46 protein-coding genes are annotated in these 45,857 nt (G+C 73.2%); 21 read left to right on the top strand and 25 right to left on the bottom strand.

Annotated features, from left to right (window positions below; genetic code table 11):
- Both PV721_RS10440 and PV721_RS10435 read right to left on the bottom strand, forming a co-directional pair.
- Positions 1 to 1,286 (bottom strand): MFS transporter (locus PV721_RS10440; protein WP_319722611.1); only part of this gene is annotated, 1,286 nt, incomplete at its 3' end.
- Positions 1,287 to 1,355: 69 nt separating this feature from the next.
- Positions 1,356 to 2,360, bottom strand: a complete 1,005-nt coding sequence (locus tag PV721_RS10435) for a hypothetical protein (protein WP_319722610.1) — start codon at positions 2,358 to 2,360, stop codon at positions 1,356 to 1,358.
- 96 nt (positions 2,361 to 2,456) lie between these two features.
- On the opposite strand from PV721_RS10435, the gene PV721_RS10430 reads away from it, so the two are divergent.
- The 5 genes from PV721_RS10430 (at position 2,457) to PV721_RS10410 (ending at position 7,391) form a co-directional block, all read left to right on the top strand.
- Complete coding sequence (locus PV721_RS10430; protein WP_189973593.1) at positions 2,457 to 2,909, top strand: DUF4442 domain-containing protein; 453 nt, start codon at positions 2,457 to 2,459, stop codon at positions 2,907 to 2,909.
- A gap of 215 nt (positions 2,910 to 3,124) precedes the next feature.
- Positions 3,125 to 3,325 carry a type II toxin-antitoxin system VapB family antitoxin gene (locus tag PV721_RS10425; RefSeq protein WP_319722615.1) on the top strand — a complete coding sequence of 67 codons (201 nt, stop codon included), beginning with the start codon at positions 3,125 to 3,127 and terminating at the stop codon, positions 3,323 to 3,325.
- A 115-nt stretch (positions 3,326 to 3,440) separates the two neighbouring features.
- A complete protein-coding gene (locus PV721_RS10420) occupies positions 3,441 to 5,969 on the top strand; it encodes a beta-glucosidase family protein (protein WP_319722609.1) in 2,529 nt (842 codons plus the stop codon).
- 58 nt (positions 5,970 to 6,027) lie between these two features.
- Complete coding sequence (locus PV721_RS10415; RefSeq protein WP_319722608.1) at positions 6,028 to 6,699, top strand: DedA family protein; 672 nt, start codon at positions 6,028 to 6,030, stop codon at positions 6,697 to 6,699.
- Positions 6,696 to 7,391, top strand: a complete 696-nt coding sequence (locus tag PV721_RS10410) for an ankyrin repeat domain-containing protein (RefSeq protein ID WP_319722607.1) — start codon at positions 6,696 to 6,698, stop codon at positions 7,389 to 7,391. The genes PV721_RS10415 and PV721_RS10410 overlap by 4 nt, the downstream gene beginning before the upstream one ends.
- Here PV721_RS10410 and PV721_RS10405 read toward each other — a convergent pair.
- Positions 7,388 to 7,933, bottom strand: coding sequence for a gamma carbonic anhydrase family protein (locus PV721_RS10405; RefSeq protein WP_319722606.1), 546 nt, complete (start codon positions 7,931 to 7,933; stop codon positions 7,388 to 7,390). The two genes, PV721_RS10410 and PV721_RS10405, sit on opposite strands and share 4 nt — an antisense overlap.
- 143 nt (positions 7,934 to 8,076) lie before the next feature.
- Between PV721_RS10405 and PV721_RS10400 the strand changes: the two genes are divergently transcribed.
- The gene (locus tag PV721_RS10400) at positions 8,077 to 8,838 is read left to right on the top strand and encodes an acyltransferase (protein WP_319722605.1); all 762 of its coding nucleotides are present in this window, start codon (positions 8,077 to 8,079) and stop codon (positions 8,836 to 8,838) included.
- Positions 8,839 to 8,911: 73 nt separating this feature from the next.
- Here PV721_RS10400 and PV721_RS10395 read toward each other — a convergent pair whose 3' ends face one another.
- Positions 8,912 to 9,778, bottom strand: a complete 867-nt coding sequence (locus PV721_RS10395) for a DMT family transporter (RefSeq protein ID WP_319722604.1) — start codon at positions 9,776 to 9,778, stop codon at positions 8,912 to 8,914.
- A gap of 120 nt (positions 9,779 to 9,898) precedes the next feature.
- Here PV721_RS10395 and PV721_RS10390 point away from each other — a divergent pair, with 120 nt between their 5' ends.
- Positions 9,899 to 10,483 carry an XRE family transcriptional regulator gene (locus tag PV721_RS10390; RefSeq protein WP_319722603.1) on the top strand — a complete coding sequence of 195 codons (585 nt, stop codon included), beginning with the start codon at positions 9,899 to 9,901 and terminating at the stop codon, positions 10,481 to 10,483.
- On the opposite strand, the gene PV721_RS10385 is transcribed toward PV721_RS10390, so the two are convergent.
- A complete protein-coding gene (locus tag PV721_RS10385) occupies positions 10,480 to 10,884 on the bottom strand; it encodes a CoA-binding protein (RefSeq protein WP_319722602.1) in 405 nt (134 codons plus the stop codon). The two genes, PV721_RS10390 and PV721_RS10385, sit on opposite strands and share 4 nt — an antisense overlap.
- Before the next feature lie 106 nt (positions 10,885 to 10,990).
- Between PV721_RS10385 and PV721_RS10380 the strand changes: the two genes are divergently transcribed.
- From PV721_RS10380 to PV721_RS10370, 3 genes are all read left to right on the top strand, one after another.
- Complete coding sequence (locus tag PV721_RS10380) at positions 10,991 to 11,617, top strand: YigZ family protein (protein ID WP_319722601.1); 627 nt, start codon at positions 10,991 to 10,993, stop codon at positions 11,615 to 11,617.
- Positions 11,618 to 11,702: 85 nt separating this feature from the next.
- Positions 11,703 to 12,872 (top strand): exonuclease SbcCD subunit D, encoded by a 1,170-nt coding sequence (locus PV721_RS10375; protein ID WP_319722600.1) that lies wholly within the window; start codon positions 11,703 to 11,705, stop codon positions 12,870 to 12,872.
- Positions 12,869 to 15,880: an SMC family ATPase gene (locus PV721_RS10370; RefSeq protein ID WP_319722599.1), complete on the top strand. Its 3,012-nt coding sequence runs from the start codon at positions 12,869 to 12,871 to the stop codon at positions 15,878 to 15,880. Before PV721_RS10375 ends, PV721_RS10370 begins: the two co-directional genes overlap by 4 nt.
- Here the strand turns inward: PV721_RS10370 and PV721_RS10365 are convergent.
- Entirely contained in the window at positions 15,870 to 16,316 is a 447-nt protein-coding gene (locus tag PV721_RS10365; RefSeq protein ID WP_319722598.1) for an Lrp/AsnC family transcriptional regulator, read from the bottom strand. The genes PV721_RS10370 and PV721_RS10365 overlap by 11 nt on opposite strands.
- Positions 16,317 to 16,410: 94 nt before the next feature.
- Here PV721_RS10365 and PV721_RS10360 point away from each other — a divergent pair, with 94 nt between their 5' ends.
- Positions 16,411 to 16,926, top strand: a complete 516-nt coding sequence (locus PV721_RS10360; protein ID WP_319722596.1) for a rhodanese-like domain-containing protein — start codon at positions 16,411 to 16,413, stop codon at positions 16,924 to 16,926.
- A gap of 149 nt (positions 16,927 to 17,075) precedes the next feature.
- On the opposite strand, the gene PV721_RS10355 is transcribed toward PV721_RS10360, so the two are convergent.
- The 4 genes from PV721_RS10355 to PV721_RS10340 all read right to left on the bottom strand — a co-directional run bounded on the left by PV721_RS10355 (position 17,076) and on the right by PV721_RS10340 (position 23,357).
- The gene (locus PV721_RS10355) at positions 17,076 to 18,779 is read right to left on the bottom strand and encodes a DUF885 domain-containing protein (protein WP_319722595.1); all 1,704 of its coding nucleotides are present in this window, start codon (positions 18,777 to 18,779) and stop codon (positions 17,076 to 17,078) included.
- Between the two features lie 307 nt (positions 18,780 to 19,086).
- Positions 19,087 to 20,565: a GNAT family N-acetyltransferase gene (locus PV721_RS10350; RefSeq protein WP_319722593.1), complete on the bottom strand. Its 1,479-nt coding sequence runs from the start codon at positions 20,563 to 20,565 to the stop codon at positions 19,087 to 19,089.
- 217 nt (positions 20,566 to 20,782) lie between these two features.
- Positions 20,783 to 22,342 carry an alkaline phosphatase D family protein gene (locus PV721_RS10345; protein WP_319722614.1) on the bottom strand — a complete coding sequence of 520 codons (1,560 nt, stop codon included), beginning with the start codon at positions 22,340 to 22,342 and terminating at the stop codon, positions 20,783 to 20,785.
- 163 nt (positions 22,343 to 22,505) lie between these two features.
- Entirely contained in the window at positions 22,506 to 23,357 is an 852-nt protein-coding gene (locus tag PV721_RS10340) for an alpha/beta fold hydrolase (protein WP_319722591.1), read from the bottom strand.
- Between the two features lie 288 nt (positions 23,358 to 23,645).
- Between PV721_RS10340 and PV721_RS10335 the strand changes: the two genes are divergently transcribed.
- Entirely contained in the window at positions 23,646 to 24,416 is a 771-nt protein-coding gene (locus PV721_RS10335; RefSeq protein WP_319722589.1) for a GntR family transcriptional regulator, read from the top strand.
- Positions 24,417 to 24,479: 63 nt separating this feature from the next.
- Here PV721_RS10335 and PV721_RS10330 read toward each other — a convergent pair whose 3' ends face one another.
- The 3 genes from PV721_RS10330 to PV721_RS10320 form a co-directional block, all read right to left on the bottom strand.
- Entirely contained in the window at positions 24,480 to 25,634 is a 1,155-nt protein-coding gene (locus PV721_RS10330; protein ID WP_319722587.1) for an ROK family transcriptional regulator, read from the bottom strand.
- Between the two features lie 99 nt (positions 25,635 to 25,733).
- Positions 25,734 to 26,384, bottom strand: coding sequence for a response regulator transcription factor (locus PV721_RS10325; RefSeq protein WP_319722585.1), 651 nt, complete (start codon positions 26,382 to 26,384; stop codon positions 25,734 to 25,736).
- A 4-nt stretch (positions 26,385 to 26,388) separates the two neighbouring features.
- Positions 26,389 to 27,564 (bottom strand): sensor histidine kinase, encoded by a 1,176-nt coding sequence (locus PV721_RS10320; RefSeq protein WP_319722583.1) that lies wholly within the window; start codon positions 27,562 to 27,564, stop codon positions 26,389 to 26,391.
- 108 nt (positions 27,565 to 27,672) lie between these two features.
- Here PV721_RS10320 and PV721_RS10315 point away from each other — a divergent pair, with 108 nt between their 5' ends.
- Genes PV721_RS10315 through PV721_RS10305 form a run of 3 tightly spaced genes read left to right on the top strand, consistent with a single transcriptional unit; the run spans position 27,673 to position 29,854 of the window.
- A complete protein-coding gene (locus tag PV721_RS10315) occupies positions 27,673 to 28,584 on the top strand; it encodes an ABC transporter ATP-binding protein (protein WP_319722581.1) in 912 nt (303 codons plus the stop codon).
- Positions 28,585 to 28,626: 42 nt separating this feature from the next.
- Entirely contained in the window at positions 28,627 to 29,376 is a 750-nt protein-coding gene (locus PV721_RS10310; RefSeq protein WP_319722579.1) for an ABC transporter permease subunit, read from the top strand.
- A gap of 40 nt (positions 29,377 to 29,416) precedes the next feature.
- Positions 29,417 to 29,854: a hypothetical protein gene (locus PV721_RS10305; RefSeq protein WP_319722578.1), complete on the top strand. Its 438-nt coding sequence runs from the start codon at positions 29,417 to 29,419 to the stop codon at positions 29,852 to 29,854.
- On the opposite strand, the gene mug is transcribed toward PV721_RS10305, so the two are convergent.
- The 5 genes from mug to PV721_RS10280 all read right to left on the bottom strand — a co-directional run bounded on the left by mug (position 29,851) and on the right by PV721_RS10280 (position 35,109).
- A complete protein-coding gene (gene mug / locus PV721_RS10300; protein WP_319722613.1) occupies positions 29,851 to 30,402 on the bottom strand; it encodes a G/U mismatch-specific DNA glycosylase in 552 nt (183 codons plus the stop codon). The two genes, PV721_RS10305 and mug, sit on opposite strands and share 4 nt — an antisense overlap.
- Entirely contained in the window at positions 30,399 to 31,832 is a 1,434-nt protein-coding gene (gene purB, locus PV721_RS10295; protein WP_319722576.1) for an adenylosuccinate lyase, read from the bottom strand. The genes mug and purB overlap by 4 nt, the downstream gene beginning before the upstream one ends.
- Before the next feature lie 71 nt (positions 31,833 to 31,903).
- Positions 31,904 to 32,686 (bottom strand): SGNH/GDSL hydrolase family protein, encoded by a 783-nt coding sequence (locus tag PV721_RS10290; protein WP_319722573.1) that lies wholly within the window; start codon positions 32,684 to 32,686, stop codon positions 31,904 to 31,906.
- A 66-nt stretch (positions 32,687 to 32,752) separates the two neighbouring features.
- On the bottom strand, positions 32,753 to 33,778 hold the full coding sequence (locus tag PV721_RS10285) for a hemolysin family protein (protein ID WP_319722571.1): 1,026 nt from the start codon (positions 33,776 to 33,778) through the stop codon (positions 32,753 to 32,755).
- Positions 33,775 to 35,109 (bottom strand): hemolysin family protein, encoded by a 1,335-nt coding sequence (locus tag PV721_RS10280; RefSeq protein WP_319722570.1) that lies wholly within the window; start codon positions 35,107 to 35,109, stop codon positions 33,775 to 33,777. The genes PV721_RS10285 and PV721_RS10280 overlap by 4 nt, the downstream gene beginning before the upstream one ends.
- A gap of 205 nt (positions 35,110 to 35,314) precedes the next feature.
- Between PV721_RS10280 and PV721_RS10275 the strand changes: the two genes are divergently transcribed.
- Positions 35,315 to 35,749, top strand: a complete 435-nt coding sequence (locus PV721_RS10275; protein ID WP_319722569.1) for a GNAT family N-acetyltransferase — start codon at positions 35,315 to 35,317, stop codon at positions 35,747 to 35,749.
- On the opposite strand, the gene PV721_RS10270 is transcribed toward PV721_RS10275, so the two are convergent.
- The 4 genes from PV721_RS10270 to bioB all read right to left on the bottom strand — a co-directional run bounded on the left by PV721_RS10270 (position 35,721) and on the right by bioB (position 39,973).
- Positions 35,721 to 36,398 (bottom strand): class I SAM-dependent methyltransferase, encoded by a 678-nt coding sequence (locus PV721_RS10270; RefSeq protein ID WP_319722567.1) that lies wholly within the window; start codon positions 36,396 to 36,398, stop codon positions 35,721 to 35,723. The genes PV721_RS10275 and PV721_RS10270 overlap by 29 nt on opposite strands.
- A gap of 198 nt (positions 36,399 to 36,596) precedes the next feature.
- A complete protein-coding gene (gene bioD / locus PV721_RS10265) occupies positions 36,597 to 37,328 on the bottom strand; it encodes a dethiobiotin synthase (RefSeq protein WP_319722565.1) in 732 nt (243 codons plus the stop codon).
- 1 nt (position 37,329) lies between these two features.
- Entirely contained in the window at positions 37,330 to 38,568 is a 1,239-nt protein-coding gene (locus PV721_RS10260; RefSeq protein WP_319722612.1) for an adenosylmethionine--8-amino-7-oxononanoate transaminase, read from the bottom strand.
- A gap of 151 nt (positions 38,569 to 38,719) precedes the next feature.
- Entirely contained in the window at positions 38,720 to 39,973 is a 1,254-nt protein-coding gene (gene bioB, locus PV721_RS10255; RefSeq protein WP_319722564.1) for a biotin synthase BioB, read from the bottom strand.
- 156 nt (positions 39,974 to 40,129) lie between these two features.
- Here bioB and PV721_RS10250 point away from each other — a divergent pair, with 156 nt between their 5' ends.
- Complete coding sequence (locus PV721_RS10250; RefSeq protein ID WP_319722563.1) at positions 40,130 to 41,302, top strand: 8-amino-7-oxononanoate synthase; 1,173 nt, start codon at positions 40,130 to 40,132, stop codon at positions 41,300 to 41,302.
- 6 nt (positions 41,303 to 41,308) lie between these two features.
- On the opposite strand, the gene PV721_RS10245 is transcribed toward PV721_RS10250, so the two are convergent.
- A complete protein-coding gene (locus tag PV721_RS10245) occupies positions 41,309 to 41,530 on the bottom strand; it encodes a DUF397 domain-containing protein (RefSeq protein ID WP_319722562.1) in 222 nt (73 codons plus the stop codon).
- Between the two features lie 12 nt (positions 41,531 to 41,542).
- A complete protein-coding gene (locus tag PV721_RS10240) occupies positions 41,543 to 42,427 on the bottom strand; it encodes a helix-turn-helix domain-containing protein (protein WP_319722561.1) in 885 nt (294 codons plus the stop codon).
- Positions 42,428 to 42,625: 198 nt separating this feature from the next.
- Between PV721_RS10240 and PV721_RS10235 the strand changes: the two genes are divergently transcribed.
- Positions 42,626 to 43,081: an ATP-binding protein gene (locus PV721_RS10235; protein ID WP_319722560.1), complete on the top strand. Its 456-nt coding sequence runs from the start codon at positions 42,626 to 42,628 to the stop codon at positions 43,079 to 43,081.
- Positions 43,082 to 43,086: 5 nt separating this feature from the next.
- Here PV721_RS10235 and PV721_RS10230 read toward each other — a convergent pair whose 3' ends face one another.
- Positions 43,087 to 43,479 (bottom strand): VOC family protein, encoded by a 393-nt coding sequence (locus tag PV721_RS10230; RefSeq protein WP_319722559.1) that lies wholly within the window; start codon positions 43,477 to 43,479, stop codon positions 43,087 to 43,089.
- Between the two features lie 327 nt (positions 43,480 to 43,806).
- Between PV721_RS10230 and PV721_RS10225 the strand changes: the two genes are divergently transcribed.
- The 3 genes from PV721_RS10225 to PV721_RS10215 form a co-directional block, all read left to right on the top strand.
- Positions 43,807 to 44,109, top strand: coding sequence for an urease subunit gamma (locus PV721_RS10225; protein ID WP_319722558.1), 303 nt, complete (start codon positions 43,807 to 43,809; stop codon positions 44,107 to 44,109).
- Positions 44,110 to 44,123: 14 nt separating this feature from the next.
- Positions 44,124 to 44,435, top strand: coding sequence for an urease subunit beta (locus tag PV721_RS10220; protein WP_319722557.1), 312 nt, complete (start codon positions 44,124 to 44,126; stop codon positions 44,433 to 44,435).
- Positions 44,428 to 45,857: urease subunit alpha (locus PV721_RS10215; RefSeq protein WP_319722556.1), on the top strand; the 1,430-nt coding region annotated here is incomplete at its 3' end. The genes PV721_RS10220 and PV721_RS10215, both read left to right, overlap by 8 nt.

Here is a 45,857-nt window from a genome sequence, read left to right as displayed (position 1 = left end):
GGGCCGGAGTGCGGGACGGGGGGCTTGGGGAGGGGGGTCGGTTTGGACGTGCGGGTCATGTGGCGGACGTCCGGGATCAGGAGGACCAGGGCCGTGGCCAGGACGACCAGGGCCGCGCAGCCCCACAGGGCCTGGGTGCGGCCGAAGGCCGATTCGGCCGGGCCGGCCAGGGCGGTGGCCAGCGGGAGCATCGACACGGAGCCGAACCAGTCGTAGGCGGAGACCCGGGAGAACTTCTCCTCCGGGATCTCCTGGTGCATCGTGGTCATCCAGCTCACGCCGAAGACTTCGATCGAGGCTCCACTGACGAACATCACCGCGCACAGCCCCCACACCGGCAGCGGCACGGCAAGGCCCGCCGACGGCAGCGCCAGCGGGAACACGCACAGCGTGCCGATCAGCAGCAGCCGGCGCGGCTTCCACATCATCATCAGGACGGCCCCGGCTATGGTGCCGACCCCGAAGAAGGCGAGGGCCACGCCCCAGGGGGCCGCCCCGCCCAGCTGGTCCCGGGCGACCAGCGGACCGTAGACGGCTTCCGCGGCGCCCACGACGGCGACGACGACGGAGAACTGGAGCACGATGCTCCACAGCCACGGGCGGGTCCGGACCTCCGTCCAGCCCTCGCGCAGGTCGGCCAGCAAGCCGCCACCGGGGGCCCGGCCGGGGACGTGGCTCACGTCGAGGAACGCGCGCAGCAGGCCCGCGACGGCGAAGGCGGCCGCGTCCACGGCCAGGACCCAGCCCGGGCCCATCGCGGCGATCATCGCCCCGCCGAGGGCGGCGCCGCCGATGCCCGCGCCGTTCATCGCCATGCGGAACAGCGCGAAGGCCCGGTTGGAGTTCTCCCCGGAGACCGTGGACAGCAGCATGCCCTCGGCCGCGGGATTGAAGAAGGCGGTGCCGGTGCCGCACAGGGCGGTCAGCAGCATCATCTGCCACAGCTGGGGGTCGCCGGTGAGGACGAGCAGCGCGAAGGCGGCCTGCGAGAGGCAGTTCAGGGCGTTGGCCGCGACCATCACGCGGTGGCGGGGCAGCCGGTCGGCGACGGCGCCGCCGACGAGCAGGAAGAGGACGAGCGGCAGCGTACGGGCGGCCGCGACCAGGCCGATGTCACCACTGGATCCGCCGGCCTCCATCACCGCGAAGGTGGCCGCGATGAGCGCTCCGTGGCTGCCGAGGTTGGTGACGACCGCCGCACCCGTCAGCAGGGAGTAGTTGCGGCCCGCCCAGTCCGGGCGACGGCGTGCGGGCGTGCGGGGCGCTGCGGCGGGGGGAGAACTCACCCCCGGACTATCCCCGCCCCGGGCCGAGAATCCAAACGGATTCCCGGACCGGGGCGGCGGAGGCGGAGATCAGCCGGTGGCGAGCCGGATGGAGCTGAGCATCTTGTCGGAGACGTCGGTCGGAACCTCGTCCTTCACGCCCGCCGCGCCGTAGACCACGAAGCTGGCGAAGTCACCGACGGCGTTCTTGAAGCCGAAGCCGATCCCCTTGCCGTCCGAGGAGCACTTGTTCTCCTTCTTCACGCCCGGGGCGGTCACGACCACCGTGTGGCCCTTGAGGCCGGAGGCGGTCGTGTACTCCTTGGCCTCGCCGATCTTCACCGTGCCCTTGGGCTCCTTCTGGGCGTAGCCCGCCCAGACCCAGGTGGCGGTGTTGTCGGTCGCCACCTGAGCGGTGTCCTTGGCGCCCTGGGCACCCTTGACGCCGCTGTCCGCGAGCGAGTACTTCTCCATGGTCCCGTCCGCGTTCTTGTCGACCGTGCACCACTCGTTCTTGAGGGTGGCGGTCCCGGACATCGTGACGACCGGCTTGCCGTCGGTCTCGTCGTGGATGGAGAGGGACACCCCGGAGTCGTTGACGTTCCACTCGGGGGGCACGTCGTAGGCGACGTTGTACTTGGTGTTGACGACGACCTTCCAGCCCGGGATGACGGGCTGCATGCCGCCGCCGGCCCGCGGGTTGGGGCTGCTGCCGGCCGGGGCGGGTGCCTCGGCGGGAGGGGAGCTGGCCGCCGGCGGCTTGTCGTTGGCCTCGGTCTTCTTGTCGTCCCGGGTGAACACGTACGCGCCGGTCCCGGCGGCCGCCACGATGACGGCCGCCGCCGCCACGATGGCCACGGTCTTGGTCGAGTACGGGCTCCCGCCGCCGCCCTGGGGCTGCTGGGGCTGCTGGGGCGGGCCCCACTGCTGGCCGGGAACGCCTGCCGGCGGCTGGTACCCCGGCTGCTGCGGGTATCCGTAACCGGGCTGCTGCTGGTACGGGTTCGGCTGCCCCGGCTGCTGCTGGTACGGGTTCTGGTGCGCGTCCTGAGGGTTCTGTTCGCCCCCGGGGGGCTGCTGCTGTCCTGGCCACATGGCCGGTAACGATAGTGGGAGCGGCCCCCGGGAGCCACGGCCGCCCCCTTGAGAGCTCTGGCCAAGGACGTCTACTCGCGGGTAACATCGCCGTCCATGAGCGCAGATCAGATGAACGTGGGCGAACTGCTCGCCGCGACGGTGCCGATGGCCCGGACCCTGAACCTCCAGTTCCTGGAGACCACCCCCGAGCGCGCGGTCGTCAGGCTCCCGGACCAGCCCGACTACCACAACCACGTCGGCGGGCCGCACGCCGGCGCCATGTTCACCCTGGCCGAGTCCGCGAGCGGCGCGATCGTCCTGGCCGCCTTCGGCGACCAGCTCTCGCGCGCCGTGCCCCTCGCCGTGAAGGCCGAGATCGGCTACAAGAAGCTCGCCAAGGGCGTCGTCACCGCCACCGCCACCCTCGGCCGCCCGGCCGCGGAGGTCGTCGCCGAACTCGACGCGGGCGGCCGCCCGGAGTTCCCGGTCACCATCGCCATCCAGCGCGAGGACGAGGCCGTGACCGGCGAAATGACCGTCGTCTGGACCCTGCGCCCCAACGCATAGGCCCCGGCGCCGCTGCGAAGGCCCCCGCCTCTGCCGGGCGGGGGCCTTCTGCGTGCCCCGCGACGGCAGGGGCACCCGGGCGGTGAGCAGGGAGTCCGTGGTCCCGTCGGCCGGACGCTCCGGCCGGGGGAGCCGCCTGGACGAAGGGGCGGAACCGCGGAATCCGCAGGCGTGCGGCGGCTAGAGTCCGTCGGACGACGATGGAGGGAGCGCCCGTGGCCAAGGTCAACATCAGCCTCGATGCCGAGCTCGTGGTGGAGGTGATGGTGCTCGCCGGAGTCGGCTCGCCGCAGGACGCGGTGGAGGCCGTCGTACGGGACTACATCGCGCGCGGGCACCGCACCGAGGCGCGGGTCCAGCGGCAGGACGAGCCGCGCCGGACCGCCGACACCATGCCGCCGCTGCCGGAGGGCTGAACCTGGCCCCCGCGGTGGCGCGTCCCGGCCGGGCACGGCGGCGCGCGGCGCACAGTGGACGGGGGAGCGGTCCGGCGCGGGCCGCTCCCGCCGAACCACGCCGCAGGGAGCGCCGATGAGCGAGGCCGTGTCCAGACGTTCGGCGATGCGGCTGCTCGCGGCGGCCGGCGGGGTGGGAGCGGCCCTCGGCGCGGGGGCCTGCGCCCCCACTGTCCCGCCGGGTGCCGGACTCCCCACGGCGGCGCCCGCCGCGGGACCCACCGGGGGATCCGCCGCCGGGCCCGCGGGCGCCGGCGCCGCCCGCATCGAGGCCCTGCTGGAACGGCTCACCCTCGAAGAGAAGACCGCCCTGCTGCACGGCGCCCAGGACCCCGCCCCCCTCGGCCAGGCCGGCTACGTGCCCGGCGTGCCGCGCCTGGGCATCCCGGCGCTGCGCCTCGCCGACGGACCCGCCGGAGTACGCGTCTCCCAGCACGCCACCGCACTGCCCGCGCCGGTCCTGCTCGCCTCCGCCTTCGACCCCGCGCTGGCCCGCGAGTACGGCCGGGTCCTCGGCCGCGAGGGCCGCGCGCTCGGCCAGGACGTCCTGCTGGCCCCCATGGTCAACCTCATCCGGACCCCGTACGCGGGCCGGAACTTCGAGACCTTCTCCGAAGACCCGCGGCTGACGGCGGACCTGGTCGCGGAAGTGATCCGGGGCGTCCAGGACGAAGGGCTCATCGCCACCGTCAAGCACTTCGCCCTCAACAACCAGGAACACGGACGCGACACCGTCGACGTGACCGCCACCGAGCAGACCCTGCACGAGACCGAGCTACGGGGCTTCGAGGCCGCCGTGGCCGCCGGCGCGGGCGCCGTGATGGGCGCGTACAACAAGGTCAACGGCGTCCACGCCTGCGAGAACAAGCCGCTGCTCGACGAACTGCTGCGCGGGAGCTGGGGGTTCGACGGCTGGGTGATGTCCGACTGGAACGCCACCCACAGCACCGTCGCCGCCATCGGCGCCGGCCTCGACATGGAGATGCCCGGCGGCACCCACTTCGGCGGGCCGCTGCGCGAGGCGGTGCGCGGCGGTTCCGTGACCGAGGCCGCCGTCGACCTCGCCGTCCACCGGATCCTGACCACCATGGACCGCTTCGGGCTGCTGGCGGCGCGCCCCGCCGCCCGGCCCGCGCGCAACGCCGCCGCCGGGGCCCGGGTCGCCCGCAAGGTGGCCACCGCCGGGGCGGTGCTGCTCCGCAACGAAGCCGGCACCCTGCCCCTGACCGGCGCCGCCGCCCGCTCGATCGCGGTGATCGGCCCCACCGCCCAGGTGCCGTTCGTCGGCGGCGGGGGCAGCTCGCACGTGGTCCCCGACGGGGCGGCCGCCCCGCTCACCGCCCTGCGGCAACGGGTCGGGAACGGCTCCACCGTGCGCCACGCCCTCGGCGAGGACCTGTACGGACGGCCGCTGCCCGCGCAGCTGCTGACCCCGGCAGCCGCCCTCGACGAGCGGAGCGTCGCCCCCGGGCGCGAGTGGAGCCACGAGGGCGAGTTCCGCCTCACGGCGGACGACGAGTGGACCCTGATCGTCCACTACACCGGGCAGCGTCCCGCCGTGCGCCTCGACGGCGAGGAGCTGTTCCCCGTCCGCCAGGGCATGGCCGAGCACTTCGCCGGCGGACTCCTCGGCTCCGCACCCGACGGGATGGCCGTCCGCCGCCGCACCCTCACCCTCAAGGCGGGCGCCCACCGGCTCGCCGTGACCGCCCGGGGCGGGGACGGGGGCCAGCGTTTCCGGCTCCGGCACACCACCGGGGCGAGCCGGGCCGCGGACCTCGCCGAGGCCGTGAGGACGGCGAAATCGGCCCGCAGCGTGGTCCTGTTCGCCTACGAGGACGCCACCGAGGGCAGGGACCGGACCTCCCTGGCCCTCCCCGGCGGGCAGGAGCGGCTGATCGAGGCGGTGGCCGCCGCGAACCCCCGTACGACGGTGGTGCTCAACACCTCCTCCGCCACGGCCATGCCGTGGCTCGCGCGTACCGGGGCCGTCCTCCAGATGTACTACCCGGGCCAGGAGGGCGCGGGCGCCACCGCCGACGTCCTCTTCGGCGACGTGGACCCGGGCGGCCGCCTCACCCAGACCTTCCCGGCCGACGAACGGGCGACCCCGGTCGGCGGCGACCCGCTGCGCTACCCGGGACTGGGCGGCCGGCAGGAGTATGCGGAGGGCATCCACGTCGGTCACCGCTGGTACGACGGCCAGCAGGTGGCGCCGCTGTTCCCCTTCGGGCACGGGCTCTCCTACACGACCTGGCAGTACGAGAAGCTCACGGTCCGGCCGGAGCGGGGCGGGCTGCGCGCGGAGTTCACCGTCCGCAACACCGGCCGCCGCAAGGGCACCGACGTGGCCCAGGTGTACGTAGGGCCGTCCCCGGAGCTCCGGCTCGACCAGCCGGTGCGCGCGCTGGCCGGCTACCGGCGGCTCACCCTCGCGCCCGGCGAGGCGCAGCGGGTCGCCGTCGACGTCGACGCCAGGGCGCTGTCGTCCTGGGACCCGGAACGGCACGCGTGGGTGCTGGGTTCCGGCCGCCGGGAGGTGTTCGCGGGCCGTTCCTCCCGCGACCTGCCGCTGAGGTCAAAGGTGGTGGTGGCGAGCCGATAGGCTGCCCGTTCGGCGTGTCACAGGGGGCGCGCCGGGGACGACACGGGAGGACGTACCGGTGCACATCCAGGAATGGCTGGAGACGATTCCGGCGGTCAGCATCTATCTCCTGGTGGGTCTGGTCATCGGGCTGGAGAGCCTCGGCATTCCGCTGCCGGGCGAGATCATCCTGGTCAGCTCGGCGCTGCTGGCCTCGCAGCACGGGGAGATCGACCCCGTGGTGCTCGGGATCTGCGCGATCACCGGGGCGATCGTGGGTGACTCGATCGGCTACGCGATCGGCCGCCGGGGCGGCAAGCCGCTGCTGGAGAAGCTGGGCCGGCGCTTTCCCAAGCACTTCGGGCCGCAGCAGGTGGCCCTGGCGGAACGCTCCTTCGAGAAGTGGGGCATGTGGGCCGTCTTCTTCGGGCGGTTCGTGGCGCTGTTGCGGATCTTCGCCGGGCCGCTGGCGGGCGTGCTGCACATGCCGTACTGGCGCTTCCTCGTCGCCAACGTCCTCGGCGGGATCCTCTGGGCGGGCGGCACCACTGCCGTCATCTACTCGGTCGGCATCGTCGCGGAGCCGTGGCTGAAGCGGTTCTCCTGGCTGGCCCTGGTCCTCGCCGTGCTGTTCGGGCTCGCGGTGACGCTGGTGATGCGCAGCCGGATGAAGAAGGCGGCCGCCGAGGCGGGCGCGGCCGGGGCCGAGATCCCCGCGCAGGCGGAGGCGCGCGCCACCGTAGGCGAATGACGGAGGCGGAGCGGCCGGACCCGGACTGGTCCGACGAGGGGCGGGAAGACCACTACCACTCGCTGGCGAACGGGCTCGGACGCGCCGCCGAGGCCGGGGACACGGACCTGGTGCGGCGCCTGCTGGCCGGGGGAGCCGATGCCGACGCCTGGGTCCAGGGCGGCCGCAGGGCGCTGGACCTGGCGGTGTGCGCGGGGCACGCGGACGTCGTGCGGCTGCTCCTCGCCGCGGGCGCCGACCCCCGGCACGTCGCCGGACCGTACGACGAGTCGGGGCTGCTGTCGCTGGCGGCGATGAACGGGCACACGGACGTCGTACGGGCCCTCCTCGACGCGGACGTCGACCCGAACGGACCGGAGGGGAAGCTCCACCACGTGCCGCTGGTCCTCGCTGCCGCCTCCATGGAGGCCGGGCACCCGGACACCGTGGACCTGCTGCTGGAGCGGGGCGCCGACATCGAGGGGCGGATGAAGGGCAGCACCGCCCTCGACCTGGCGGCCACGTGCGGGCATGCCGCGGTGGTGGAGCGGCTGCTCGCGCGCGGCGCCGCGGTCACGACGCAGACCGTGCTGGGCGCGATGGGGGGCCGCAAGCGCAACGCGGACGGGGCCGTCCAGTACGGCTGGCGGGACCGCGACCCGGAGTACGTGGCCGTCCTGTCCGCACTCCGGGTCGCGTGGGACGCCCGTTAGCCCTCCGTGGTGACCGAGGCGCGGTGCTGCTTCGCCAGCTCCACGTACATCAGGGCGTTGACCTTGATGCCCTCGCGCTCCTCGTCGGTGAGCTCGCGGCGCACCTTGGCGGGCACGCCCGCGACGAGCGAGCCGGGCGGGACCACCAAGCCCTGCGGGACCAGCGCCTGCGCGGCGACCAGCGAACCGGCGCCGATGACCGCGCCGTTCAGGACGGTCGCGCCCATGCCGATCAGGCAGTCGTCCTCGACGGTGCAGCCGTGCACGACGGCGTTGTGGCCGATGGAGACGCGCTCGCCGATCGAGACGGGGAAGCCCGGGTCCACGTGGATCGTGCAGTTGTCCTGCACGTTGCTGTCGGCGCCGAGCGTGATCGGGCCGCAGTCGGCGCGCAGCACCGCCGAGTACCAGAGGCTCGCGCCGGCGGCGAGGGTGACGTCGCCGACCACGACCGAGGTGGGCGCGGTGAAGGCCGTCGGGTCGATGTCCGGGTTCTTGCCGCCGACACCCGCCACGAGTGCCTGGGCCGCCTGGTGCGTCATGTTCTCTTCCTCTGCCGTCTGTCTGTCGTCCGGGTGCCGCGCTTACGGCACCGTAGGGCACGCGGCCCGCCGCACCCGCGATGGGGTGAAGATCACAGGATGGTGGTCCGGACGACCGGGGCCGGGCGCATTAACGTGGCCGGGTGCCGAAGAAGCAGAACACGTTCTCATCTCTGACGGCCCTGCGCCGCCGGCTGGCGAGCCGCGCGGTCCACACCGGCTGGCGCTGGATGCAGCAGGCCGGCGCGGTGACCGCGCAGACCCCGGGCCGGCTGCGGTTCGGCGCGATCGGGGACGGCACCCGGCTCGCCTTCCCGCAGGGCACGGTCTTCGGCGAGCAGTGGATCCGGCTCGGCGGCCACTGCATCATCGGCGAGCAGGTCACCCTCACCGCCGGCATGATGCCGGGCCTCGACCTGGGCAAGGAACCGATGCTCGTGCTCGGTGACGGGGTCGTCATCGGCCGGGGCAGCCACGTCATCGCCGACGCCCGGATCACGATCGGGGCGAACACCTTCTGCGGTCCCGGGGTGTACATCACGTCCACGAACCACAGCTACGACGACCCGCACGAGCCCGTCGGCCGCCAGTGGCCGCGCAGCGCGCCGGTGGAGATCGGCCCGGGATGCTGGCTCGGCACCGGCGCGGTGATCCTGCCGGGCGCGCGGCTCGGCCGCAACGTCGTCGTGGCCGCGGGGGCCGTCGTACGGGGCGAGGTGCCCGACCACGCCGTGGTGGCGGGCGCGCCGGCGCGCATCGTACGGCGCTGGGAGCCGGAGACGGGCTGGCAGCCGCCGCTGCGCACGCCGGCGCCGGTGCCGATCCCGGACGGGATGACCCCGGAGCAGCTGCGCGGGCTGGCCGAACTCGCGGAGGCGGAGCAGGCGCAGGTCGAGCCGGCGTAGGTCGATCCGGCGTAGGGGTGCTCCCCGCTGGCCCGGCTGCCCCGGCTGCCCCGGCGCCCGGCCGCCGGGCCGGTCAGCCCGCGGCCAGGAGGACCGTTCCCGCCAGGGCCAGCCCGGCGCCCGCCGCCTGGATGCTGCGCAGCCGCTCCTTGAGCACGGCGAAGGCGGCGAGCGCGGTGACCACGGGGTAGAGCGAGGACAGTACGGCGGCCATGGTGACCGGGCCGCTCTGGGCGGCGATGGAGTACGTGCCGTTCGCCGCGACGTCCGCCAGGCCGACGAAGGCCAGCGCGGGCAGCAGCCCCCACAGGATCCGCGGACCGGTGCCCGCCGGCAGGGCCGGGACGCCGCGCCGGGACTGGGCCCACAGGGCGGCGCCGCCCACGGCGACATTGGTGACCCGCTGCACGAACAGCGCGAGGAACAGCCCGGTGAGGGTGGCGGACGCCTCCGCGATCAGGGCCATCACCGCGCCGAACCCGAAGGCCGCGACCAGCGTCAGGACGACGGCCTGCCGCTGGACGGGCGCGCCGCGCAGCTCCGGGCCGCCCGCGAGGACGATGCCGACGACGGCCACCGCGATGCCCGCGAACTGGCCGGGGCCGGGCCGCTCGCCCAGGACCAGGCCCGCGGTGACGGGAACGACCACCCCGAGCGAGCCCAGCGGGGAGACCACGCCCATCGGGCCGAGGGCCAGCGCCTTGTAGAAGCTGAGCATCGCGACCGGCCCGACCAGACCCGCGCCGACCGCGAACCACAGCTGCGGTCCGGCCTCCCGCCAGGCGCCGGTGCCGAGGACCACCGCGCCGAGCACGAGGACCGCGACGATCTGCGAGACGACGACCACGGTGAGCGCCGGTATCCGGCGGGTCAGCAGCCCGCCGCCGAAGTCGGCGAGACCCCACAGCACGGCTGTGGCCAGGGCGAAGAGGGCGGTCATGCGGGGCCTCGCAGTACAGTGCAGTGAACGGTGGAGTGCAGCATTGATGACACCCGCAGGATAGTTCAGTCCATTGGACTGCGTCATCCAAGATATTGGACGAAATGGAGTGGGGAGTCCGTGTCCGATCTCGAAGAGCTCACCCAGGCGCTCGCCCGGAACCTCAAGCGGTGGCGCGGGGAGCGCGGCTTCACCCTGGAGGGGCTGGCGGCCCGGGCGGGGGTGAGCCGCGGAATGATCATCCAGATCGAGCAGGCCCGTACCAATCCCAGCGTCGGGACCACGGTCAAGCTGGCCGACGCCCTCGGCGTCAGCATCACCACGCTGCTGGACCACGACCGCACCCCGCAGGTGCGGGTGGTGCTGCCGGGGCAGGGAGTGCGGATGTGGTCATCCCCGGCGGGCAGCGGTGCCAGCATGCTGCTCGGCGACGACCGGCGCGGGCCGGTGGAGATGTGGACCTACCGGCTGGAGCCCGGGGACGGGACCGCCTCGGACCCGCACCCGGCCGGCACCTTCGAGATGCTGCACGTCACCGAGGGGGTGCTGACGCTCGAGGTGGACGGCGAGCGGTACGCGGTCCCCGCGGGCGGGGCCGTCTCGTTCGAGGCGAACCTGCCGCACGCCTACCGCAACGTGGGGTCCGGGCCGATGGAGATGACGATGGCCGTCTCCATCCCGCCCGTCCGTCCGGCAGCGGGCTAGAGCGCGGGGATCTCGATCGCCGGGCAGCGGTCCATGACCATGGTCAGCCCGGCCGCGCGGGTGCGGTCGAAGGCGGCCTCGTCGATCACGCCGAGCTGGAACCAGACGGCCTCGGCCCCGACGGCGGCCGCCTGGTCGGCCACCGGGCCGGCCAGCTCGCTGTTCACGAAGACGTCCACCACGTCCACCTTGAACGGGATCTCCGCCAGCGAGGCGTACCCGCGCTCGCCGTGCACCGTCTCGGCCTTGGGGTGTACGGGGATCACGCGCTTGCCGAACCGCTGGAGCACGCGGGCCACCCCGTAGGCCGCCCGGTCCTGGTTGTTCGAGAGGCCCACCACGGCCCAGGTGTCTCCGAGCTCGGTGAGGATCTTGCGGATGGTTGCCGGGTCGCCGTACACGCGCGCCGCCTCCTGTGGTTCTCGTCCGTCGTTCGAGTCTGCTGGGGTTGCCGTTCAGCCTGGTCAACCGAAAGGACACATGTCCGATTCCCCGTAGGGTGGAGCGGTGAAGGCAGACCAGTACGTGACGGTGGCCCGCGAGGGCGTGCACGAGTCCGAGATCAACCGCTCGCGCTTCCTGTGCTCGCTCGCGCCCGCCGCGACCGAGCAGGAGGCGCAGGACTTCGTCGCGCGCATCCGCAAGGAGCACCCCACCGCCACGCACAACTGCTTCGCCTACGTGGTCGGCGCCGACGCCTCCGTCCAGAAGGCCAGCGACGACGGCGAGCCCGGCGGCACCGCCGGGGTCCCCATGCTGCAGATGCTCATACGCCGCGACATCCGTTACGCCGTCGCCGTGGTCACCCGCTACTACGGCGGCGTGAAGCTCGGCGCCGGCGGCCTGATCAGGGCCTACGGCGGAGTCGTCGGCGAGGCGCTCGACGAGCTCGGCACCGTCACCCGGCGCCGCTACCGGCTGGCCACCGTCACCGTCGACCACCAGCGGGCCGGCAAGACCCAGAACGACCTGCGCTCCACCGGCCGGACCGTGGTCGACCTGCGCTACGGAGCCGCCGTGGAGATCGAGGTCGCCCTCCCCGAGGCGGATCTGCCCGCCTTCGAGGCCTGGCTCGCCGACAGCACCGCGGGCACCGCCGGCCTCACCCTCGGCGGAGAGACGTACGCGCCCTGAGCGGCCCCGGGGACGGGTTAGCGTAGAGGGGTTCAGCGAGCGGGAGACGACCAGGGGGAGACGGCATGTGCGGCGGGGCCGGCGAGTGAAGTTCCTGCACACCTCGGACTGGCACCTCGGCCGGGCCTTCCACCGGGTGAACCTGCTCGGCGCCCAGGCCGCCTTCGTCGACCACCTCGTCGAGACCGTCCGCGAGCGCGAGGTCGACGCCGTCCTCGTCGCCGGTGACGTCTACGACCGGGCCGTGCCCCCGCTGCCCGCCGTCGAGCTGTACGACCGGGCCCTGCACCGGCTCGCCGACCTCGGCGTGCCCACCGTCATGATCTCCGGGAACCACGACTCCGCACGCCGGCTCGGGGTCGGCGCCGGACTGATCGACCGGGCCGGAATCCACCTGCGCACCGACCCGGCCGGCTGCGCCGACCCCGTCGTCCTGGCCGACGCACACGGCGAGGTGGCGCTGTACGGGCTGCCCTACCTGGAACCGGCCCTGGTCAAGGACGAGTTCCGGGCGCAGAAGGTGAGCCACGAGGCGGTACTGGGCGCGGCCATGGCCCGGATCCGGGCGGACCTGGCCACCCGCCCGCCCGGCACCCGCTCCGTCGTCCTGGCACACGCCTTCGTCACCGGCGGGCAGACCAGCGACAGCGAGCGCGACATCTCCGTCGGCGGGGTCGAGGCCGTGCCCGCCTCCGTCTTCGACGGGGTGGACTACACCGCCCTCGGTCACCTCCACGGCTGCCAGACCATCAACGAACGGGTCCGCTACTCCGGTTCCCCGCTCGCCTACTCCTTCTCGGAAGTCCACCACCGCAAGACCATGTGGCTGATCGAATTGGGCGCGGAAGGGGAGATCGCCGGCGCCGAGCGGATCGACACCCCCGTCCCGCGCGCCCTCGCCCGGCTGCGCGGACGCCTCGACGACCTGCTGGCGGAGCCGGCGCACGCGGTGCACGAGGACGCCTGGGTCGAGGCCACCCTCACCGACCCGGTGCGCCCCGACGACCCCATGGCCCGGCTCGCCGCCCGCTTCCCGCACACCCTCAGCCTCGCCTTCGACCCCGAGGGCCGCCAGGAGGAGGAGGGCTCCTCCTACGCCCAGCGGCTGCGGGGCCGCAGCGACCAGGAGATCGCCGAGGACTTCGTCGCCCACGTACGCGGCGGCGGCCGCGCGGACGAGGCCGAACGGGCCGTCCTCCAGGGCGCCTTCGACGACGTACGGGCCGACGACAGCCGGCAGGAGACCCACCGATGAGGCTGCACCGGCTCGCCGTCACCGCCTTCGGGCCCTTCGCCGAACCCCAGCAGATCGACTTCGACGCCCTGTCCGGCGCCGGGATCTTCCTTCTGCACGGACCCACCGGCGCGGGGAAGACCTCCGTGCTCGACGCCGTCTGCTACGCCCTCTACGGCTCCGTGCCGGGCCCCCGCCAGGCTCCCGGCACCAGCCTGCGCAGCGACCACGCGTCCGCCGGGACCCCCACCGAGGTCACCCTCGAACTCACCGCCGGCGGCCGCCGACTGGAGATCACCCGGCGCCCCGAACAGGAGCGCCCCAAGAAGCGCGGCACCGGCACCACCAAGGACAAGGCCCAGAGCCGGCTCCGCGAGCACACAGGCGAGGGCTGGCAGCCGCTCAGCCGCTCCCACCAGGAGATCGGCGAGGAGATCGAGCAGCTCCTCGGCATGAGCCGCGAGCAGTTCTGCCAGGTCGTGCTCCTGCCCCAGGGGGAGTTCGCGAAGTTCCTGCGGGCCGACGAGGCCGCCCGCGGCAGGCTCCTCGGCCGGCTCTTCGACACCCGCCGCTTCGCCGCCGTCGAGGCCCTGCTCGGCGAGCGCCGCCGGGCCGCCGAGGCCAGGGTCCGGGCCGGTGACGAGAAGGTGCTGCACACCGCGCAGCGGCTCGCCCAGGCCGCCGGGGACAGCGCCGACCTGCGGGCCTGGCCGCTGCCCGGACACCAGCCGGGGGACCCCGGGCTCGCCGCGGCGGTCCGCGCCTGGGCGGCCGTCGCCCGGTGCTCGGCCAGGGAGCGGCTGGACGTCGCCGAGTACGCGCTCGCCGCCGCCGAGAGCAGGCACCACGCCGCCCGGCGGGCCGCCGAGGACGCGCGCGAGCTCGATCGGCTCCAGCGCCGGCACGCGGAGACCGTCCGCCGGGCCGCCCTGCTCGCCGAGGCGGATCCCGAGCGGGAGCGCGTGCGCGGCCTGCTGGACCGGGCCCGACGTGGTGCCCTGGTGGCCCCCGCCCTGGAACTGCGCGGCGCCGCCTCCGCCGCGCACCTCGCCGCCGCGCACGCGGAGGCCGCCGCCCGGGCGGAGCTCCCGCCGCAGCTGAAGGAGGCGGGCACCGAGCAACTCGCCGCCGTGGAACAGCGGCTGCGCGAAGCCCTGGGCGCGCTCGGGGTCGCCCGGCGGGCCGAGCAGCGCAGCGCCGAGATCGGCCGCGAGCGGGCCGACCTGGAACGGGAGTCCCGGGCCGCCGAGGAGCAGCACCAGGAGTCCGCCGAGTGGCTGGAGCGCTGGGAGGCGACCCGGACCGCCCTGCAGGAGCGCCTGGACGCCGCCCAGCAGGCCGCGACGCTGGCCGAGCAGCTCGCGGGCCGGCTGGAACCCGCCCGGATGCACCTCGACGCCGCCCGCCGCAGGGACGAGTTCGCCGCGGACGCGGACCGCGCCGAGGGCGAACTGCTCACCCTGCGCGAGGAGTCGGCCGCAGCCCGGGAACGCTGGCTGGAGCTCAAGGAGGCCCGGCTGCGCGGGATCGCCGCCGAACTCGCCGAGGCCCTGGTGACGGGGGAGGCCTGCACCGTGTGCGGGTCCGCGGAGCACCCGGCTCCGGCCCGGCCGGCCCCCGGCCACGTGGACCGCGCCGCCGAGGACGCCGCCCACGGCCTGTTCGAACGGGCCGAGCGGGCCCGGGCCGCCGTGGACCGCCGGCTCGCCGCCGCCAGGGAGGCCCGCGCCGAGGCCGCGGCCGCCGCCGGGGACGCCACCACCGATGAACTCCTCGCCCTGACCTCGGACCTGAGTGCCCGGCACGCCGCCGCCCACGCGGCCGCCGCGGGACTGCACACCGCCCGGGAGCGGCTCGCCCGCGCCGAACGGGAGCACGCCGCGCGCAGCACCGAGCGCCAGGGCGCCGAGACCCGGGCCGCCGCCAGGGCCTCCCGGCGCGAGGCCCTGGACCGGGAACAGGCCTCGCTGGAGGCCGAGCTGGCCCTCGTACGGGACGGCGCGCCCACCGTCGCGGCCCGCGCCCGGACCCTGGAGGACCGGGTCCGGATGGTCTCGGGCGCCGCCGGGGCGCTGCGCCGCGCCGAGGGAACCGCCGCCCGGCTGAAGGAGGCAGACGACCAGCTCGCCGACGCCGCCTTCAAGGCCGGCTTCGACACCGTGGAGGCCGCCGCCGACGCAGTGCTCCCCGAGTACGAACGCACCGCGCTCCAACACCGGCTGGACGCCTGGCAGACGGAGGAGGCCCTCCTCGCGGACCGTCGCCGCGAAACCGGCGCCGCCGAAGCGGCAGCACTGCCCCCGGCCGAACCGGAGCGGGCCGAGGCGTACGCGGCCGGGGCCGCGGCGAAGCTCCGTACGGCGGGGTCGGCCGCCGACGCGGCCCGCGTGCGCTGCGCGGAGCTGGACCGGCTCTCCCGGCAGGCCGAGCAGGAACTGCGCGCGCTCGGCCCGCTGCGCGAGGACTACGACCGCGTGGCCCGGCTGGCCGGACTCACCGCGGGCACCTCCGCCGACAACGAGCGCAAGATGCGCCTCGAGGCCTACGTGCTGGCCGCCCGGCTCGAGCAGGTGGCCGCCGCCGCGACGGTACGGCTGCTGCGCATGTCGGGCGGCCGCTACACCCTGGTCCACTCCGACGCGCGCGCGAGCGGACGGGGCCGCTCAGGCCTCGGGCTGCACGTGGTCGACGCCTGGACCGGCAGCGAGCGGGACACCGCCACCCTGTCGGGCGGCGAGACCTTCTTCGCCTCGCTCGCCCTCGCGCTGGGCCTCGCCGACGTGGTCACCGACGAGGCGGGCGGCATGCGCCTCGACACCCTCTTCATCGACGAGGGCTTCGGCAGCCTCGACGACCAGGCGCTGGACGAGGTGCTCGACGTACTGGACTCGCTGCGCGAGCGCGACCGCAGCGTCGGCATCGTCAGCCACGTCGCCGACCTGCGGACCCGGGTCCAGGCCCAGCTGGAGATCGTCAAGCAGCGCGGCGGGTCCGTGGTGCGCCACCGGACGGCGGCATTCACGGGCTGAGCGGCCGGCGGGGCAGCGGCGAGGAGTAGACGATGCTCGTCGTCACGGAGCCGAGCCCCGCGATCCGGCCCGTGACCTCCTCCAGGTGCGACATCGAGCGGGTCGCGACCTTGAGGACGAAGCAGTCGTCGCCCGTGACGTGGTGGGCCTCCAGGATCTCCGGGGTGGCTTCCAGGAAGTCGTGGAACGGCTTGTAGTTGCCGTGCGGATAGCGCAGCCGCACCAGGGCGAGGATCGACTTGCCGAGCCTTTCCGGGTCCACCACCGCCGTGTAGCCCGTGATGATGCCGGTCTCCTCGAGCCGGCGGACCCGCTCGGTGACGGCGCTCGCGGACATGGACACGGCGCGGGCGAGCTCGGTGAAACTGGCGCGGCCGTCCCGCTGGAGCACTTCGAGGATGCGCCAGTCGGTGGCGTCAGGGGAATAGTCGGTCATGGTGCAGGTCTAGCAGGGGAATCCCCGGTGGGACAACGAGAAGGCCGGGGAAAGTCACTTCCGAGAGTGATCAACAAATCGTAGATTTCTTGCCATGACGACGCCGCAGAAGACCTCCTCCGCCCCTGCCACCACCAACCCCGTGCTCCGGGTGCCCCCGGTCTCCCCGGCCGCGGCCGCCGCGTACTTCGCCGCGAGCCTGGCCTTCCACGCGGACGTCTCGGACGTCGCGAGCGCCTTCAAGGCCCACCGCGAGACGGGCGCCGAGCTGGGCTTCCAGCTCGTCGACTCCCGCTCCACGCCCTCCTGGGACCAGGCGCACGTGCCCGGCGCCGTCCACCTGCCCACGGCCCTCGTCCCCGAGCGGGCCGAGCGGCTCCTGGACAAGAACGTCCCCGTGGTGACGTACTGCTGGGGCCCCGGCTGCAACGGCGGCACCCGCTCCGCCCTCGCCCTCGCCGAACTCGGCTTCCAGGTCAAGGAGATGCTGGGCGGCATCGAGTACTGGATCCGCGAGGGCTTCGAGGTCGAGACCTGGCAGGGCAGCCGGCAGCGCGCCGAGGCCGACCCGCTGACCGCGCCCACCGACTCGGACGACTGCGGCTGCTGAGGTGCCCGGCCAGGCGGACGGGCCGCTCCTTCCCGCGGGGAAGGAGCGGCCCGTCGGCCGTTCACCGGGCGGCGGCGGCCGCGCCGTCAGAGCGTGGACAGCTCGTCCACCGGGCCGTCAGAACTTCGACAGCCTCGTCCACCAGGCGGTCAGAGCTTCGACAGCTCGTCCACCAGGTCGTCCAGCCCCAGCGAGCCCTGCGACAGCGCCGCCATGTGCCAGGCCTTCAGATCGAAGGACTCGCCGTGCGCGGCGCGCGCGTTCTCCCGGCCCAGCAGCCAGGCGCGCTCGCCGAGCTTGTAGCCGATCGCCTGCCCCGGCATGGACAGGTAGCGGGTCAGCTCGCTCTCGATGAAGTCCGCCGGCCGGCCGCTGTGCAGGCCGAAGAACTCCTGCGCCAGGTCGACCGTCCAGTTCTCGCCCGGGTGGAACGGCGAGTCGTCCGGGATCCGCAGCCCGAGGTGCATGCCGATGTCCACGATGACCCGCGCCGCGCGCATCATCTGGCAGTCCAGGTAGCCCAGGCGCTGCTCGGCGTCCTTGAGGTAGCCCAGCTCGTCCATCAGGCGCTCCGCGTACAGGGCCCAGCCCTCGCAGTTGGCGCTGACCCAGCCGACGGTGGCCTGGTAGCGGGAGAGCTGGTCCGCCACGTGGGTCCACTGCGCGAGCTGCAGGTGGTGGCCCGGCACGCCCTCGTGGTACCAGGTGGAGACCAGGTCGTAGACGGGGAAGCGGGTCTGGCCCATGGTGGGCAGCCAGGTGCGGCCCGGGCGGGAGAAGTCCTCCGAGGGGGAGGAGTAGTACGGGGCCGCGGGTCCGCCGGGCGGGGCGATCCGGGACTCCACCTTGCGCACGCGCTCGGCGAGTTCGAAGTGGGTGCCGTCGAGGTTCTCGATGGCCTCGTCCATCAGGCCCTGCAGCCAGGCCTGGACCTCGTCCACGCCCTCGATGTGGGTGCCGTGCTCGTCCAGGTGCTTCAGCGCCTCCCAGGGGCCGGCGCCCGGGAGGATCTTGGCCGCCTCGGTCTTCATCTCGGCGAGCAGGCGGTGGTACTCCGCCCAGCCGTAGGCGTAGGCCTCGTCCAGGTCCAGGTCCGTGCCGTTGAAGTAGCGGGACCAGCGGGCGTAGCGCTCGCGGCCCACGGTGTCCGGCTTCCCCTCGACGGCCGGGGCGTACACCGCGCTCATCCAGTCGCGCAGTTCGACGACGGCGGCGGTGGCGCCGGCGGCCGCCGCGTCCAGCTCCGGGCGCAGGGAGTCGGGGCCGGCGGAGACGAACTCCTCGAAGAAGGCGGCGTCGGCGCCGTCCTGGCCGGCCCAGTTGCCGAGCTGGCCGATCATGGTGGTGGTGGCGCGCGGGCCGCCGTACAGGCCGCGCTCCAGGCCGAGCCGGAGGCTCTCGCGGTAGCCCGCGAAGGCGGCCGGGACGGCGCGCAGCCGCTCGGCGATCGCCGCCCAGTCCTCCTCGGTGTCGGAGGGGGTCAGGGTGAAGACCTCGCGGACTTCGTGCGCGGGTCCGTGGATGTTGCTGACGGCGCACAGGTACTCGTCGGCCTCGTGGACCGCCAGCTCGGCGGTGAGGCGCTCGCGCAGCAGACGGGCACAGCGGCGCTCGGCGTCGCTGTCGGCGCCCGGCAGCGCCTCGGCGGCGTCGAGGCGGGCGAGCGTGTCGCGGGCCAGCTCGGCGACGGCCGCGCGACCCGCCGGCGAGAAGTCCGGAAGCTTGCCGGAACTCGCGGCGACACCGAGGTAGGTGCCCGTGATCGGGTCGAGGGCGATGAGGGCGTCGACGTACGCGTCGGCCACCTGGCGTGGCAGTCGGGGGGCGCTGCCGTTCTGGAGGATCTCTGACATGCGGCCATCTTCGTATGTGAGACGGGCTCCCGTCATCACAGATTGCCGTCAGCCTGCCGACGTGGGCCGGGGCCGGTCCCGCCGTGTGTGCCGGAGGAGATCAACCAGCAGTCATCCCAGGTGAGTTAGCGCCCCGGGAGCGGGGCGGCCGAGGGTCCGGGAACCCGGACTTTGGCCGGATCCGGAGGGCTCCGGACGCTCTCCGTCCGCTTGTCGGACGTCCGGTTGCGGGCGGTTCGCGCGGGCTTCCGACGATCCGGCCCGGCGGCTCGCGGCGGGGTCCGCGGGCCGGTCCGGACCGGGCGGCTCAGCGCAGGCGGCGCGGCGCGGCCTCTTCGTCGTGCGGCAGCTCGCGGGGGAGCTCGTACGGGAGGCTGCGGGGCAGCTCGTAGGGCAGGCCCGGGCTGACCGGGGTGGCGTCGAGCCGGGCGGTGATCACCAGGGTGCCCTCCTCGATCTGGTAGTCGAGGGGGAGGCCGAGGCCGCGCATCGCGGCGACCATGCCGGTGTTGGCGGCCTGGGTGACGGCGTACACGCTGTCGCAGTCGGCTTCGACGGCCATCGCGATGAGCCGGCGCAGCAGCTCCGAGCCGATGCCGCGGCGCTGCCAGTCGTCCTCGATGAGCAGGGCGACCTCGGTCTCGTCGCCGTCCCACAGCAGGTGGCCGAGGGCGACGAGCTTCCCGGAGGCGGTGGTGGCGGCGAGGGTGCGGCCGAAGCGGGGGCTCAGCAGGTGGCCGAGGTAGCGGTCGGCGTCGGCGACGGGCCCGTGGTAGCGCAGCCCGAGGGTGCGCTCGGAGCAGCGGTCGTGCATGGCGCGGGCCGCGGCCTGGTCGGAGCCGTCGGCGCGGCGCACCGTGATCTCGTTGCCCTCGGGCAGGGTCAGCACGTCCTGGCTGCGCGGGACGCGGGGGCCGAGCCGGGCGTCGAGCTCGACCAGGGCGCGGGCCCGGGCGAACTCGGTCGGGGTGAAGGGAAGGTAGGGCCGCTCCACGGTGATCGCGCCGCCCGAGGGGTCGCGCAGCCGCATGACGGTGGCCTCCAGGACCCCCTCGACAGGTGCGTCCGCGCCGAGGTTGGGGCGGCCGGAAAGGGTGGTCGCCGGGATCGAGTGGATGGTGCAGCGGCCGAGCAACTGGCGCAGGGCGAGCGGGAGCTCGGCGGCGTCGAGGGCGGTGCGGGTGGCCAGACCCAGGACACGGGTCGGGGTGTCGACGAGGTCGTGGGCGTCGGCGCGCTCGATCCAGGTGCTGTGGCCGCCGGCCCGGGAGATGGCGCGGGAGAGGTCGGCGGAGGGCAGCTGATGCGGGGCGCGCAGCAGGAACTCGTCGACCGTGCCGCCCTCGGGGAGCGGATGCGTCTGCAGGGTCAGGATGTCGACGCCGCTGCGGGCGAGGGCGGTGCAGACGGCCGCCAGGGAGCCGGGCTCGTCCCGTACGGTCGTGCGCATCCGCCACAGGCTGGTGGTGGCGGCGGTCGCCGTGGCGGTCGGGCCGGAGGCCTCGGCCGGGAGCGGCGCCGGATCACCGGGCGCCGTGCTCCCCGGCGGCGGCGCATGGCTGTGGCGCCGCGCCCACCAGGTGTGGAACGCCGCGGTCACCAGGAGCGCGACGGCCGAGGCGACCAGCAGGATCGGGCCCCTCGGGCCGTGCACGACGAGATTGGCGATGGCGTCGGCGACCGCGACGGCGCAGAACAGCGCGGCGAGTTCGACGAGGTCGCGGCGCCAGTGGTGGCGGTGGTGGCGGTGGGAACGCTGGGCGGAGGCGGGGCTGCGGTCAGTCATGCAGACCACTGTGGCCCAGGGGTGTTGCGTGATCACGAACGATCTGTGACCGACTGGTTAAGTGTCTATCTGGCCGATTTCATCCAGTTTTCGGGGCCATTCCGGCCTACGGGCGCGAGTCCCGGGGCCGGACCTGCGCGTGTGGCCCCCCGGGCCCGGCCCCACGGGAGTGAGCCCCCGAGGCCGGCCCTGCGGGCGTGAGCCCCCGGTCCCGGCCCTACTGGCCCACGCGGCCGGGCTGGAGCGTCCTGGTGAACAGGACGCCGCCACCCTGGCGGCGCAGCCGGACCGTGAGTTCCCCGCTGCCGCCGTCGATGTCGACCTCGCCGTAGTACGGAGGGTTTTCGGACGGCGACATATTGGCGAAGGGGGCCGACTGGACGTACGCCGTCTCCGGGCCGAAGGTGGCGTCGAGCCGGCCGGCCGGGAAGCCGCCGGCGCCGATCGGGCCGGACACGAACTCCCAGAACGGCGCGAAGTCGGTGAAGGCGGCCCGCTCGGGCGCGTAGTGGTTCGCGGCGGTGTAGTGCACGTCGGCGGTGAGCCAGAGGGTGCCGGTGATGCGCTGGTGCTTGATGTGGCGCAGGAGTTCGGCGATCTGGAGCTCGCGGCCCAGCGGAGCGCCCGGGTCGCCCTGGGCGACGGCCTCGAAGTTCGCGGCCCCGTCGGGGACGACGATGCCGAGCGGCATGTCGGCGGCGATGACCTTCCAGGTCGCGCGGGAGCGGGAGAGCTCGCGCTTGACCCAGGCCAGCTGCTCGGGGCCGAGGATGCCGATGGGGTCCTCGGTCTGGGTGCCGGGGGAGTTGGCGTCGCGGTACGTGCGCATGTCGAGGACGAAGACGTCGAGCAGCGGGCCGTAGCGCATCACCCGGTACATCCGGCCCTCGGCGCGGCCTCCGCGCAGGTCGGTGACGGGGAAGTACTCGCCGAAGGCCCGGCGGGCACGGGCGGCGAGGGTGTCGGCCTCCCTGACGGTGTAGCGGGGGTCGTCGATCAGCTGGCCCGGGTACCAGTTGTTGTGCACCTCGTGGTCGTCCCACTGGGCGAGGACCGGGACCTGGGCGTTGAAGGCGGTCAGGTTGCGGTCGAGCAGGTTGTAGCGGAAGTTCCCGCGGAACTCGGTGAGCGTCTCGGCGACCTTCGCCTTCTCCTCGGTGGTCACGTTGCGCCAGAGGCTGCCGTCGCGCAGGGGAACGGACTCCTTGATCGGCCCGTCGGCGTAGATCGTGTCTCCGCTGAAGAGGAAGAAGTCGGGGTTGCGCAGCCGCATCTCCTCGAAGACGCGGTATCCGCCGAGGTCCGGGTTGATGCCCCAGCCCTGGCCCGCCAGGTCCCCGGACCAGTGGAAGCGCACGTCGTGGCGGCGGGAGACGGGGGTGGTGCGGAAGGTCCCGTGGACCGGCTCGGCGGTGCGGCGGGGATCGTCGGGGTCGGCGAGGACGACGCGGTAGTGGACCTGCTGTCCGGGCGGGAGGTCGCGCAGGACGGTGGTTCCCGTGAAGTCGCTCGACGGGCCGAGGAGAGGGCCGCGGTGGCGGCGCACGGCGTAGCGGAACGCATCGCTCGGGGAGGTCTCGACGTACATCCGCGCGAGGCGGTCGGAACGGGTCCAGACGGTGGCCGAGTGGGCGGTGATCTCGCCGGACTGGACGCCCCAGAGCGCCTTCGGCCGGCCGGAGCGGGCGAAGGCGGGGGCGGCGAGTGCCGGAGCGGCGAACAGAGCGGAGGACAGGGCGAGGGAACCGCCGATGAGGGTTCGTCGGGTGTGCGGCATCGATGCCATCGGTGCGTCTCCTGGGGCCGGCGAGGACGGGTCGGACCAGCGTGCCGCCGCACCCCGGCCCGGCCGCGTCGCCCACGCGAACCCCGGATGAACAGCCGTCAGCCGCTCAGCCGCTCAGCCGCTCAGCCGCTCAGCCGCTCAGCCGCTCATCCGTTCAGGCGGCCACGGGGCTCACGCTGCGGGCCGTGTCCAGGATCACCCGCGAGACGAGCGCGGGATCGTCGTTCATCGGGACGTGGCCGCAGCCCGGGAGCCGGACCAGCCGGGCGCCGGGGAGGGTGTGCTTGGCGCGCACGCCCTGGCGGCGCAGCAGCAGCCGGTCGCGCGTTCCCCAGGCGATGGTGACCGGCAGGCCGGGCACGTCGTCGGTGAACCGTACGGAACCGCCCGCGGCCAGGGTCTCCTCGAAGCCGGTGGCATCGCGCAGGGCCAGAGTCTCGGCGACCACGGCCTCGGGCGAACGGCGGGCCGGGCGCGCGTAGATGGTGCCGGTGAGCGCGGCGCGGCCGACGGCGTTGCGCGAGAGCCGCCGTACCGCGGGGAGGGGCAGGGCCTTGGCGCCGGCGCGCATCGTGAGGAGGGTGGCGAAGGCGTAGCGGCGCTCGCCCTCCGTCCAGAACCCGGCGGGGGAGAGGGCGGTGACCGAGCGCACGAGCTTGCTCCGGCCCATCTCGAGAGCGAGCAGCCCGCCGAGGGAGTTGCCCGCGACGTGCGGGCGCTCGACGCCGAGGGCCGTGCAGAGCGCTCCGAGCGCGGGGGCCACGGTCCCCAGGCCGTACGGAACCCCTTGCGGCAACGGCTCCGAGGCGCCGAAGCCCGGCAGGTCGACGGCGATCACGTCGTGCTCGGCGGCCAGGATGTCGGTCACCGGCTGCCAGGCCTGGAGGTGATGGCCGATGCCGTGCAGCAGGAGGAGCGGTTCGCCGGAGCCCTTGCGCTCGTAGGCGACGGTGGTGGTGCGGGGGCCGAGCGGCGTGTCGATCGTGAAGGAGACCGTGGCGGTCATGCTGCTCCTCGTCGGTTGGACGCGTGCGAGACAGGCTGTCAGTAACGCCTACCGCCATGATTACCGCCCGGTAGCTCTTGACTACAAGCCTTCGGGGCACACGAGAACATCCCGTGAACGGCTTGATACGTATGCCCGATCTGCCCGGCAAAGGGATGAGCATTGGTCTTGACCAAGGGGGTGCACCGTCCTATCGTCGCAGGGATAGTGCAGGAACCTTTAATAAACAAAGGCGCGGAACTGCCGCTGGAACACACGGCGAGTGCAGCGACGGCAGGAGGAGTCAGGGTGGGGACCACGCAGCTCGAAACGGCGCCGGAGCCGAAGTACTGGCACCTGAAGACCGTCCTCAGCGAGGCGCTCGACCAGGACTTCGCCGTCGGTGAGGTCCTGCCCAACGAGCGTGAACTCGCCGCCCGTTTCGGCGTCGCCCGCGCGACCCTGCGCCAGGCGCTGGAGCAGCTGGAGCTCGAAGGCCGGCTGCAGCGCCGCCGCGGCGTCGGCACCACCGTCGCCCCGCCGCGCGTCGGCGTCGCCGTCGGCAGCGCTCAGCACGGCTGGCCCGGCGAGGGCGTCGACGGCTGGGAGCCGGTAGACGCCGCCGAGAGCCTGCCGTCGGCCGCGGTGCTCAAGCTCCTCGCCACCGGTGGGGATTTCGCCGCCGACCAGCCGGTGCACACGGTGCGACGGACCCGGGTCACGCACGGCCAGGCCGTCGCCGCCGAGCTGCTCTACGTTCCGGCCGCCTCGGTGCCCGGACTCCCCGCGATCGAGGCCCCGTCCGGACCCGCCCGCGCCCGTGCCGTCCTGCGCGAGCTGCAGCGGCTGGCCCTCGAAGGCCAGGACCGCTCGGTAGAGCTCGGCTCCGCGCGCGCCGACGACGCCAAGGAACTGGACCGCCTGCCCGGCGCCCCGGTCCTCCTGGTCACCACCCGCTACTTCACCGCCGCGGGCACGGCCGCCGTCTCGGTGGCCACCTACCGCGCCGACACCTGCCGCCTCACCTTCGGCGACTCGGGCAACGTCGAGATCAGCCACGAACCCCGCGTCGCCTCCTGACACCGCGGGCCGGGCCTTCACGGCCCGGCCGGCCCCGGGGACCGCGGGGACCGCGGGACGCGCTCAGCGGCGGGCCGTGACCGTCTTCTCCACCGCGAAGAGTTCCTCCTCGACGTGGTCCAGCGCAAGCCGCAGGGCGCCGGTGGCCACCGCGGCCTCGCCGAGCAGGGACAGGGCCACCCGCGGCGGGCGCAGGCAGTAGCGTTCCAGCTCCTGGCGCAGGGGCTCCAGTACGCCGTCCAGCCCGGCCGCCCAGCCGCCGACGACCACCAGCTCCGGATCCATCGCCAGGACCAGCGCCGCCACGTCGTGGACCAGCCGCTGCAGGAACCGCTCCACGGCCGCCACCGCGCGCTCGTCGCCCCGCTTGGCCATGGCGAAGACCTCGGCGACGGCGGGTTCGTCCAGCGGATGCAGCGGCTCACTGGTGGTCGAGAGCAGCCGCTCGGGCGTGACCTCGCGGCCCAGCAGGTGCAGGGCGCCGATCTCGCCGGCCGCGCCGCCGAAGCCCCGATGCAGCCGGCCGCCGATCAGCGAGCCTGCGCCGGGACTGAGCCCGGCCATCACGAACACCATGTCGCCGGTGTCCCGCGCGGCGCCCTTCCAGTGCTCGGCGACCGCCGCCGCATTGGCGTCGTTCTCCACCTGCACCGGGCAGCGGAACGAGCGGCGCAGCCGGTCCCCGAGCGGCAGCCCCGTCCAGCCGGGCAGCGCCGTCCCGAGGCGGACCGTGCCGTCCGCCTCCACGATCCCGGGGCTGCCGACCCCGACGGCCCGCAGGGAGTCCCGAGGCACACCGGCGCGCCGCAGCAGATCGGCGACGGCAGCCCGCACGCGCTCCAGCCGCTCGTCCGCGGACGCGTCCTCCGCGACGTCCTTGGTGCCGGCGCCGATGACGCGGCCGTCCAGCCCGGACAGCAGCACCGCGATCCGGTGCGATCCGATCTCGATGCCCAGCAGGTACCCTGCCTCGGCCCGGAACCGGAACCGCCTGGCCGGTCGGCCCTGGCGACGCGCGCCTTCCTCCGCTTCGGCCTCGACGACGAGCCCGGTCCCGATCAGCCCCTCCACGACACCTTCGACGGTCGGCCGGGAGAGTCCGGTCAGCCGCGTGAGGTCGGTGAGGGTCGGCGATCCGGCCGTGCGCAGCGCGCGCAGCACGACGGCGGAATTGATCCGCCGGAGCAGAGAGGGGTCCCCGCCGGTCAGCTGCCCCAACGTGTGTCCTCCCAGCTAGCGAGCTTGTCAGCCGGATCGTACTGCGCGCCCGGTGCCGCGGCGAGAAGCGGCCCCCCATCGGCCGGAATCAGCCTTTCCTCAGGCCGGCGAGACGAACCCCGACTCGTACGCCGTGATCACCGCCTGCGTGCGGTCCCGCGCCCCCAGCTTTGCCAGGATCGCGCTGACGTGGGACTTGACCGTCTCCGTGCCGATGATCAGGTCGGCCGCGATCTCCACGTTGGTGAGCCCCCGCGCCATGAGCCGCAGGACCGCCTCCTCCCGCTCGGTCAGTGCGGCCCGCTCCAGCGCCGCCCGCGCCTGCCGGTTCCCGTACTCCGCGGCCAGGGACCGCACGGCGGCGGGGAAGAGCAGCGTCTCGCCCTCCGCCACCAGCCGTACCGCGTGCACGATCTCCGAAGGCCGGGCCCGCTTCAGCAGGAACCCGTCCGCTCCGGCCCGCAGCGCCTGGTAGACGTACTCGTCGTTCTCGAAGGTGGTGACCACCAGGATCTTCGGCGGGGAGTCCACCGAGCGCAGGACCGCACGTGTCGCCTCGATTCCGTCGAGCAGCGGCATCCGCACGTCCATCGCCACCACGTCCGGCCTCAGTTGACGGACGAGCGGGACCACCGAGGCCCCGTCCGCGGCCTCACCCACCACCTCGATGTCGGGCTGGGAGTCCAGGACGGCACGCAGACCCGCGCGCACGAGGGGTTCGTCATCGACGAGCAGTACGGTAACCGGCATCCGGTCAGCGTATTCGCTCCAGCGGAAGCCGGGCGCGTACCCTCCAACTGCCCTCGTACGGCCCGGTCTCGGCCTCCCCGCCGAGCAGCGCGGCCCGCTCCCGCATCCCGCGCAGCCCGCTCCCGCTGCGCTGTGTCAGGACCGGCCCGTCCGGCAGCGGGTTCGACACCTCCAGGTCCAGCCGGTCCCCGGCCATCTCGATCCTCACCCGGACGGGCACCGGACCGCAGTGCCGCAGCACGTTCGTGAGCGCCTCCTGAAGGATCCGGTACCCCTCCCGGGTGACGGGACCCGGCAACTTGTCGAGCGGGCCGGTCAGTTGCGCATCCACCGCCGCCCCGGAGGCCCGGGCCGACTCCAGCAGCCGGTCCGCCTCCACGAGCGTCGGCCGCTGCGACGGCGGCTGCCCGGACTCCCGCAGGACCCCCAGCACCCGTTCCAGATCCTCCAGTGCGGCCCGGCCCGTCTCCTCGATCGCGCACAGCGCCCGGTCCGTGAACTCCGGGTCGCCGGCGGCCCGGGCGGCCCCCGCCTGCACCACCGCCACCGTCAGCGCGTGCCCGATGGAGTCGTGCAGCTCCCGGGCGATCCGGTTGCGCTCCAGAAGCTGTTCGGTCCGGGCCTCCAGCGCGGTGAGCCGCTCGGCCGCCGAAGGCCCCAGCAACCGATGGGCGATCGCGGTGATCAGCTCCCCGAGCAGGACCACTATGGCGATGAGCAGGATCAGCGGCACCGGCACGAGCAGCGCTGCGGCCCACCGCGGGGGTTCGAAGGGGACCATGAGGTCACCTCCCAGCGGATGCCCGAGAGCGATCGAGACCAGTTCGACCGACATGGCCGGGAGCCACACGGTCGGGACCCAGGCGCCCCCTGCGAGGACGAGCCGCACCTCCAGCCACAACAGGGTCCGCCACCGGTCGTTCCACCGCGCGGAGGGGACCGCACTGATGGCGCTCTCCGCGCGGCCCCAGTCGTGCGGGGTGAGCAGGAACCGCGCCTGCAGTCCCTCGACCAGCCGTACCCAGGGGACCAGACCGAGTGGTACCGCGATGAGCAGCGGGACCCACGGCGCCTCGGGTCCCACGAACATCCAGAGCGCCACCAGCAGGATGGGAACGCAGAGGTGCAACCAGCGTGAATAGGTCACTGGTTGGAGCGGGGCACGGAGCAGTCGGTACATGCCTTCATCGTGACAGGAGGTGGCGCGCGGACGTCTCCCCCACGTGGGGGAGACGGCACCCTCGCATGGGGGAGGAAGCGGGGTGGGGGCGGCGGCGAGTCTTGAGCCATGAACAGCATCGAGATCCGAGAACTCACCAAGGCATACGGCACCCACCGTGCAGTGGACGGCCTCACCTTCGATGTCCTGCCCGGACGGGTCACCAGTTTCCTCGGCCCCAACGGCGCCGGCAAGTCCACCACGATGCGCCTGCTTCTGGGCCTGGACCGGGCCACGTCGGGTACGGCCACGATCGGCGGGCGGCGGTTCACCGACTTCCCCGACCCGCTGCACCAGGTCGGCGCGCTGCTGGACGCGCAGGCGGCCCACGGCGGGCGCACCGCCCGGGACCACCTCCGTTTCCTTGCCGCGGCGGACCGGATTGCGATGCGCAGGGTGGACGAGGTCCTGGAGCAGGCCGGGATAGCCTCCGTAGCCCGGCGGCGGGTCAAGTCCTTCTCGCTCGGCATGCGCCAGCGCCTGGGCATAGCCGCGGCGCTGCTGGGCGACCCCGGGGTGCTGCTGCTGGACGAGCCGACCAACGGCCTCGACCCCGAGGGCATCATCTGGATCCGCGAGCTGATGCGCGGTCTGGCCGCCGAGGGACGCACGGTCCTGGTCTCCAGCCATCTGATGTCGGAGACCTCGGCGTTCGCCGACCACCTGGTCGTGCTCGGCAACGGCAGGCTGCTGGCCGACACCTCGATGGAGGAGTTCATCGACGCCCGCAGCACTCCGAGGGTGCGGCTGCGCACCTCCGACCCGGTACGGCTGCGGGCCGCGCTCGCCCGTGACGGCTACGAGCTGGTGACCGCGGACGACGGGCGATGGACCGTCGAGGGCATACGGGCCGATCAGATCGGCAGTCTGGCCGCTCGCGAGGGCGTGCCCGTGCTGGAACTCTCCGACGACCGGGCCTCGCTGGAGCAGGCCTACCTGGACCTCACCGCCGACCACGCCCAGTTCGCCGCGACCCGCTGACCTTCCCTTCCTCTTCCTCTTCGCCACTCAGGAGGCTCCGCCATGAGCGCCGCTCTGCCCACCATGCCCGTCCTGCACTCGGAATGGATCAAGCTACGGTCCCTCCGCGGCACCGTAGGGGCGTACACAGCCATCTTCGTCGCCACCGCCGGGATCCAGGTGCTCACCGCCGCGGGGATAGGCCAGGCCGAAGAGGGCAGCATGGGTGACGACCGCCTTCTCGCGGCCTACTACGGGATCAACTTCGGCCAGATCGCGGCCATAGCCTTCGGAGCGAACGCGCTGTCCGCCGAGTTCCACAACGGAGCGCTGCGCACCTCGCTGGCAGCGGAGCCGAACCGCACCCGCTTCTACCTCTCGAAGATGGCTGTGGTGGGCGCACTCGCCTTCGTGCTGGGGCAGATCACCGCCTTGGTCACGTTCGTGGCCGGCCAGGCGTTCATGGGGCCGTACGCCATGGAGCTGGGTGACCCCGGCACGGTCCGGTCCGTCTTCGGCTGCGGGATGTACCTGACGCTGATGACGCTGTTCGCGGCGGGGCTGACGGCCGTCCTGCGGAGCGCGGCGGCGGTGCTGAGCCTGCTCATACCCTTCGTGCTGCTGGTGTCCTTCGTCATCGGCGCGAGCGCCGAGGGTGTGGCTCAGCTCCTGCCGGACCGAGCCGGCCAGATGATGATGAGGATGGAGGCCGGCGGACTCGTCGGCCCCTGGACGGGACTCGGTGTGATGGCCCTGTGGGCGGCTGCCGCGGTCATCGGCGGGTGGGTTTCGGTGCACCGCCGGGACGCGTGACGCCGGGCCAGTTGTCAGTGGTGGCCGGGATACTGACGGTATGACCACGGCAGAGCACCTCGACACGATCGACAGGCTCAGGGCGAAGGATTTCCCGCCCGAGCCGGTCCGGACCGTCGAAAGCAGCAGCGGCCCGGGTTTTCATCTCATCCGGCTCGCTCGGACGCAGCACTTCTGGGATGACGACGGTTCGGGGCGGATCGAGGCGACCGACCAGATCAGTGCCGAGTACGGGGCGCTCACCCAGGCGGTGTCCGACCGGTGGGGGGAGCCGCAGGTGTTCAGCCTCGGGTCGCTGCTGGAGCGAGGGCTCGACGGGGAGGAGATACCGGAGCCGTGGGACGAGCTGAGCAACAGCACCGATCACGTCCACCTGTGGCGGGCCGAGGAGCGGTGGCTGGTGGCCTGCGTGGCCCAGGGGGACGCCGAAGACCCCTACCTGCTGATGGCAGGGGTCACCGTGATCGATCCGCCCTAGCCTCGGGCTTCGGGAGGCTCGGCGGCGGCGCGGAGGCGGGCGTACTCCTGGGCCATGGACTCGGCGGTCCAGTGGGCGTTGAGGCCGCTCGGGTTGGGGAGGGCCCAGACGCGGGTGGAGCCGATGGTCCGCTCCTGGGGGCCGATCTGCGCCTTCCGCTCGCCGAAGGCCGTGCGGTAGGCCGTCACTCCGACCACCGCCAGCCACTGGGGCCGCAGGAGTTCCACCTTGGCCGTCAGGATGCGGCCGCCCTCGCGGAACTCCTCGGCGCTCAGTTCGTCGGCGCGGGCCGTGGCGCGGGCGACGACGTTGGTGATGCCGAGACGGTAGGTCAGCAGCTCCTCCTGCTCCGCGGGAGCCAGTCGGCGCGGGGTGAAGCCCGAGAGGTGCAGGACGGGCCAGAACCGGTTGCCGGGGCGCGCGAAGTGGTGGCCCGTCGCGGCGGAGAGGAGGCCGGGGTTGATCCCGCAGAACAGCACACGCAGACCGCCCGCGACCACGTCCGGGAGGACGCGGTCACGGGCGGCGCTCAGCTCTTCGGGGGTCAGAGGATCGACCCCGGCGCGTACCCGGCGGCCTCCGGGTGCTGCTTGGCGATCGCCTCGATCCGGGAGACCACGGCGGCGACCTGGTCACCGGCCGCGCCGGTGAAGGACAGCTTGTCGGCCATGAGGGCATCGAGCTGGGGCCGGTCCAGCGGCATCCGCTCGTCGGCGGCCAGCTTGTCCAGCAGTTCGTTGCGCTCGGCGCCCTGCTCGCGCATGGCGAGCGCGGAGGCCACCGCGTGCTCCTTGATGACCTCGTGGGCGGCCTCGCGGCCGACGCCGGCCCGCACCGCGCCCATCAGGACCTTGGTGGTCGCGAGGAAGGGCAGGTAGCGGTCCAGCTCGCGGGCGACGACCGCCGGGAAGGCGCCGAACTCGTCGAGGACCGTCAGGAAGGTCTCCAGCAGGCCGTCGAAGGCGAAGAACGCGTCCGGCAGGGCCACCCGGCGGACCACTGAGCAGGAGACGTCACCCTCGTTCCACTGGTCGCCGGCCAGCTCGCCGGTCATCGAGGCGTAGCCGCGCAGGATGACCATCAGGCCGTTCACGCGCTCGCAGGAGCGGGTGTTCATCTTGTGCGGCATCGCCGAGGAGCCGACCTGGCCGGGCTTGAAGCCCTCGGTGACCAGCTCGTGGCCGGCCATCAGGCGGATCGTCTTGGCGATCGACGACGGGGCGGCGGCCAGCTGCACCAGTGCGGTGACCACGTCGTAGTCGAGCGAGCGCGGGTAGACCTGGCCGACCGAGGTGAAGGCCTGGGCGAAGCCGAGGTGGGCGGCGATCCGCTGCTCCAGGTCGGCGAGCTTCGCGGCGTCGCCGCCGAGCAGGTCGAGCATGTCCTGGGCGGTCCCCACCGGGCCCTTGATGCCGCGCAGCGGGTAGCGGCCGAGGAGGTTCTCCAGGCGGTCGTAGGCGACGAGCAGTTCGTCGGCCGCGGTGGCGAAGCGCTTGCCCAGGGTGGTGGCCTGCGCGGCCACGTTGTGGGAGCGGCCGGCCATGACCAGCTCGGCGTGCTCGCCGGCCAGCTTGCCGAGGCGGGCCAGGACGGCCACCGTGCGGTCGCGGGCCAGCTCCAGCGAGAGCCGGATCTGCAGCTGCTCGACGTTCTCGGTGAGGTCGCGCGAGGTCATGCCCTTGTGGACGTGCTCGTGACCGGCGAGGGCGTTGAACTCCTCGATGCGGGCCTTCACGTCGTGCCGGGTGACCTTCTCGCGCTCGGCGATGGAGGCGAGGTCGACGGTCTCCAGGACGCGCTCGTAGTCGGCGAGGGCCGCGTCCGGGACCTCGATACCGAGGTCCTTCTGGGCGCGCAGCACGGCGAGCCACAGCCGCCGCTCCAGCGTCACCTTGTACTCGGGGGACCACAGGACGGCGAGCTCCGCGGAGGCGTAGCGGCCGGCCAGGACATTGGGGATGCGGGGCTTGGCAGTCACGTGTAGGGATTCTACTTGGGCCACCGCTGTGCGTTTACGCAGGTAGGGCCCCCGCCCGTGATTGTGGCTTGCTACGAGAGCGGTGCGTCCCCGTACGGCAGCAGCTCCGGGCGCTTGGCCGGGCGGCCGTCCCCGGAGGAGCGGCCCGTCAGGCGGCGGCCGATCCAGGGGAGCAGGTGCTGCCGGGCGAAGCTCAGGTCCTGGGCCCGGCGCACCGTCCAGCCGGGGGCTACGGCGGCGGGCAGCTCCGTGCGCCAGTCCTGCTCGGCGGGCAGGCCCAGGGTCTGCCAGACGGCCTCGGCCACCCGGCGGTGGCCCTCCGCCGTCAGGTGCAGCCGGTCCACGTCCCACATCCGCGGGTCCCCGAGCGCGGTAGCCCCGTACAGGTCCACCACCAAGGCGTCGTGCCGGGCGGCGAGCTCCTCGATGATGACGAAGAGCTCCTCCATGCGGGGCCGGAAGCGTTCCATCACCGGACCGTTGCGCCCCGGGGAGCGCATGAGGACGAGGCGCTTGCAGGAGGGAGCGAGGACCTCCACGGCCGCCTCCAGGTGGCCGCGGACCCGGCCCATGTCCACCTTGGGGCGCAGAGCGTCGTTCAGCCCGCCCACCAGGGCCACCACGTCGGCGCCCATCGCCGCCGCCACCGGGGCCTGGTCCTCCGCGATCTGCCCGATCAGCTTCCCGCGGACCGCGAGGTTCGCGTAGCGGAAGCCCGGCTCGCGCGCGGCGAGGCGGGCGGCCAGCAGATCGGCCCAGCCCCGGTAGGAGCCGTCCGGGAGCAGGTCCGACATGCCCTCGGTGAAGGAGTCGCCGACCGCGACGAAACTGGTGTAAGAGGCATTCATCTCCATGGCGGAGTGATGTTACCGCGCGGTACCCCGGCCCCGCAGGGCCGGGGACCGCACCTCCGCGACGGATCAGGCGGACGCGGGCCTGCCGAACAGCTCCCGCAGTACGTCCTCCATGGTCACGAGGCCCGTCATGGCGCCCTCCGCCCCGAGCACCGCCGCCAGGTGCGTACGGCTGCGCCGCATCGCGGTCAGCACGTCGTCCAGCGGGGCCTCCGCCCGTACCTGGGCGATCGGCCGCAGCCCCGACACCGGGAAGGGCTCGTTCCGTGCTTCCCCGTCCGCGTCCAGGGCGTCCTTCACGTGCAGGTAGCCCAGGATCCGGTCCTCCGCGTCGACCACCGGGAAGCGGGAGTACCCGGACTCGGCCGACAGTCGCTCCAGACCGGTGGGAGTGATGCCCACGCGGGCCGAGACCACCCGGTCCGCCGGCAGCACCACGTCGGTCACCGGCCGCCGCCCCAGCTCCAGGGCGTCGTGCAGGCGCTCGCTCGCCCGGTCGTCCAGCAGACCCGCGTCACTGGAGTCCTTGACCATCCGCGCCAGCTCGTCGTCCGAGAAGCTCGCCGCGATCTCGCCCTTCACCTCCACCCGCAGCAGCCGCAGCAGGGCGTTGGCGAAGGCGTTGATCGCGAAGATCACCGGCCGCAGCGCCCGGGTGAGGGCCACCAGCGGCGGCCCCAGCAGGAGCGCGGTCCGCACCGGCTCGGACAGCGCCACGTTCTTCGGCACCATCTCGCCGAAGAGCATGTGCAGGTACGTCGCCAGCGACAGCGCCACCACGAACGAGATCGCGTGCGTCAGCCCGTGGGGTACCCCGACGAGCTCGAACAGGGGGGTCAGCAGATGAGCGATGGCCGGCTCGGCCACCACGCCCAGCACCAGGGTGCACAGCGTGATGCCCAGCTGCGCCGCCGCCATCAGCGCCGACACGTGCTCCAGACCCCACAGGACGGCGTGGGCCCGCCGGTCGCCCTGCTCGGCGTACGGCTCGATCTGGCTGCGCCGGACCGAGATCAGTGCGAACTCCGCACCGACGAAGAAGGCGTTGACGACCAGGGTCGCCAGGCCGATCAACAGTTGGATCGCGGTCATCGGGCCTGCTCCGTTCCGTCGGCGGGCTCGGCCGGGGCGTGCAGCAGCACCCGCGCGGCCCGGCGTCCGCCGGCGTCCACCACGTCGAGCTGCCAGCCGTCCAGTTCCAGCTGGTCGCCGACGGCCGGGATCCGGCCCAGCTCGGTCGCTATCAGGCCGGCCAGGGTCTCGTACGGACCGTCCGGCACGCGCAGGCCGATCCGCCGGAGCTGGTCGGTGCGCGCGGCGCCGTCGGCGGAGTAGAGGAGCCGGCCGGACCCGTCCCTACCGGCCGGGGCCAGGTCCGGGGTCTCGTGCGGGTCGTGCTCGTCGCGGACCTCGCCGACGACCTCCTCGACGATGTCCTCCAGCGTGGCCACGCCGGCCGTGCCGCCGTACTCGTCGATGACCACGGCCATCGTCTGCTTGCCGGACAGCCGGTCCAGCAGCCGGTCCACGGTCAGTGACTCCGGTACGAGGAGGGGCTCGCGCAGCAGCTGCGACACCGGACGGCGGCGCCGCTCCTCGGCAGGCAGTGCCAGCACGTCCTTGATGTGGACGGTGCCGACGACGGTGTCGAGGCTTCCCCGGTAGACCGGGAAGCGGGACAGGCCGGTGGCGAGCGTCGCGTTCGCCACGTCCTCGGCGGTGGTCTGCAGGTCGAGAGCGGTGACCTGGACGCGCGGGGTCATCACGTTCTCCGCGGTCAGGTCGGCCAGGTTCAGGGTCCGCACGAACAGCTCCGCGGTGTCCTTCTCCAGGGCACCCTCCTTCGCGGAGTGCCGCGCCAGGGCGACCAGCTCCTGCGGGGTGCGCGCGGAGGCCAGCTCCTCGGCCGGCTCCATGCCGAAGCGCCGCACCATGTGGTTCGCCGTGGTGTTGAGGTGGCTGATCAGCGGCTTGAAGGCCCGGCTGAAGATCCGCTGCACGGTCGCCACGCGCTTGGCGATCGCCAGTGGGGAGGAGATGGCCCAGTTCTTGGGCACCAGCTCGCCGACGACCATCAGCACCACGGTCGACACGACGGTGCCGAGGACCAGGGCGAGGGAGGAGGCGGCGCCGGCCGACAGCCCCATCGCCTCGAACGGGCCCTGGAGCAGGGTGGAGATAGACGGCTTGGAGATCATGCCGATGACCAGGCCGGTCACGGTGATGCCGAGCTGGGCGCCGGAGAGCTGGAACGTCAGGGTGCGGACGGCCGCCAGGGCACTGTCGGCCCCGCGCTCACCGCGCTCGACGGCCCGTTCGAGCTCGCTGCGCTCCACGGTGGTCAGTGAGAACTCGGCCGCGACGAAGACCCCGCAGGCGACGCAGAGCAGCAGTGCCACGACGAGCAGGAGCACCTCGGTCATCGGTCGATCACCTCCGTCCCATGATCGGCCAGGAGGAGGGGGACCGCGCGATGTCGCGGAGGGGCGTGTCGGGGACCGGGAGGCTCGCCCATGGGCGGACGCTCACACCTTTCACTCAAGAGGGACCTTGCCCACATGGTAAAGGACGGGCAAAGAGAATGGATCATTCTTTTGGCGGAGTCCGGGAGGCTGATGGGATCCGGACATGACCGACCTTCACATCGGCCCCGCTTCGGCCGCCGATCTCGGCGCAGTGCTGGACTTCTGGAAGGCCGCCGCCGAGGGAACGAGTATCAGCGACGACCTCGCCGGGGTCGAGCGCCTCCACGACCGCGACCCGCAGGCGTTGCTGCTCGCCCGGCGCGACGGCGAGCTCGTCGGCACGGTGATCGCGGGCTTCGACGGCTGGCGCTGTCACCTGTACCGGCTCGCCGTGCACCCCGGCCACCGGCGCCAGGGGATCGGGACCGCCCTGCTGGCCGCCGCCGAGGAGCGCTTCGTGGCGCTCGGCGGGCGGCGGGCGGACGCCATGGTGCTCGTCCGCAACGAGCGGGCCCACCTGGCCTGGGACGCCGCGGGCTACGGGCCCCAGGACCAGTGGACACGCTGGGTCAAGCCCCTCGGCGGGCCGACCCGATGACGCAGTAGGAGGTCGGCAGGGCCGGACCGCGCTCGGGCAGCCGCAGGCTGCGGTGCGAGACGATCCGGAAGCCGGCGGCCTCGATGGCGGCGAGCGGGTCGCGCGCGGTGTGGCAGCCGCCGAAGAGGCGGGGCCAGACGGTCCGGTCCAGGGTGCGCTGCACGGCGGCCATGGCGGGACCGGGCGCGCGGCCGTGCTCGAAGAAGCGCAGCTCGGCGCCGGGGCGGAGGACGCGGTGCAGCTCGGCGAGGGAGCGGGGCAGGTCCCGTACGGTGCACAGCACCAGCGAGGCGACGGCGGCGTCGAAGGCCTCGCTCTTGACCGGGAGGGCCTCGGCGGCGCCGGGTACGACGTCCACGGGGACCTCGCAGCGGAGGGCGGCGGAGGCCGCGAGCCGGCGGAGGGTGGCCTCCGGTTCGACGGCGACGACCTCGGAGACGGCGCGGGGGTAGTGCGGGAAGTTCAGGCCGTTGCCCGCGCCGATCTCGATGACGCGGCCGGAGACGCCGTGCAGCAGCTCGCGGCGGAGGGGGGCGATGCCGGCGCGGGTCTCGGCGGCGGTGCTGGCGCGGGCGTAGAAGCGGGCGAAGACGGGGTGGTGGACGGGGTCGTGGGGCGTGGTGTTGTGCGTGGTGCGGCGGCGCGGCATGACGGACCTCCCGGGCGGCGGACGTTGCCGTACCTCCAGCGTGCCCTGTGACCGGCTGCTCATCCCTGCCTTCGGCGGCTCGGGCTCCGCCCCGGGCCGCGGGCCCCGACGCCGGCGGGGCTCGAAGGTCGGGCTCCGCCCCGGACCCCGCGCCTCAAACGCCGGCGAGGCTGGATGTGCCGGCGGGGCCGGATCGGCTCAGGCGTACGCCGGAGGGGACCACGTGGTGAGGAAGGAGTCCGGCGACCAGGTGCCCCAGAGGGGTGGGGCCAGCCAGGTGGGGGCCGAGGTGCGGAAGCGGTCCGGGGGGAGGGTGCCCGAGCGCTCCGGGATCGCGCCCAGGAGGGGCACGTCCGAGGACTTCGGGAGGTCCGCCAGGTTGCAGCGGGCCGCCAGGTCCGGGTCCTGCGGCCAGCTGCCGACCACCACGCCCAGCGGGGTCAGGTTACGGGCCCGCAGGGCTTCCGCCGTGAGGGTGGTGGAGTTGAGGGTCCCGAGGCCAGCAGGAGCGACGATCACGGTCGGCGCGCCGAGCAGCCGGGCCGCGTCGGCCAGGGTGTTGCCCTCGTCGTCGAAGTGGACGAGCAGCCCGCCCGCGCCCTCCACCAGGACCAGGTCGTGCGCATCGGACAACTGACGCGCCGCCTCCGCGATCTCCGCCGGGGAGAGGGTCCGCAGCCCCGCGCGGCGGGCCGCCGTGTTCGGGGCCAAGGGCTCCGGATAGCGGGCCAGTTCCACCGCGGTGACCGCGGAGCCGGCGAGGCGGACCGCTTCCGCGGCGTCCCCCGGCTCCTGCGGACCCACACCCGTCTGCGCGGGCTTGAGCACGGCCACCGAGCGGCCGGCCGCGATCGCGGCGGCCGCGATCGCCGACGTGACGACGGTCTTGCCGATTTCGGTGCCCGTCCCGGACACCATCACTACGGACATCTCAGCCTTCCTGCGCGGCCGCGCACACCGCGCGGCAGATACGGGCCACGTCCGCCTCGCCGGTGACGAACGGCGGCATCACGTAGATCAGGTCCCGGAACGGGCGCAGCCACACGCCCTCGCGCACCGCCGCCCGGGTCGCGGCCGCCATGTCGATCTCGTGGTCCAGCTGCACCACGCCGATCGCGCCCAGGACGCGTACGTCCCGCACGCCGGGGATCGCGGCCGCGGCCGCCAGGCCTTCGCGCAGCCCGGCCTCGATCCGCTTGACGTCGGTCGCCCAGTCCTGCCCGAGGAGGAGCTCGATCGACGCGAGCGCCACCGCCGACGCGAGCGGGTTGCCCATGAAGGTCGGCCCGTGCGCGAGGACGGGCACCTCGCCCTGGGAGATCCCGTCGGCGACCCGTTCCGTGCACAGGGTCGCCGCGAGGGTGAGGTAGCCGCCGGTCAGCGACTTGCCCAGGCACATCACGTCGGGGGTGATCCCGGCGTGGTCGGCCGCGAAGAGCGCGCCCGTGCGGCCGAAGCCCGTCGCGATCTCGTCCAGGATGAGGAGGACGCCGTACTCGTCGCACAGCTCGCGCAGCACCCGGAGGTGGTCCGGGTTGTGGAAGCGCATGCCGCCCGCGCCCTGTACCACCGGCTCCACGATGACGGCGGCCAACTCGTCGGCGTGCGCGGCGATCAGGGAGCGCAGGTGCTCGGCGTACGCCGGGTCCAGGGGCGTGTCGAAACCGGCGGGCGGCGCGTCCGCGAAGACCTGCCGCGGCAGGTGACCCTGCCACAGCTCGTGCATGCCCCCGTCGGGGTCGCAGACGGCCATGGGCTGCCAGGTGTCCCCGTGGTAGCCGCCGCGCCAGGTCAGCAGCCGGGTCTTGCCCGTCCGCCCCACCGAACGCCAGTACTGCAGGCACATCTTGACCGCGACCTCGACGGACACCGAGCCCGAGTCGGAGAGGAACACGTGCTCCAGCCCCGGCGGGGTGATCTCGACGAGCTTCGCGGCGAGCCGGACGGCGGGCTCGTGGGTGAGCCCGCCGAACATCACGTGCGACATACGGCCCAGCTGCGCCGTCACGGCCTCGTTGAGCACCGGGTGGTTGTAGCCGTGGATGGCCGACCACCAGGAGGACATGCCGTCGACCAGCTCCTCGTGGCCCTCCCCCTGGGAGGGCTCGGCGAGCCGCAGTCGCACGCCCGAGGCGGAGGCGATGACCAGCGGCTCCTGCCGCCCGGGCATCGGGCCGTACGGGTGCCAGACGTGCTGCCGGTCCAGTGCGAGCAGTTCCGCGCCGGACGAAGGAGTGCCGGACGAAGGAGTGCCGGACGAAGCAGTGCCGGACGAAGGAGCGCCGGACGGACGAGTGCCGGACGGCGGTGCGTCGAGCTGATCAGGCATTGGGAGCGAGATCCGTCCCCGCGCCACGACGGCGTACGGCCACCAGCTCCGGGCGGACCTCGCCGGCCTCGGCCTGGGCCGGCGCGGGCGTCGCCTCCGCGTGCCCGTGACCGGAGCAGCCGCCGCACGTCGAGCCGCAGCCCGCCGCCGGGGCGTCGTCGCCCGTGGCCGCGCCCGAACCGCAGACCGAGGCGCCGCCGTTCGAGCCGCAGCCTCCGGTGGCGGCCGCGGCCGCCGCGTCGGAGCGGTGCGCGGGAAGGGTCGACGTGCCGGCGCCCTCGACCTCGAAACCGGCGTCCGCGATCATGTCGAGGTCGGCCTGACCTGCCTGGCCCTCACTGGTCAGGTAGTCACCCAGGAAGATCGAGTTGACCACGTGCAGGGCCAGGGGCTGCAGCGAGCGCAGGTGCACCTCGCGCCCGCCCGCGAGACGGACCTCGACGTCGGGGCAGACGAACCGCGCCATCGCCAGGATCCGCAGGCAGCGCTGCGGGGTGAGGTTCCACTCCTTGGCCAGCGGGGTGCCCTCGAAGGGGATCAGGAAGTTGACCGGCACCGAGTCGGCGTCCAGCTCGCGCAGCGAGAAGACGACGTCGACCAGGTCCTCGTCGGTCTCGCCCATGCCCGCGATCAGACCGGAGCACGCGGACAGGCCGGCGGCGTGCGCCTTTTGTACGGTGTCGACCCGGTCCGCGTAGGTGTGGGTCTTGGTGATCGCGCCGTACGTCGCCTCGGACGTGTTGAGGTTGTGGTTGTAGGCATCCGCGCCCGCGTCGCGCAGCCGCTCCGCCTGGCCGTCCGAGAGCAGACCGAGGCACGCGCAGACCTCGACGCCCTCGTTCTGCTCCTTGATCGCCTCGATGGTCTTGCCGACCCGGTCCACGTCGCGGTCCGTCGGTCCGCGGCCGCTCGCGACCAGGCAGACCCGCTTCGCGCCGCCCGCGACTCCGGCGGCGGCGGCCTGGGAGGCCTCTTCCGGCTTCAGCCACGTGTACTTGAGGATCTCGGCCTTCGAGCCCAGGCGCTGGGAGCAGTACGAGCAGTCCTCCGGACACAGGCCCGACTTCAGGTTGACCAGGTAGTTCAGCTTGACCCGACGCCCGAACCACTGGCGGCGCACCTTGCCGGCCGCGGCCACCACGTCGAGCAGTTCGTCGTCAGAAGTCGCCAGTACGGCGAGCGCCTCTTCGCGGGTCGGCAGCTCGCGCCGCAGCCCCTTGTCCACCAGGGTGTTCAGCAGGTCCATGCACCCGATCCTGGACCACAGCACCCATCCCGGCCAAGGAGAGATCGCACAACATGGCCGGATGGGTGTGTGTGTATCGCCACACCTGGCGCACGAGTCACGGCCGCTAGGGTCGGGCAGGTCTGTGGACTGCCGACAAAACACGAGGACATACCGATGCCCGAGAACACCCCCGACCCCGAGGATGTCTTCGCCTGGATCGATGCCGCGGAGAGCGCACGGGAGCGGGCGGGGCTGGTCCGCACGCTCCGCCCGCGGCCGGCGCTCTCGCCGCTCCTGGACCTCGCGAGCAACGACTACCTCGGCCTGTCCCGGCACCCCGGGACGATCCGCGGGGCACGGGAGGCGGCCGAGCGCTGGGGCGCCGGAGCCACCGGTTCCCGTCTGGTGACGGGCACGACCGAGCTGCACGCGGAGCTGGAGCGGGAGCTCGCCGCCTTCTGCGGCTTCGAGGCCGCACTGGTCCTCTCCTCCGGATACGCGGCCAACCTCGCCGCGGTCACCGCGCTCGGCGGCCGGGGGACGCTGGTCGTCTCCGACGCGGGGAACCACGCCTCGATCGTCGACGGCTGCCGGCTCTCGCGCGCCGAGACCGCGGTGATCCCGCACTCCGACCCGGACGCCGCGCGCAAGACGCTCGCCGCGCACGACGGCCCCGCGCTGCTGGTGAGCGACTCGGTGTTCTCCGTGGACGGGGACGCCGCCCCGCTCGCCGGGTACGCCGCCGCCTGCCGCGACGAGGGCGCGGCGCTGATCGTGGACGACGCGCACGGGCTGGGCGTGCTCGGCGAGGGCGGCCGCGGTGCGCTGCACGCCGCCGGGCTCGCGGGCGCCCCCTACGTGGTCGCGACGCTGACCCTCTCGAAGTCCCTGGGCAGCCAGGGCGGGGCCGTGCTCGGCCCGGCCAAGGTGATCAGACACCTGGTCAACACGGCGCGCACCTTCATCTTCGACACCGGACTGGCCCCGGCCGCCGCGGGCGCCGCCCTGGCGAGCCTGCGCCTGCTCCAGCGGGAACCGGAGCGGGCGGGCCGCGCCCGCGAGGTGGCCGACCGGCTGTACGGGCGGCTCACCGCGTCCGGCCTGACCGCGGCCCGGCCGGACGCGGCCGTGGTGTCGGTACGGGCCCCGTCGGCGTCGGCGGCGCTGCGCTGGGCCGCCGACTGCCGCGAGGCGGGTCTGTCCGTGGGGTGCTTCCGCCCGCCGTCGGTGCCGGACGGCATCTCCCGGCTGCGGCTGACCGCCCGGGCCGATCTCACGGGGGAGGAGATCAACCGGGCGGTTGCGACGATCCTCGGGACCGCGCCCGCCGGAGCCACGGACCGCTAGGCGGAGCTACGCGTGCGCGTCCGCCCGTACGGAGGCGAGGAAGCCGTCCCAGGCCGGCCCGGTGAAGAGCACGGCCGGGCCGTCCGCCCGCTTGGAGTCGCGGACGGCCAGCAGGCCGCCGCCGAGGGCGGCGGCTTCCACGCAATTGTTCATTCCGGTGCTGCGGCTGCTCCGCCGCCACCGCGCGCTGATCAGAAGTCCGCTGGAGGATAAGGGGGTTGCGGACACGGGGGTGCCTCCTTACGCGTCGTCAGCAAGGCTGCTGATGAGATCCGACGAGTCCTGGGGCGGGAGGGCGTGTTCCTGAATGGTGCGGAACGCGGCGCTGTAGGCCTCTAGGTCTTCCTTCCGCTCCAGATAGAGGCTACTCGTCAAATGGTCGAGTACCACCACATCCAGATCAGCGATGTCCGGAAATGAAAAAATGACGAACGGTCCTGTCAGGCCGAGATGGCCGCCGACGCTGAACGGCAGCACTTGCAAGCACACTTGGGGCAGCCGGGCCACCTCCACCAGGTGCCGCAACTGCTCGGCCATCACCCCGGGGCCGCCGATCTGCCGGCGCAGCACCGCCTCGTCCAGCACCGCGCTCAGCTCCAGCGGCGGATCGGCCCGCAGCACCGACTGCCGGGCCAGCCGTACGTCGACCAGCGCGTCCACCTTCGGCTCCGGCAGCCCGCCCAGCGCGGCCCGGGTCACGGCCCGCGCGTACCCGGAGGTCTGCAGCAGCCCCGGCACCACGGACAGCTCCACGGTGCGGGCCGACCGGGCGCCCGCCTCCAGGCTGATGAAGTCCCGGTACTCCTGCGGAAGCAGCCCCCGGTAGTCGTGCCACCACTGGCGGCCCCGCCCGGTGTCACCGGCCGGACCGGGACCGGCGGCCGAGGCCGACAGAGCCTCCAGCAGGGCGCGTTGCTGCGGGCTCACGACCTCCCCGTAGACGTCGAGGAGCAGCCGGATGTCCTCCGGCTTCACGCCGCTGCGGCCTGTCTCGATGCGGCTGATTTTCGACTGGTGCCATCCCATGATCCGGGCGGCCTCACCACTGGTGAGACCGGACCGGTCACGCAGGGCACGCAGTTCCTCGCCGAGCTTGCGCCGACGCACCGCGGGACCGTGCTGCACACCCGCCTCCCTTCCACCGGCACAGCTCGCACCAGTCTGCCGTCCAAATACGCTCTTCCGTAGCAGAGTTCACCGCATCGAGCGACAGATATATGCATATCTTGGGGGAACGGCAGGTGCGGCGCCACGATGGGTGGCACTCTGGCGTCCAGCACAGATCCGGGGCGGTTCCGTCCCGGTGGGAAAGGGACCGTCGCCATGGCAGACCACCAGGAAGCATCCGTCACTCTGCCGAGCGATCCCGCCTCGGTCGCCGCCGCCCGCCGCTACGTGGCGGACGTGCTGAGCGAATGGGGACTCCCCGAAGACGCCGAGACCGCGGACAGCGTCCGGCTGATCGTCTCGGAGCTCGCCACCAACGCGGTACAGCACACTTTCGGCCAGTCGCCCACCTTCACGGTCGACATCCGGCTGGAGCGCCAGGAGTGGCTGCGCGTCGGGGTCACCGACAGCCACCCGCGCTGGCCCAAGCGGCTCCCGGCCGCCGTCCAGCAGGACAACGGCCGGGGGATGGTCATCATCCGCTGGCTCGCCGCGGAGGCGGGCGGCCGGCTCTCGGTCACTCCGACCGCGGAGGGCGGCAAGACGGTGTGGATCGCGCTGCCCTGGGCCGTCGGAGCACCGACGGCGGCGCGGAGCGTGACCGGCTGCTGACGGGCTCAGGCGGTGCCGCGTTCCACCGCGCTGCGCTCGATGCACAGCTCGTTGCCCTCGGGGTCGGCGAGCACCACCCATCCCATGACCCCGTCCTCGTCGCGGCGGTCGTCCACGAGCTTCGCGCCGAGCCCGATCAGCCGCTCGACGGTCTCGTCGCGGGTGCCGGTCGGCGGCTGGATGTCCAAGTGGACCCGGTTCTTCACGGACTTGGCGTCCGGCACCCGGATGAAGAGCAGTCCGGGCACACCCGGCTGTGCCGGCTCCAGCAGGATCTCGTCGTCCCCCTCCACGTCGTCGGGGTGGATCGGGAAGCCGGTCACCGCCGACCAGAACTCGGCGACCCGGTAGGGGTCGAGGGCGTCGAAGGTGATGTGCCGGACGGGGTTGACGAACATGTGTCTCCTCGATGGGGTCCCGTATGCGACTCCGGAGGGGAATCCGTATACGGAACCGGGATCTCGGGGCAACGGAGTTGAACCGTGTGCCTGCCCGAAACGTGGGTTAACGCAGCGGAAAAGCGGGGCCCTTAGCGTGGCGGCCACGTTCGACCGCCAATGATCACTCATCATCCGGTAAAGCGACGGTGGTCGGGACGGAAAGCCTTCCTCTGCGTGGGGCAAGACACGCTTGGCTCGGATATGTGCAGGTCAACAAAGTGTTGACGGCCGCTAGGGTCGCCCCGGCACGCTGTTGATCTTGTCCCGGAAACTTGGTGATGACGAGTGCATCTGACACCGCACGAGCAGGAGAGACTGCTCATCCACGTGGCCGCGGACGTGGCCGAGAAGCGAAGGGCGCGCGGGGTACGCCTCAACCACCCCGAGGCGATCGCCCTGATCACGTCGCACATCCTCGAAGGGGCGCGCGACGGCCGGACCGTGGCCGAGCTGATGGCCTCCGGCCGCACCGTCCTGCGCCGCGAGGAAGTCATGGAGGGGATCCCCGAGATGATCCACGACGTCCAGGTCGAGGCGACCTTCCCGGACGGCACCAAGCTCGTCACCGTCCACGACCCCGTCGTCTGAAGAGGAGTACCCGCATGATCCCCGGCGAGATCGCCTACGGGGACGGCCCGGTGCGCCTCAATGAGGGCCGCCCCGTCACCCGCCTCACCGTGCTCAACGGCGCCGACCGCCCGGTCCAGGTCGGCTCCCACTACCACTTCGCCGAGGCCAATCCCGGCCTCGACTTCGACCGCGCCGCCGCCCACGGGCTCCGGCTCAACATCGCCGCCGGCACGGCCGTCCGCTTCGAGCCCGGCATCCCGGTCGCGGTGGAACTCGTCCCGCTGGCGGGCCTGCGCACCGTACCGGGACTGCGCGGCGAGACCGGAGGGCCGCTCGATGGCTGAGATCTCCCGTCAGGTGTACGGCGACCTCTTCGGGCCGACGGCCGGCGACCGGATCCGGCTAGCCGACACCGACCTCTTCGTCGAGATCGAGCAGGACCTCAGCGGCGGACCCGGCCGCGCCGGGGACGAGGCCGTCTTCGGCGGCGGCAAGGTGATCCGCGAGTCCATGGGGCAGGCCCGCACCACCCGGGCGGAGGGCGCCCCCGACACCGTGATCACCGGGGTCGTCGTCCTCGACCACTGGGGCGTCGTCAAGGCCGACCTCGGCATCCGGGACGGCCGGATCTGCGGCATCGGCAAGGCCGGCAACCCCGACACCATGGACGGGGTCGATCCCGCCCTCGTCATCGGCCCCGAGACCGAGATCATCGCGGGCAACGGGAAGATCGTCACCGCCGGCGCCATCGACGCCCACGTGCACTTCATCTCCCCGACGGTCATCGAGGAGGCGCTGGCCTCCGGGACCACCACCCTGGTCGGCGGGGGCACCGGGCCGGCCGAAGGAACCAAGGCCACCACCGTCACACCGGGTCCCTGGCACCTGGCCCGGATGTTCGCGGCGCTGGAGGCCTATCCCGTCAACATCGGCCTCCTCGGCAAGGGCAACACCATGTCGCGCGAGGCCATGCACGCGCAACTGCGCGGCGGCGCGCTCGGATTCAAGCTCCACGAGGACTGGGGATCGACCCCGGCCGTCATCGACGCCTGCCTGAGCGTCTGCGAGGAGACCGGCGCCCAGGTCGCCATCCACACCGACACCCTCAACGAGGCCGGATTCGTCGGCGACACGCTCGCGGCCATCGCCGGCCGGACCATCCACTCGTACCACACCGAGGGCGCGGGCGGCGGGCACGCACCCGACATCATCACCGTGGTCTCCGAGCCCAACATCCTGCCGAGCTCCACCAACCCCACCCGGCCGCACACCGTCAACACCGTCGAGGAACACCTCGACATGCTGATGGTCTGCCACCACCTCAACCCGGCCGTCCCCGAGGACCTCGCCTTCGCCGAATCCCGCATCCGGCCCTCGACCATCGCCGCCGAGGACGTCCTGCACGACCTCGGGGCCATCTCCATCATCTCGTCCGACTCCCAGGCCATGGGCCGGGTCGGTGAGGTCGTGCTGCGCACCTGGCAGACAGCCCATGTGATGAAGAAGCGGCGCGGCTTCCTCCCCGGCGACGGGCCCGCCGACAACCACCGGGCCCGCCGCTACGTCGCGAAGTACACGATCAACCCCGCCGTGGCCCAGGGGCTCGCCCGCGAGATCGGCTCGGTCGAGACCGGCAAACTCGCCGACCTGGTGCTGTGGAACCCCGCCTTCTTCGGGGTCAAGCCCGAGCTCGTCATCAAAGGCGGCCAGATCGCCTGCGCGCAGATGGGCGACGCCAACGCCTCCATCCCCACCCCGCAGCCCGT

The sequence above is a fragment of the Streptomyces sp. MB09-01 genome, from assembly GCF_033794505.1.
Classification (GTDB): domain Bacteria; phylum Actinomycetota; class Actinomycetes; order Streptomycetales; family Streptomycetaceae; genus Streptomyces.
Note: the sequence above shows the minus strand (reverse complement) of the source record. Positions and strands in the feature narration are given on the sequence as shown.

Coding starts and splice junctions, on each gene's coding strand:
- PV721_RS10435 (WP_319722610.1), bottom strand. CDS start 2,360: ATGTGGCCAGGACAGCAGCAGCCCCCCGGGGGCGAACAGAACCCTCAG.
- PV721_RS10430 (WP_189973593.1), top strand. CDS start 2,457: ATGAGCGCAGATCAGATGAACGTGGGCGAACTGCTCGCCGCGACGGTG.
- PV721_RS10420 (WP_319722609.1), top strand. CDS start 3,441: ATGAGCGAGGCCGTGTCCAGACGTTCGGCGATGCGGCTGCTCGCGGCG.
- PV721_RS10410 (WP_319722607.1), top strand. CDS start 6,696: ATGACGGAGGCGGAGCGGCCGGACCCGGACTGGTCCGACGAGGGGCGG.
- PV721_RS10405 (WP_319722606.1), bottom strand. CDS start 7,933: ATGACGCACCAGGCGGCCCAGGCACTCGTGGCGGGTGTCGGCGGCAAG.
- PV721_RS10395 (WP_319722604.1), bottom strand. CDS start 9,778: ATGACCGCCCTCTTCGCCCTGGCCACAGCCGTGCTGTGGGGTCTCGCC.
- PV721_RS10370 (WP_319722599.1), top strand. CDS start 12,869: ATGAGGCTGCACCGGCTCGCCGTCACCGCCTTCGGGCCCTTCGCCGAA.
- PV721_RS10365 (WP_319722598.1), bottom strand. CDS start 16,316: ATGACCGACTATTCCCCTGACGCCACCGACTGGCGCATCCTCGAAGTG.
- PV721_RS10360 (WP_319722596.1), top strand. CDS start 16,411: ATGACGACGCCGCAGAAGACCTCCTCCGCCCCTGCCACCACCAACCCC.
- PV721_RS10355 (WP_319722595.1), bottom strand. CDS start 18,779: ATGTCAGAGATCCTCCAGAACGGCAGCGCCCCCCGACTGCCACGCCAG.
- PV721_RS10350 (WP_319722593.1), bottom strand. CDS start 20,565: ATGACTGACCGCAGCCCCGCCTCCGCCCAGCGTTCCCACCGCCACCAC.
- PV721_RS10345 (WP_319722614.1), bottom strand. CDS start 22,342: ATGCCGCACACCCGACGAACCCTCATCGGCGGTTCCCTCGCCCTGTCC.
- PV721_RS10340 (WP_319722591.1), bottom strand. CDS start 23,357: ATGACCGCCACGGTCTCCTTCACGATCGACACGCCGCTCGGCCCCCGC.
- PV721_RS10325 (WP_319722585.1), bottom strand. CDS start 26,384: ATGCCGGTTACCGTACTGCTCGTCGATGACGAACCCCTCGTGCGCGCG.
- PV721_RS10320 (WP_319722583.1), bottom strand. CDS start 27,564: ATGTACCGACTGCTCCGTGCCCCGCTCCAACCAGTGACCTATTCACGC.
- PV721_RS10315 (WP_319722581.1), top strand. CDS start 27,673: ATGAACAGCATCGAGATCCGAGAACTCACCAAGGCATACGGCACCCAC.
- PV721_RS10310 (WP_319722579.1), top strand. CDS start 28,627: ATGAGCGCCGCTCTGCCCACCATGCCCGTCCTGCACTCGGAATGGATC.
- PV721_RS10305 (WP_319722578.1), top strand. CDS start 29,417: ATGACCACGGCAGAGCACCTCGACACGATCGACAGGCTCAGGGCGAAG.
- PV721_RS10290 (WP_319722573.1), bottom strand. CDS start 32,686: ATGGAGATGAATGCCTCTTACACCAGTTTCGTCGCGGTCGGCGACTCC.
- PV721_RS10285 (WP_319722571.1), bottom strand. CDS start 33,778: ATGACCGCGATCCAACTGTTGATCGGCCTGGCGACCCTGGTCGTCAAC.
- PV721_RS10280 (WP_319722570.1), bottom strand. CDS start 35,109: ATGACCGAGGTGCTCCTGCTCGTCGTGGCACTGCTGCTCTGCGTCGCC.
- PV721_RS10275 (WP_319722569.1), top strand. CDS start 35,315: ATGACCGACCTTCACATCGGCCCCGCTTCGGCCGCCGATCTCGGCGCA.
- PV721_RS10270 (WP_319722567.1), bottom strand. CDS start 36,398: ATGCCGCGCCGCCGCACCACGCACAACACCACGCCCCACGACCCCGTC.
- bioD (WP_319722565.1), bottom strand. CDS start 37,328: ATGTCCGTAGTGATGGTGTCCGGGACGGGCACCGAAATCGGCAAGACC.
- PV721_RS10260 (WP_319722612.1), bottom strand. CDS start 38,568: ATGCCCGGGCGGCAGGAGCCGCTGGTCATCGCCTCCGCCTCGGGCGTG.
- bioB (WP_319722564.1), bottom strand. CDS start 39,973: ATGGACCTGCTGAACACCCTGGTGGACAAGGGGCTGCGGCGCGAGCTG.
- PV721_RS10250 (WP_319722563.1), top strand. CDS start 40,130: ATGCCCGAGAACACCCCCGACCCCGAGGATGTCTTCGCCTGGATCGAT.
- PV721_RS10235 (WP_319722560.1), top strand. CDS start 42,626: ATGGCAGACCACCAGGAAGCATCCGTCACTCTGCCGAGCGATCCCGCC.
- PV721_RS10230 (WP_319722559.1), bottom strand. CDS start 43,479: ATGTTCGTCAACCCCGTCCGGCACATCACCTTCGACGCCCTCGACCCC.
- PV721_RS10220 (WP_319722557.1), top strand. CDS start 44,124: ATGATCCCCGGCGAGATCGCCTACGGGGACGGCCCGGTGCGCCTCAAT.